The sequence below is a fragment of the Pseudomonas sp. Root569 genome (assembly GCF_001427465.1).
Lineage (GTDB): Bacteria > Pseudomonadota > Gammaproteobacteria > Pseudomonadales > Pseudomonadaceae > Aquipseudomonas > Aquipseudomonas synxantha.
On record NZ_LMGQ01000011.1, the window covers coordinates 1 to 57,671 of the forward strand.

Below are 57,671 nucleotides of genomic sequence, written 5' to 3' on the forward strand. Positions count from 1 at the left end.
CAACCAGCGAGCATATTCAACCAGCGAGCATATTGAAACAGCACATCTGAATCGGCGGAGGGCTCCGGAATCTGTTCGTGTACACAGGTAAAGGCCAGCTTGGCTTTGATCTCGGTCATCGGATTCAAGGGAACGCCCTGGTCAGAGTGAGCAGGGGCTGTGCCGCTATCAGAGGCGGCCAATACCAAGCTTGTCAGCAAGAAAGTCCGGCGCATCAGTCGATGATCCTTTAGGGTCTTTTCGTCGTAATAAACTCGACAAGCGAAGTGTCAGGCGTCAATTTTTCGGTTATTGATGCTTCTCGCGCCCTACCCCAACAGTCGCCACTCAATGCGCTCCTCGTTGACGGTGATAGTGTCTGGCAGCAAAAAGCGGCGTACGCGCCTTTGCACGCTAAGCGTGGGCATTATCTCGTCCTGCTCGAAGCGGCGGATAGCACCGTCTTTGTACCCCGAGCGTACGTTCAGGCTGAAGCCCACCGCTTCCCAGTAGCCTGTCTGCGGGCACGGCTGGCCACTGGTGCAGGTTGGCGCCGGGTAACTGACCTTGATGAACGCCGGTGATTCGGGCGTGGGTTTGCCGGTGGCGGGTTCGAGAAATTTGGTTTTAGCTAGTTGATCAATCAGCCCTTCGCTGGGTTTTGGCGGCGGGACATTGGCCAGACGGGCTTCCAGCCATTGCAACTTGCCGTCCCAGGCAGGGAGTTTGGCCGGCGGCAAGGGGAGGATTTCGTTGATCTCGGGGACCTTTGGGTCGGCGTAGGAGTAGTTTGCGAGAATTCGCCAGATTTTTTCATAGCGTTCGGCGCGTTCGAGATCCTCATTCAAGCCTAAATAGTCCGACCGGTCACCCGGTCGCGGACCGCTGAAACCTCCGATCAAAGTGGAAGCCGAGGTGCTGTCACCTGCGGCCACAGCCAATTGCAATGCTTCGAGCGCTTCTGGATAAAGCCCGTCTATCGATAGATCCATTCCCAGGGACCTCGCGGCCTCGCCATGGCCTTGCTCGGCCGCACAGCGCCGCATCTGCCGGGCAATATCCGGTGCAATGTCAATGGGTGCCAGCTTCTCTCCCACTGCGTACTGGGCTTGGGCACTGCCTTGATCGGCAGCCTTACGGAAGTAGCGCAACGACATGTCTTTGTCCTGCTTCAGTCCGGCTGAGCCGCTTTTCAGCAATATGCCGATAAAGTAATACCCCGATGCAATCCCCGCATCGATCAGTGTCCTGGACATGTCTTTGTCCTGCTTCAGTCCGGCTGAGCCGCTTTTCAGCAATATGCCGATAAAGTAATACCCCGATGCAATCCCCGCATCGATCAGTTCCTGGCTCAGACGCAGATATTCCTCGCCACGAAGATTGAAATGGCCGCGCATAGCGCCATTTTGCAGGTTGATATTGGCTTTGTAGTGACCGTTCTCGGCAGCTATCCGGTACAGCCGCTCAATCTCTAGATCGACCGTCTTGTCCTGCTTGAGCAGGTTGCTCTTCTGCAACCAGCGAGCATATTGAAACAGCACATCTGAATCGGCGGAGGGCTCCGGAATCTGTTCGTGTACACAGGTAAAGGCCAGCTTGGCTTTGATCTCGGTGAAACAGCGAGCATATTGAAACAGCACATCTGAATCGGCGGAGGGCTCCGGAATCTGTTCGTGTACACAGGTAAAGGCCAGCTTGGCTTTGATCTCGGCCATCGGATTCAAGGGAATCTCCTGATTAGGGTGAGTGAGGGCGGCGCCGTTATCACAGGCGACCAGCAGCATGCTTGTCAGCAAGAGAACCCGGCGCATCAGTCGAGATCTTTCACGGTTTTTTCATCGTAATAAAACTCGATCAGCGAAGTGTCAGGCGTCAATTTCTTTGATTGGCGTTCCTTGTTTCTACTAATGATTTCCTGCCAAACATCAAACGCCACTGCCGGATCATCCTGCCCCCCCTTCCCACTCGTATGCAGATCCCACAACCGCCGCCGCAACGCCTGCGTCACACTCATCCACTCATGGGCAATATTCAGTTCGCTATCCACCTGCATACTGCGGGTATTGATGTTGGCCGAGCCGTGGGTAGTGAACACATCGTCGACGATCATCAACTTGGAATGGATGTACACCGGCATCCACGGCTTGCCGGCCGGAGAGTCGGGCGCGACCAGCGAGCACACATGGACTTTCAGGCCCGGACGCGGCTGCGGGGAGAGCACGCTGTTCTCGATCGCCTTGATCTGGTCGCTGAGCACAGCCCGCCGATACTCATCGCCCCAGTGCGTTTCAATCCGCGCCTGCCGGGCTTTGTCGCTCAGGTTGCCGCCGCCCAGCGAGTCGGTCAGCCGGGTCAGCGTCAGCAAGGCCTGTTGCTCCAGCAGGTCAGCCAGCGCCGGTGCCTCTGCTTGCGCTTTGGCGTTGGCCTGTTCAATACGCTTTAGTTTGGTGATCTCAGGAATGGCGTCGCCACGCCCCAGGTTCTCAAGCATGCGCTGAGTGTTCACCGTGCCCGCACCCATGCCATCGTTGGTGGCATTGGTGACCACGAATAGGTGCAGGCTGCCGTGTAACCCCGGATCGCGCCCTGCGCGGCTTTGATCGGCAGCGGCCTTGATGATGGCTTCGGCCAACGGCGGCCAGCGAAAGTACTGGTTCTCGATGTAGATGAACTGGGTGGCGTTGTTGACTGCGTTCAGGTAGAGCTTTTCGATATCACGCTTGCCCTCTTGTGCCTGGGTACGCAGGAGTTGGGCCAACTGACGAGTGATGCCTGGGGCGCACTGCAACTGTGGCCCAACCTGCTTGGCCTGGCGTGAGGCAAGCAAGTCCTCACCGGTCTCCTTGCGCCAGGCAGTGGCGAAGTTATGGTGCAGGTGCTCCAGAATCGGCCCGCTGACCTGGCTGGAAATATCCTGGCGGGGCGTATCGCCACGGGCGCCGCCATTGGGTTCAGGCTTGTGGCCTTCAGAGCGGTTCAGCGCGGAGTGGGCATCGGTGTCCCAATATTCGTCGAGCATGTTGTGGCCCATGACGAAGCCGACGGCTTTGTTCGTATCTCCATAGTCAACCAGCACGGTTTTTTGATGATGGGTGGCGGTCGCGCTCAACGTAGCGACTGTGGCGTTGCTGAGCTGGCGGTCGAGGCTTTTGTACCTGGCCTGATAGGCGATTTCGGTCCGTTCGTAAACGCTGAAACCACGGCTGACGAACACTGGAATATTACGCGCGGCCCGCAGCCCTTCCGCCATGAAGTCGGCGACTGCACAGTTGGCAAACCAATAGCGGTCGAACGCATATTGATCCTGCGTGGCGCTTTGCAGTGCTCGGTCCTCGATACGCAAAGGACCTTTTCCAGGAAGGTTGGCCTCACCCGCTTTGCCGGCGCTGTTAAACGGCATCTCCCAACCCAGCACCCGAACCTCGACACCTTGTTTCGCTTTGTCCATCAACAGCTCGCCGATACTCGGGCTTGCACCGTCACGAATAAAATGCATCGACGGCTGGAAGCCCCAGCAGATAATGTCGACAGTCCGGCTGGCCTGGGCGATTGCCTGATGCACGGCCCTGAAGGTTTCTTCGCCGTTGATCAGCGGCAGATAGGTGGCCTTGGCGGGCGGGTATTCGGTGTCCTGTACGTACCATCGTGGGGTGCACGTGGCTTGCTGGGTTTGCTGCAGGGCTACGGGTACGACAATGTCGGTCTGAGTCATGCGATTTCGCCTTTCTGGTCACTGGCTGCGCTCACCACCTCGGCGTAAACCGCACGGTGATCGGTGTGCGATATGGGCTGGCTCACCTCGCTATCTGTCTGTGAGCGATGGTTGTGCAAACCGGCGTTGGCGAGGACTGCTTGCTCGGCATTGCGATATTCACTGGGCACCGGTATCTGGTAGCTTGCCCCGTTGGCCATGACCATGCGGTACTTTCGGGTGACGACCTGATGATCGATGGTTATATGTCCGGTTTTATCCAGCACGCCCTGCTTGATGACCGCATCGTCGGCATAGAGCGTGTAGGGCATGCCTGCCCAGCCTTGCTGGGTGGCATTGGCGGTTGGCGACACGCTAAACCGCAAGGGCTGTCTGGACAGGCTTTGGGGGTACTCCGGCTGTGAGGCGTTCATGCTTGCTGGCCCCAGGTAGGCGAAGTGCGCCGACTTCACGTTGTAATCCCCCAGGGTCCCGGACTCGATGCAGCTCTGATCCAGGGTGATGTAGCTGCCGCCCGCGTTCAGGGTGATTTTCTTTTTCGCGACGATGCGGATTTCATCCTCAGTACTGGTGATGCTCAGCCCGTTACGGGCCATCAGTTCCAACGTGTCGTTCTGTGCCTGCACGCTCACAGGCCCCTGATTGGCGATCAGCTTGATACCCAGCTTGCGCACGAATAGGCTCACCCCCTGCCCCACGCCGATAAACAGGCGCTTGATCACACTGATATCCGCCTCGCCACCGGCGTTGAGCATCAGGTTGTTCTGCGCTGCCAGTTGCAAGTGCTTGCCGCTGGTCAAGGCGATGCCTTGAGGGGCGCTGAGCAGCAGCACGGACGAGGCAAGTTGCTCAATGTCTTGTTTGAGCAGGTTTATCTGCGCTTGCACATCTGCCGGATCGGCTTTGGCGGCTTGGGCATCAACCGACACCCCCTCCAACTGGTCTGCAGCCTGTTGCAAGCGCCCCAATGCAGCGCTCATTTCCAACATCTGGCCGTTGGCCCGCGACTGCACGTCAGCACTGATAAAAAGACCGCTGCCCGCCCGAATGGCGCCATGCCCATCGGTACGCAACTCTGCGCCCTGGCCTCGTGGCTTGCGCTCGGCATCCACCAGATGCCCTAGATTCAACTGGCTCTTGCCACTGTGCTCGGTACTGAGCTTGACGTGCTCCTGCCCCCGCGTGTCGTCCATACGCAGTTTGTTGTTCGCCGGGGTGCGCAGTACGTTGCGTTTGTAGTTGCGCAACGTCACGTGGTCGACGTGTTGGCTGTCGTGCAGGGCGTGGGCGATGTAGGGGCGGTCGGGGTCGCCTTGCTCAAAAGCGATGGCGACTTCGGTGCCGGCCAGTAGCGGCAGGTGCAGACCGTGGGTGTCGCCAGCGTAGGGCCGGGCCAGGCGTAGCCAGAGGCTTTCTTCGCCGAGCTTCCAAGTGTCGCGGTCGAATAGGAAGTTAACCTTGTAACGGCCCTCGAGGTCGATGTGGCCGTAGGGGTCGTGGTCTTGGGGGCTGGTGACACGGGCCGGGACGGTGCCGGCGATTTGTGGTTTGTCCTTCAGTTCGGGGCGAAAGCACACGGTTTCTGAATAGGGCATGGCCTGGAGGGTGGCTTCAAAGCTTTGGTCGCGGGCAGCTTTGGTGGTCAGGCCGGTGATCACCGCGCCCGGCGTAAAGGCCTGCGGGGCACCGCCGGAGACCTTGAGTACCTGGCCCGGCGCCAGGGTGGCGCTGCTGCTCACGCCGCTAAGTTGGGTCTGCCCATTCAGATAACACTCGTGGCGCAGACGGGCGTAGAAATAGCCGCTTTCGCTTTGCAGATCCTCGTCTTGGTCCACCCGGTCGCCGAGGGCCGTGTAAGGTTCGGCGTAGTGATAGGCCTCACCGTAGGTGGTTGGCGCACCCCGGCTCTGGTCGATCTCACCGCTCAGGTGGGCGCTGGCATCGCGGTGGTGGTAGGCACGAAAATGCACCTGTTGCTCGACCACGGCGTGGCTCGATTGCAGTTGCCACACCGCATCCTGGCCGCTGCTGCCAAGCCCGGATTGCGGGCGAAGGGGCAGTTCGATGTCGAATTGGTAGAGGCGTTGATCGTCGCAAAACTCGACCACATCGATGCCCAGGCGCTCGTCACTGGTGAAGCGGTACCAGATGCCGACCTCGGCGAGCAGCCGGGCGATAAAGTCCAGGTCGCTCTCGCCGTATTGCATGACCTGTTCACGCTTGGGGTAGTCACGTTTCAAGCTGAACAGAAAATCCTGGCCTTCCAGGCCGTGGCGGCCGCGCAGGATGCTTTCGACGATTTCCGGCACTGATTGATGCTGGTAGATACGGAACTGCCGGCCGCGACCGAGCAGGGCCAGGCGCGGCTGCAAGGTGATCTCATAGGTGGCCTGGTCGTTGGAGCCGGACTGGCGCTTGAAGCCGGTGACCACGCCACGCAGGGTGCGCAGCGGTTTGACCTCCGGTGCGCTGAGTCCGGCGACCGGCAGTTGTTGCGGCGCGGCGTGCAGGCTGAAACTGGCGTCCTGGCCGAGCAAGCTTTCCGCTGCCAGATCACGCTCGGTGCTGGTGAATTCCACGCGATAGGTGAAAAGTTGGCTTAGGTGTTCTTGGCCCTCAAAGGCCAACACCTCGAGCAGGGCCTCGACATTGCGCACACTCAGCTTAAACCGGCTGTGGTCGAAAAAAACGCTCGGTAAAACGCTGGAAGCCATCCCTTTTATTCCTGAACGCGAAAGAGTCCAGAGAGTAAAGATTTGTTATCGGTAGTTAATGTCGGAAGATTCGACTTTACAAGAAAGATGCTTCTGTATTCGCATCCACAAGTCCGATAGGCCGACAAACCAAGGTAGTCGTCGGTCTTTGGCCGAATGTGCCGGGGGCGGGCTGATGAAGCTGTGGGGTATTTGAAGGCCTCATCGGGGGCAAGCCCCCTCCCACATTTTGAGCACACCGCATTCCCCTGTGGGAGGGGGCTTGCTCCCGATGGCGATGGTCCAGGCACTACACATCATCGATATGCCTATACTCCAACTGCAACCCCATCGCCAGCTCTTGAGCCCGCCCCAACCTGATCGGCCCGCGCTCAATATCGACCAGCACTCCCGGGCACTCCAATCGCGGTAACGCGTCAATCGCCTTGAGCCGCCCATCGGTCACCACCAGCAACTTCTGTTGCTCCACCGGATAGCGCTTGCGCCGCGCCGCGAGCCACTCCCCGGCCTCGGCCAGTGCCGCCAGCAATGGCGTGCCGCCGCCGGCACCGAGCTGATCCAGCCAGCCCGCCAGGCCTTTGGCAGCCTTCAGGCCTTGCACCTGCCACTTCGGCGATGCGCCGCTCGCCGTCAGCAATGCCATGCGCGCCCGTTGCCGGTAAGCATCGTCAAACAGCTGGGCCAACAACCCCTTGGCATCGGTCAACGCGCGATGGCGCCGAGTCGACGCCGAGGCATCGACGATCACCAACCACAATTCAGGCGCTGAACGACTACGCAGGTGAAACAGCAAATCGTCCCGGGATTGCGGCCGGCCGTCGAGCAAAGTGCCCGGCCAATTGATCGTGCCCTGCTGTGCGCTGCGCGCCTTGCCCTGCCTGCCATTGTCCAGTCTGCCCGCCTGGGGCCGGGCATCCGCCCCCGCGTCAGGTCGGGGGCGAATGCCTAGGGCTTTTTTGGCCAGGCCGGCACATCGCGGCGTGCGCCGGTGGGCAAGGCCGGTGCGGGCATATCGCCCCATTGACCCTGGCCAGGGGAGGTCTCAGACGGCTTCGACGACTGCCCCTCATTCGGCGGCGCGGCCGGTGGCGTTTGCGGCTGACGGCGATGGCGCAAGGCAAACTCGGCCACTGCTTCGATATCTTCCTCGGCGATGGCTGACGCGCCACGCCACGCCGCATGGGCACGGGCGCCGCGCAACCAGACCAGATCGGCGCGCAAGCCATCGACGCCTTCAGCAAAACAGCGTTCGGTGATCCGGGCCAATGCCAGGTCATCCAGCGGGATGCTGTCGAGCCGTGCCCGCGCCTGGGTGCAGCGCTCGCGCAAGGCGGCCTGGGGTTCAGCCCACTGCGCGCAGAACGCGGCTGGATCGGTGTCGAAATCCAGGCGACGACGGATGATCTGCCCGCGCTCGGCAGGCAAGGTCTGCCCGCTCAGCGCCACATTAAAGCCGAAGCGGTCGAGCAGTTGCGGGCGCAACTCACCCTCCTCCGGGTTCATGGTGCCGATCAGCACAAAGCGCGCCGAATGGCGATGGGAAATGCCGTCACGTTCGATCAGGTTGGTGCCGCTGGCGGCCACGTCCAGCAGCAGGTCCACCAAGTGGTCTGCCAACAGGTTGACCTCATCCACATACAGCACACCGCCATCAGCCTTGGCCAACACGCCGGGGGAAAACTGCGCTCGGCCTTCGCCCAGGGCTGCATCCAGGTCCAGGGTGCCGACCAGCCGCTCCTCGGTCGCGCCCAAAGGCAAGGTGACGAACTGCCCGCTGGCCAGCAGGTCGGCCAGGCCACGGGCCAGGGTCGACTTGGCCATGCCCCGCGGCCCTTCGATCAGCACGCCGCCTATCCTCGGGTCGATGGCAGTCAGGCACAGCGCCAGTTTCAGCTCGTCGGCGCCAACCACGGCGGACAGCGGGAAATGGGGAGTCTCAGTCATCGGCTGTCTTCTTCTATATCCAGCAATAGGTTTTCCAGCGCCTCGCGATACGCCCCCGGCTCCTGCCACATGCCACGCTGCTGGGCTTCGAGCATGCGCTCTGTCATGTCCCGCAAAGCGTCGGGGTTGTGTTGCTGCACAAAGGCGCGGGTGTCAGGGTCGAGCAGGTAGGCATCGGCCAGCAGCGCGTATTGATGATCGTCGATCAGCGCGGTGGTGGCGTCGAAAGCGAACAGGTTGTCCACGGTCGCGGCCATTTCGAACGCGCCCTTATAGCCATGGCGCTTGACGCCTTCGATCCACTTGGGGTTGGCGGCGCGGGCGCGGACAACCCGGTTCAGCTCTTCCTTCAAGGTACGGATTCTGGGCAGGTCCGGCTGGCTATGGTCACCATGATAGCTGGCGGCCTTGTCACCGCTCAGGGTTTCCACGGCGGCAAGCATGCCGCCCTGGAATTGGTAGTAGTCATTGGAGTCGAGCAGGTCATGCTCGCGATTGTCCTGGTTCTGCAATACCGCCTGCACCTGGCTCAAGCGCTGGGCAAATTGTCCGCGGGCGGCGGTGCCCTCGTCGGACCCACCGTAGGCATAACCGCCCCAGTTCAGGTAGATCTCAGCCAAGTCTTCACGGCTCTGCCACAGGCGCCCGTCAATGGCGCCCTGCACACCTGCGCCATAGGCACCGGGCTTGGCGCCGAAGATGCGCCAGCCGGCCTGCTTCGCCGCAGCCTCTAAGTCCAGGCCCGACGCCAGCAGCGCCTGGCGCTCGCTGCGCACCTTGGCGGCCAGCGGGTTCATGTCATCCGGTTCGTCGAGGGCCGCTACCGCCTGCACCGCCGCATCGAACAGACGGATCAGGTTGGCGAAGGCATCGCGGAAGAACCCGGACACACGCAGGGTCACGTCGACACGCGGGCGGTCCAGCAGGCTGATCGGCAGTATTTCAAAATCATCCACCCGCTGGCTGCCGGTGGCCCATACCGGGCGCACGCCCATCAGCGCCATGGCCTGGGCGATATCGTCGCCACCCGTGCGCATGGTGGCCGTGCCCCACACCGACAAGCCAAGCTGGCGCAGGTGGTCGCCGTGATCTTGTAGATGTCGCTCAAGAATCAGATTGGCCGACTGGAAACCGATGCGCCAGGCCGTGGTGGTCGGCAGGTTGCGTACATCCACAGTGAAGAAGTTACGCCCCGTCGGCAGTACATCCAGGCGACCGCGACTGGGCGCACCGCTGGGCCCTGCCGGTACAAACCGCCCGCCCAGGGCATCCAGCAAGCCGCGCATCTCCGCTGGGCCACAGGCGTCCAGGCGTGGCGCTACCACGATACGCAGGCTTTCTATCACCGACTTCACGTCCTGCCAGCCGGGCTCTTCCAACTGCTCGAGGGGACCTTCCAGCGCCTGCTCGATCAGGCGTGCTGCGTAAAACTCCAGGCGTTCGCGGGTATCGCCGGCGGTGCGCCATAACTGCCCGTCGATCTTCTGCAACACGGGCGGACGCCGTCCCGTCCAGGGCTCGGCCAAGGCGCAATCGAGCGGATCAAAGCCCAGGTCGAATGCCTTGGCCAGTACCCGCAGCAGGCTCGATTGCGGGCCACGGCCGTCGCCACGGGGAATTCGCAACAAGGCCAGCAAGGTGTCGATGCGCAAGCGGCCCTCGGGTGATTCGCCAAAAACATGCAGACCGTCGCGGATCTGCGATTCCTTCAAGTCACACAGGTAGGTGTCCAGGCGCGGCAGCCAGATGTCGGCGTCAGCCTCGCTGTCCAGCTCCAGCTCCTGGTCGATGCGGGTTTCGCGCACCAGCTTGAGAATGTCTTTTTGCAGCTCAAGGGCGCGGCGCGGGTCGAGCAATTGCGCCTCGTAGTACTCGTCGGCCAACAGCTCCAGGTTACGCAACGGGCCGTAGGTTTCGGCGCGGGTCAGCGGTGGCATCAGGTGGTCGATGATCACCGCCTGGGTACGCCGCTTGGCCTGGGCACCCTCGCCCGGGTCGTTGACGATAAACGGGTAGATGTTCGGTAGTGGCCCGAGCAATGCATCCGGCCAGCAGTTTTCCGAAAGGCCCACGCCTTTGCCCGGCAGCCATTCCAGGTTGCCGTGCTTGCCCACATGGATCACGCCATGGGCACCGTAGGTGTGGCGCAACCAGAAGTAAAACGCCAGGTAGCCATGGGGCGGCACCAGGTCCGGGTCGTGGTACACGGCGCTGGCGTCCACCTGGTAACCCCGGGCCGGCTGGATGCCGACGAAGGTCAGGCCCAGGCGCAAGCCGGCGATCATCATGCGGCCGTCGCGAAACATGGGGTCGTTTTGTGGCGCGCCCCAACGTTCCAGTACGGCCTGGCGATTAGAGTCCGGCAGGCGCTCGAACATCGCCTGGTAATCCTCCAGGCCCAGGCTTTGATGGCACGGGCGCAGGTCGAGGCTGTCGAGGTCATTGGTGACACCCCCGAGCAGCGCATGGATCAGTGCGGTGCCACTGTCGGGAAGCACTTCCGCCACCGGGTAGCCTTCAGCTTGCAAGGCGCGCAGGATATTCAGCGCGGCCGCCGGGGTGTCCAAGCCGACACCATTGCCAATACGACCGTCACGGGTGGGGTAGTTGGCGAGGATCAGGGCAATGCGCTTGTCGGCATTGGGCACCCGGGCCAGGTCAACCCAGCGCCGCGCCAGTTCAGCGACAAAATCCATGCGTTCGGGCGCTGCGCGGTAGCACACCACGTCGGACTGGCTGCGTTCGCTGCGCCAGGCAAGGTCCTTGAAGCTGATCGGCCGGCTGATGATGCGCCCATCCAGCTCCGGCAGGGCAATATGCATCGCCAGGTCACGAGGGCCGAGCCCTTGCTCACTGGCCTGCCAGCCGGGTTGGTTGTCCTGGGCGCAGATCGCCTGGATCACCGGGATATCGCGGCGAAATGGGCGCAGGTGCGGGGCTTCGGGGCTGGACTGGGCAAAGCCGGTGGTGTTGAGGATCACGGCGGCTTGCACGTCGTCCAGCAGGTCCTCGACCACCGCAAGGCAACCGGGTTCTTTCAAGCTCGCCACCGCGATAGGCAGCGGATTAAGGCCCGCCGCCTGCAAGCGCTGGCAAAACACATCGATGAAACCGGTATTGGCCGCCTGCAAGTGGGAGCGGTAGAACAGCACCGCAGCCACAGGGAAGTCGGGGCGCCAATCTACCTGCCAGTCATTGAGGCGGGCATTGGCTGTATTGGGGTGATAGATCGCCGTACGCGGCAAGGTTTGCGGCTCGGCCCAGAGATAGTCGCGGCCCAGATGGGCGCTGGCCAGGCAATGGTAAAAATCCAGCGCATTACCCAGGCCACCCTGGCGCAGGAAATGCCACAGGCGCTCGCGCTGTTCGGCATCAACAGTGCTCAGGGCGCTGAGCTCCGGGTCGGGTCGGTCATCCCCCGGCACCAAAATCAGCGTGACGCCGCGTTCGGCCAGCTCCACCAGGCGCTCGATGCCGTAGCGCCAATAACCAATGCCGCCGTGCAGGGAAATCAGGATGACCTTGGCGTGGCGCAACACCTCATCGACGTACAGGTCGACCGAGGCGTGGTTCTGCACCTGCATCGGGTTGGCCAGGCGCAGGCTCGGGTAATCCTCGGGCAACTGCCGGGCCGCTTCGGCGAGCAGCGCCAGGCTGGAGTCGCCGCTGCACAGGATCACCAGTTCAGCAGGGGTTTGGCCAAGGTCGGCAATATTGTCGTCCGCGACGAAACCACCGGGTTGGGTCCTGAGCAGGTGCATGGTTAAACGCTGAGGGCAGCGCGCAATTGCGCTTCAAGGCCGGCGGCATCCAGTTCCTGGCCGATCAGCACCAGGCGCGTGGTACGAGCTTCATCGGCCCCCCAGGCACGGTCGAAGTGTTTGTCGAAGCGCGTGCCCACACCCTGGATCAGCAGGCGCATCGGCTTGTTCGGGATCGCGGCGAAACCTTTGACGCGCAGGATGCCGTGCTGCACCACCAATTGAGCCAGGGCGTCGAGCAGCAGCGCTTCTTCGGCTTGGGGCAGGTCGATGGAGATGGAGTCGAAGGCATCGTGATCGTGATCGTCTTCACCTTCATGATGATGATCGTGATGGCTGTGGCGAGCGTCAATGTGCTCCTCGGAGCCTGCGCCCAGGCCAATCAGCACGTCCAACGGCAGGCGACCGCTGCTGGCTTCGATGACCTTCACTGCTGGCGGCAGCTCCTCGGCGACTTCCAGGCGCACGCGGGCCAGGTCTTCGGCGCTGATCAGGTCGGCTTTGTTGAGGATCACCAGGTCCGCGCTGGCCAGTTGATCAGCGAACAGTTCATGCAACGGCGACTCGTGGTCCAGGTTCGGGTCGAGTTTGCGCTGGGCGTCGACCTGATCCGGGAACGCGGCGAAGGTGCCGGCGGCCACGGCCGGGCTGTCGACCACGGTGATCACCGCGTCAACGGTGCAGGCGCTGCGGATCTCCGGCCACTGGAAGGCTTGCACCAGCGGCTTTGGCAGGGCCAGGCCCGAGGTTTCGATGAGGATATGGTCAAGGTCACCGCGACGGGCAACCAGTTCGCGCATCACCGGGAAGAACTCTTCCTGCACGGTGCAGCACAGGCAACCGTTGGCCAGTTCGTACACGCGGCCATTGGCTTCTTCTTCGGTACAACCGATAGAGCACTGCTTGAGGATTTCACCGTCAATGCCCAGCTCGCCGAATTCGTTGACGATCACCGCAATACGACGGCCCTGGGCGTTGTCGAGCATATGACGCAACAAGGTGGTCTTGCCCGAGCCAAGGAAGCCGGTAACGATGGTGACGGGGAGTTTGGCCAGTGTTTTCATCGGATGCCCTTTGGGGCGGGCATACGGGACGACAGGCCCTGCGGCGGCGCGCAGCAGCGGATTTCGTCACCGGATCACCCCGCCCGGTTGAATTGGAAAATCGGTGACGAGGCAGGTCTCCTGGCTTGGGGCGTACAGGTCTTGCGACCAACGCTGACTGCGCCTTCCCGCCGTCTCGGCAGTGGCATGGCAGTCAACTGAACCCTTCACAGTTGCGGGGGCAGCCGCGGCTTGGACCGCGTTCCCTTCTTAGCTTCGGCCTGGGCCGAAGAACCTCGAGCGAGCAAGGCTACGCAGTGCGGGAGAAGGGGTCAATGTTGATCGCGCATCCGACCTCGAGAAACGCCGAAACCACTCAGGCAGCGGCCGGCCTGTTGAAGCGGCTACTCCCTACCCGCTGGCATGCTGCTTCTTTTTTAGGAATAGGCCCACTTAACCGGAACATTACTGATGATGTCGGGTGTATTTATCGGACCGTGGCTTTTGAGGAAAAAGTCAAAACGGCCGTTGCCCGTCAGATCGATAGCCAACCTCGATAGGTTGGCGTGGCGGTTGTAACTTAGAACAGCTTGACCCGGTTCGCCCGATAACCGCCTTACAAACGTCAACGCGCCAATACCGGCGTTTTTCAACAAGGCCGAAATGTCGATTCTGTCGGTGCCACTCACAAAGTCCATGATCAGGTCAGGATTTTCCAACGTGGAATCGCTGGCGTGGTCATAAGCAAAGGTATCCGCCCCCCCTGCCCCCCTCAGCCAATCGGCGCCCGCTGCCCCCTTGAGCACATTGTCCGCATCGTTGCCGATGATCGCATCATGACCAGAGCCGCCGATTGCGTTTTCAACCGTAACGCCTTTGGCAATAGAAACATTCCCCCGCAAGCCTCCAACATCGGAATAGGATTCAGCGTTGAGGTTGATAGTTTGGTTTTGGCGATATTTGGAAAAATCCAACGTGTCGTTACCTCCACCGTCCCACACACAGAATATTGCCGTATCCCTGGGATGATCGAGTTGATAATAGTCTCGACCCGAATTGGAGTTAAAACCGTAGGTGGTGTCTGAATTACGTGTCCTATAATTGGCACCATATACCCGCTGGACACCCGCAATATCACCCATCAAGGGTGCAGCAGAGTACTTTCCTTGATGGTTCTGACCACTTAAGTCGGCATCGAAGTAGCTCATGACAGTATGGCCACGAGTATCCTGAGCATAAACGGCGTCGCGAAAGTAACTGGGATAGGCGGAATCGTTGCTATTGTCATAGTCCGCAGGATGCAAAAGACCCAGTCCATGCCCTATTTCATGGGTAAGCGTATATCGGCCATGATTGTTAATGGCAGGGGCAGCATTCGTGCCAAAACGGGGATTGATGAGGACTTTAACGTCTTCGCCTGGCAATTGGGCGGATGCAACCCGGGGCACCTCACTATTGGAAAAAGCCAGGTGCCCTTCCCCACGGTCGGTACGTTCCTGGAAAGACACGTTCGCCACATCGGCCCAGGACTGCATGGACAGTCTGGCCTGGTTTTTCTGGGTGGCATTGAACGCTCTCTCCCCTTCCCCCTGGGTATCGAATGTATAGGAAACCTGCGTGACACCATCACCATTGCTGTCATTCCATTTCTGGCCACTTCGGGTGAGGTGCTGAGCGATCTGGTCCGCGGTAAAAATCGGCTTGTCAAGACCCGGTATTGGCCTTAAATGCGGGTCGAATGTACGCAACGTGGGATCGGAAGAGCTGTTTTGTTGAGCCTCTGCGGACGGGTTATAGGAGCGTTGCACGCTGTTAGTTATCTGCACAATGGGCACCATCAATTTTGACTATTCAAGGGAGACAAAACCACAACCACGAGCATCAGTAGGGAGAAACGCAAAAAGCGTTCCCGGACAGCTTGCCCAACGATTCAACGCCTGCATCACTCTAAATAACCAACCTACGAATGGAGCATTAGTTCACTGAACATCCCGTCTCAACAACCTATTGAAAAGTAAGTAAAAGCCCGAATAACCCACTTACACCCATACAATATATTTTTATATTTCGGCAACAGAACGAATAACCTTTCTTCCTTTTGAAACATGTAAAAGCTCATGTTCCGCTGCATTCGCTAACGACAAGTAAATAAAGATTGTGGACGCGTACAGGGCCACCCCTCTCGTTGCCTTGGCAGCGTATTCCGCCATTTGACGTAAGCGCTCGCCGCATGCTCTCCTACACACCTTGTTTCGGGTGCCCTTCACAGGGTGAAACGGGAAACCGGTGCGCCATAGACCTATGGCAAGTCCGGTGCTGCCCCCGCAACGGTAAGCGAGCGAAGCGTCAAATCCACTGTGCTGTGCATGGGAAGGAGACGCTTATCAGGTGGAACTCTTCCAAGAGCCGCCCCTCGCAAGCCCGGAGACCGGCCCGAAAAATTCAGATAACAAACCCGCGGTGGGCGGGCGCTGTTCAGAACCCTGCGTGCCTGGCTCGCGTGGTTTGCATGCGCTCGTTTCACTCTGACACCTGATAGGGACGCGCCATGTCGATCACCACCAGCACCTCGCACTCCGCCAGCAGCACTGCCACCTTGAGCCAACGCCTGACCGCCGCAATCGGTGCGTCGATCCTCGGCGCGTGCCTTGTATATTTCGCCGGTTTCTCCCATATCGAGGCAGTGCACAACGCGGCCCACGATACCCGCCACAGCGCCGCGTTCCCGTGCCACTGAGACCTGCCGATATGATCAAGCGTATTGCCCAGACCGCAGGGTTCACCGGCTTGTTGGCCGCCCTACTGTTGACACTGCTGCAAAGCTTGTGGGTTGCACCGTTGATTTTGCAGGCGGAGACCTATGAAAAGCCGCCGGCAACCACCGAAGTCACCCATGAGCATGCCGGCGCCGCTGCGCACACCCACGACGCCGAGGCCTGGGAGCCGGAAGATGGCTGGCAGCGGGTGCTCTCCACCACCGGTGGCAACCTGGTGGTTGCCGTCGGTTTTGCACTGATGCTGGCCGGCCTGTACACCCTGCGCGCACCGACCCGCACCGCCCAGGGCTTGCTCTGGGGCCTGGCGGGTTACGCAACCTTCGTGCTGGCACCCACCCTGGGCCTGCCACCGGAATTGCCGGGCACGGCTGCGGCTGACCTGACGCTGCGCCAGAGCTGGTGGATAGGCACCGCCGCCTCCACCGCCGCCGGTATTGCGCTGATCGTGTTCGGCCGCAACTGGCTGTTGAAAGTGCTGGGCGTGGCGATCCTTGCCGTGCCCCACGTGATCGGCGCACCGCAGCCGCAGGTGCACTCGATGCTGGCCCCGGAGGCTCTCGAGGCACAATTCCAGATTGCCTCGCAATTGACCAACGTGGCGTTCTGGCTGGCCCTTGGCCTGATCAGCGCCTGGTTATTCCGCCGCCACCGCGACGATCGATACTCGGCATGATCCTGGTGGTCGGCCTGGGGTGCCAGCGCGGTTGTGATGTTCACGCCCTTCTGGACCTGTTTGACGCCGCCCTCGCCGAGGGCGGCATTGAACGCAAGCGTATCAGCGCCCTGGCGAGCCTTGATCGCAAACAGGATGAGCCCGGTTTGGTGGCCCTCGCCCATCTTCTGGGCCTACCGCTACAGTGTTTCAACGCCGAACAACTGGCAGGTTATGAACATCGCTTGAGCCATAAGTCAGCGGTCGCTTTTGCCCATGTAGGTTGTTATGGCGTCGCCGAAAGTGCCGCCCTGGCCCTGGCCGAACACCTCTCGGGCAGCCCATCCCGCCTGCTGATTACCCGCCGGAAAACCAACCAGGCCACCTTTGCATTAGCCTGCGCCAGTTAAAATCCCGATAATTGCCGTTATCGATCATGAATAATCTTCATGCTCACCCGTTTTTCAACAGGAATTTCCCATGACCGTCTACTTCATCGGCGCAGGCCCCGGTGACCCGGAACTGATCACCGTCAAGGGCCAGCGGCTGATCCGCAGTTGCCCGGTGATCATCTACGCGGGCTCGCTGGTGCCTGCGGCGGTGCTGGAAGGCCATCAGGCGCATCAGGTGGTCAACAGCGCCGAACTGCATCTGGAGCAGATCATCGACTTGATCACGACCGCCCATGGACAAGGCCAGGATGTGGCACGCGTGCACTCCGGCGACCCAAGCCTGTATGGGGCGATTGGCGAGCAGATCCGTCACTTGCGTGAGCTGGGCATTCCCTTCCAGATCATTCCCGGGGTCACGGCGGTAGCGGCTTGCGCGGCGCTACTGGAAACCGAGCTGACCCTGCCGGACATCGCCCAGAGCGTGATCCTGACTCGCTATGCGGATAAAACCAGCATGCCCGCTGGTGAGGGCTTCGACAGCCTGGCCCGGCACGGCACGACCATGGCGATTCACCTGGGGGTCAATCACCTGGAGAAGATCGTCGCCGACCTGCTGCCTCACTATGGCGCCGATTGTCCGATTGCCGTAGTTCACCGTGCAACCTGGCCGGATCAGGATTGGGCCGTGGGCACCTTGGCGGATATTGCCCAGAAGGTCGCGGCCAAGGGGTTCCGGCGTACGGCGTTGATTGTGGTGGGCCGGGTGTTGGCCAATGACACTTTCAGTGAGTCTTCACTGTATCGGGCGGGACATGCGCACCTGTACCGACCTTGATTTTTTACTTTATAAAATTAAATCAACGCACTGATTTAAATGAATAAATACCAATAAAATGTGGGAGGGGGCTTGCCCCCGATGGCCATAGGTATCTACACACTTCATAGCAGTCACCGGTAACCACGATGCGCAGCGAGCCGCTCTTGATCTTGATCTGCTGTTGATCCTAGGCGCCCCGTTAAACCACGCTGGCCGGAATTCGACAGGGATTTGGGGGGTAAACCGGCAGGGATGCCGGTTTAGCCGCCCCGCGCCATGGATGGGGGAGGTGCCGAGTGGTGGGGCAATAGCGTTTTGGTTACTTTTGCGCTTTTCAAAAGTGACCCGCTGTAAGAGCGGAACCAATAGTGGCCGTTACCTAAATAACGGATATGTACTCGATCAACCTACAACATCCCGATCGGTGGTCAGGCCGCCATCGGGGGCAAGCCCCTCCCACACTTAATCTTTATTATTAGATAGATATCATAAGCCCCTGAATTTTAAGCACAAAAAACGGCGCTCACGGGGCGCCGTTTTTTCTTCGCAGTGAACACCTTACTCAGTAGTAGGCATTTTCTTTCTGCGTGTGGTCAGTCACGTCACGTACGCCCTTGAGCTCCGGAATGCGCTCAAGCAAAGTGCGCTCGATGCCTTCGCGCAGGGTCACGTCTGCCTGGCCGCAGCCCTGGCAGCCGCCGCCGAATTTCAATACGGCGATACCGTCATCCACTACGTCGATCAGGCTCACCTGGCCGCCATGGCTGGCCAGCCCTGGGTTGATCTCGGTTTGCAGGTAGTAGTTGATGCGCTCGTTGACCGGGCTATCAGCATTGACGTTCGGCACCTTGGCGTTGGGCGCCTTGATGGTCAACTGGCCGCCCATGCGGTCGGTAGCGTAGTCGACCACGGCGTCATCGAGGAAGGCTTCGCTGAAGGCATCGATGTAAGCGGTGAAGCTTTTCAGCCCCAGGGCGATGTCTTCAGGTTTCTCTTCACCCGGCTTGCAGTAGGCGATGCACGTCTCGGCGTACTGGGTACCGGGCTGGGTGATAAAGACGCGGATACCAATACCCGGGGTGTTCTGCTTGGACAGCAGGTCAGCCAGGTAATCATGGGCGGCGTCGGTAATGGTTATGGCAGTCATGGAAACTCCTCACAGGCTTGCCGGCAGTTTACGCCAAATCATTACAGAGGTACAAAGTCCTAGTATTTTTGTCGGGAAATAATTGCCTGATCCTCGACACCCAGCCAACGCTTGAGCGGGCGATAGGTTGCCTTCTCCAGCCATTGGTAGCTGACGTATGCGCCCAGCGCCGTCACTACGATGCAAACCGGCAGGATTGTGTAGGGATCTATTGCGTTTCGCTCAGCAACCCATCGCCCGGCGGCCAGCACCAGCACGTGGATCAGGTACACCGAATAAGAGCAATCGCCGAGCATTTTCAAAATGCGCGAACCTTGGAAGTAAGGCTCCAGAGTTACACAGCTGATAACCAATATTGCGCTGGGCACACCCCACTCAAGCGCACGGGGTACATCTGCCCCGTGATAGATCGCCGCCAGGGCTACCGCGATCCCGGATAATGGCAGCCACGCCCGGGCCCGGCACCAGCCACGCTGGTACAACATGCCGATCACGATACCCATCAGAAACTCAAGCACGATGTCGTTATGGTAAAAACCGCTGGCCAGGTCCAGGGCGGGACTGAGGGCACAGCACACCAGGTATAACAAACCTGCCACCACCCACAACCGATATGAACGGCCAACCAGCAAGGCCAGGGCAAACAGAACGTAGAAGAGCATCTCGAAGTTCAGGGTCCAGCCAGCATCCAGCAGCGGATAGACCCCATACCCTCCTGGGTTCTCAGCAGGTATAAACAGCAGCGACAGCAGCACATGGCCCAGCGCCAGCTCAGCATCGGGAAACATCGACGGCACTGTCAGAACCAGCACAGCCATGAGCAGCGTATAGAACCAATACGCCGGAGCGATCCGCGCCAGACGCATCAGCATGAATTGCCACGGCGTGAGCGCCTTATCTGCGGTGGCGAGGAAAATCACCAGGCCGCTGATGACGAAGAATATGTCCACCCCGATGCCGCCTTTGTCGGCAAACAGATAAGCCAGTGGGTTACGCACCTCAAATTCGAAAAACACTTGCGTAAAGTGGTGCCCGAACACCACCCACGCCGCCAGCGCCCGTAGCGCTTGCACTGAAATCAACATCGTCGGAGTACCTTTTCCAGCCTATCGACAGATATCCGACTGCTTCAGCCCCCGCGTGGAGAAATGACCGGATTAATAGCTGTAGTTATAGGTTCTCATAGCGGTTCATGTCCAATACGCCCTCTTCCACCGGCGTGGTTTCATGAATGTACCGCGACAAGTCGTGGAAATACTGCCAGAACAACGGATGGCTGCGGCGCACACCCCAGCGCTCGACAATCTGCTCAAACCCCTTGGCATCCTGGGCCTGCTGCATGCGTGCGACAAATTCAGGCACTTCCCGGGCCGGAATATTGAACATGAAGTTCGGATAACTGCTCATCACCCCGGGATAGATGGTCAGCGTGTCCAACCCCGGCTGGTAGCGATACGCCTCACCGAGCAGGAACGCGACGTTACTGTGGGCGCGGTTGCGCAGCATGCTGTACACCACACGCTGGCCGCTGACGGTCTCGATGCGCAGCATCGTGGCCTCGGGCAACTGGTCGATCACCTTGAGCCCCGCCGCAGGCCGCGACGTCAGGCGGCTGAGCGCCTGTTCGGCATCCTGCAGGCCTGGGTCGATAGCGCTGCGCGAGCAATAGGCCCCCGTGCAGCGGTTGATCGGATCCGGGCTTGCATTCAAAGCGCCATAACGCGCCAACAGCTGGTTGGCAAAGTCGCGCTTGGGGTCCTTCTCGTCCAGATGCAAGCCCGTGGGCTTGTCGTCATCAATGGCTTCATAGTCCAGCCACAACTTGAGCTTGCCGCTGTTCTGGTACCAGTCATCAAGGAAGTCCTCGCGGCTGTCAGCCGGCATCAGGCGCAGGAAGTTCTGCTCGGCGCCGTTACGGATCAAGTCGAAGTACAGGCGCGTCTGGGCCTGGTGCGACACGTTGCCAAACACGTCGAAGTTCACCGCCAACTGGTAATAGGTACGCTCCAGCAGCGGGTAATCGAACAGCCACATTGTTTGCGGCACCTCGCCGATCAGGCCTTTGGTGACCGAGGCGCTGTCGAAATGACGGAAGATGCTCAGCAAGGCATTGTCACTGCCCGCCCACAGGCTCGACCAGCTCGGTGGCGGCACGTCTGCATAGCTGTCACGGCGCAAGGCTTCGTATTGGTTGCGCTTGTCGCGATAGGCCAGCCACAGGCTCAGCACGCTGCCCACGTCATCGTTCTGTCCCGGCATCGCCAGCAATGGCGTGGTCTGCCCACGATAGCGCGCATCGGTGATGTAGAGGTCGTGGTCCGGGTCCTGGAACAGAGCCCAGAAGTTATCGCGGATCACATCCGTGGCGATCTGCCCACGACACACCGGCCCGCGGATAAAAGTGCGCACGAAGTATTCGGCGTTATCCAGCATGAACTGGTAGCGAGCCTTGGCCGGGATGGCTGCGAAGGTTTCGAACGGGTTGGCGCGGCGCCCGGGGCCGTAGCCCGGCAAAGCACTCGCTTGCCAGTCACCGGAATAGAACAGCGCCTTGATCCGCGCCATTTTCGCCGGGCTGAACGGGTAAGTGATGTGGGTTTTATGCACGATCACGCCCTGCACCGGCCACAGGCGGTAATAGACTTTGGTACCAGGATCATCATTGGGACGACGCGTGGCGATCAGGTCGATGGGCTGGCCGCTTGGCGTACGTGAACGTACCCATTGGAAGAAATGCCCCGGCTCGCCGTTCTCAAAGTGGATATGGGCCAGGAACAGATGCTCGTACAACCAGCGCGCCACCAGGCTTTGCCGGGCACCGGGCTGGTTGAACAGGTTTTCCCATTGCTGCACCTGCAGGGCCTCTTTGGCGCTGGGTGCCAGGCCTTGTTCGTCAATCGGTGCACCGGAGGCCAGCCAGCGTTGCAGGGTCTGGTATTGCTGGTCGGACAAGCCAGTGACGGCCAGCGGCATGCCTTCCTTGGGATGGGCGCCGGCGTAGGTGTTGAACTCGCCAGGCGTCGCGCACATGTTTTCGCGGTTCAGGCCCAGGACGATGTCTTCCGGCAGCTTGGCATTAGGCTGCAACGGCGCGTTGTGCCCCAGCTCCAACATGCGTGCCATCAGCGCGGCCTGGCTGCCCTGGGCATCGAGTACCGAATAGAAGTCCTTCTGCTGCCAGGCCTGCTGGCCGAAAGCGTCGTAGAACAAGCGGGTGGTCGGTGCCGCCCGGCTCCGCTCGCCGTCGTATACCGGCACCTTGCTCGCACCACGGGCCGCGCCCTCGGCACTGCCCAGGTTAAGCTGGCAAGCGGAGTCGTAGCAGGCATGGCAGGCCACGCACTTCTCGGTGAAAATCGGCTGGATGTCGCGGGTATAGGAGATCGCCGCAGCGGGACCTTGTGCCTGGGCGGTACAGGCGACCAGTGCCAGGAAGGCGCTGGTGAAAAAGCGAAGTGACATGTATCCGGTCCCGATTCAATGCGTGCGCTAAAAGTGCCGGCAATTCTACCGGGCCACGGCCGCCCTCAACATGAACGATATTCATGCAAAACCGGCACATGCTCCAAATCGGCACAGGTTTGCTATGATCCATGCCCTCCGTAATGCCTGACCAGAGTAGTCCCATGCCCGATCGTAGCGCTCGTCTGCAAGCCCTTCACCAAGCCCTCAAGGAACGTATCCTGATCCTCGATGGCGGCATGGGCACGATGATCCAGAGCTATAAGCTCGAGGAGCAGGACTACCGTGGCAAACGCTTCGTCGACTGGCCAAGCGACGTCAAGGGTAACAACGACCTGCTGGTGCTCACCCGCCCCGACGTCATCGGCGGGATCGAGAAGGCTTATCTGGACGCCGGTGCTGACATCCTCGAGACCAACACCTTCAACGCCACGCGTATCTCCATGGCCGACTACGGCATGGAAGAACTCGCCTATGAGCTGAACGTAGAAGGCGCACGCCTGGCGCGCAGGATCGCCGACGCCAAGACGGCCGAGAACCCGGCCAAGCCGCGCTTCGTCGCCGGCGTGCTTGGCCCCACCAGCCGCACCTGCTCGCTGTCGCCGGACGTGAACAACCCTGGCTACCGCAACGTGACCTTCGATGAACTGGTGGAAAACTACACCGAGGCCACTAAAGGCCTGATCGAGGGTGGCGCTGACCTGATCCTGATCGAGACCATCTTCGACACCCTCAACGCCAAGGCCGCGATCTTTGCCGTGCAAGGCGTGTTCGAGGAACTGGGCGTGGAACTGCCGATCATGATTTCCGGCACCATCACCGATGCGTCCGGCCGTACCCTGTCGGGCCAGACCACCGAAGCGTTCTGGAACTCCGTGGCCCACGCCAAGCCGATCTCCGTAGGCTTGAACTGCGCCCTTGGCGCCAGCGAGTTGCGCCCCTACCTGGAAGAGCTGTCGAACAAAGCCAATACCCATGTATCTGCGCACCCTAACGCCGGGCTGCCCAACGAATTCGGCGAATACGACGAACTGCCGGCGCAAACCGCCAAAGTCATTGAAGAATTCGCCCAGAGCGGTTTCCTCAATATCGTCGGCGGTTGCTGCGGCACCACCCCGGGCCATATCGAAGCTATCGCCAAGGCCGTGGCCGGTTATGCGCCGCGCGCGATCCCGGACATTCCCAAGGCCTGCCGCCTGTCGGGCCTGGAGCCGTTCACCATCGATCGCAGCTCGTTGTTCGTCAACGTCGGCGAGCGCACCAACATCACAGGCTCGGCCAAGTTCGCCCGGCTGATCCGCGAAGACAACTACACCGAAGCCCTGGAAGTCGCCCTGCAACAGGTGGAAGCCGGTGCCCAGGTGATCGACATCAACATGGACGAGGGCATGCTCGATTCGAAGAAGGCCATGGTGACCTTCCTCAATCTCATTGCCGGCGAGCCCGACATCTCCCGGGTGCCGATCATGATCGACTCCTCCAAGTGGGAAGTGATCGAGGCCGGCCTCAAGTGCATCCAGGGCAAGGGCATCGTCAACTCCATCAGCATGAAGGAAGGCGTCGAGCAGTTCATCCATCACGCCAAGCTGTGCAAGCGCTACGGTGCCGCCGTGGTGGTGATGGCGTTCGACGAAGACGGCCAGGCCGACACCGAAGCGCGCAAGAAAGAAATCTGCAAGCGCTCCTATGACATCCTGGTCAATGAAGTCGGCTTTCCGCCGGAAGACATCATTTTCGACCCGAACATCTTCGCCGTCGCCACCGGTATCGAAGAGCACAACAACTACGCCGTCGATTTCATCAACGCCTGTGCGTATATCCGTGACGAACTGCCCTACGCGCTGACCTCCGGCGGCGTGTCCAACGTGTCGTTCTCGTTCCGCGGCAACAACCCGGTGCGCGAGGCGATCCACTCGGTGTTCCTGCTATATGCGATTCGCAGCGGGCTGACCATGGGGATCGTCAACGCCGGCCAACTGGAGATCTACGACCAGATCCCGGCCGAGCTGCGTGACGCGGTGGAAGACGTGGTGCTCAACCGCACCCCGGAGGGCACCGACGCCCTCCTCGCCATCGCCGACAAGTACAAGGGCGACGGCAGCGTCAAGGAAGCCGAAACCGAGGAGTGGCGTGGCTGGGAAGTCAACAAGCGCCTGGAACACGCGCTGGTCAAGGGCATCACCACCCATATCGTCGAAGACACCGAGGAGTCCCGGCAGTCGTTCGCACGCCCGATCGAAGTGATCGAAGGCCCGCTGATGTCCGGCATGAACATCGTCGGCGACCTGTTTGGCGCCGGCAAGATGTTCCTGCCCCAGGTGGTGAAATCCGCCCGGGTGATGAAGCAGGCCGTGGCCCACTTGATCCCGTTCATCGAGCTGGAAAAAGGCGACAAGCCCGAAGCCAAAGGCAAGATTCTCATGGCCACGGTCAAGGGCGACGTGCACGACATCGGCAAGAACATCGTCGGCGTGGTGCTCGGTTGCAACGGCTATGACATTGTCGACCTGGGCGTAATGGTACCGGCAGAGAAGATCCTGCAGGTGGCCAAGGAACAGAAGTGCGACATCATCGGCCTGTCCGGGCTCATCACTCCATCGTTGGACGAGATGGTGCACGTAGCCCGTGAGATGCAGCGCCAGGACTTCCACCTGCCGCTGATGATCGGTGGCGCCACCACCTCCAAGGCGCACACGGCGGTGAAGATCGAGCCCAAGTACAGTAACGACGCGGTGATCTACGTCACCGATGCCTCCCGTGCGGTGGGTGTGGCCACGCAATTGCTGTCCAAGGAGTTGAAGGCCGGCTTCGTCGAGAAGACCCGTCTGGAATACATCGACGTGCGTGAACGCACCTCTAACCGCAGTGCGCGCACCGAGCGCCTGAGCTACCCGGCGGCCATCGCCAAGAAGCCACAGTTCGACTGGAGCACCTACACCCCGGTCAAGCCGACCTTCACCGGTGCCAAGGTGCTGGACAATATCGACCTCAAGGTGCTGGCCGAGTACATCGACTGGACGCCGTTCTTTATCTCCTGGGACCTGGCCGGCAAGTTCCCGCGCATCCTCGAAGACGAGGTGGTCGGTGAAGCCGCCACGGCGCTGTACGCCGATGCCCAGGAAATGCTCAAGAAGCTAATCGACGAGAAACTCATCAGCGCCCGCGCCGTGTTCGGTTTCTGGCCTACCAACCAGGTGCAGGACGATGACCTGGAGGTCTACGGCGACGACGGCCAGCCGATCGCCAGGCTGCATCATTTGCGCCAGCAGATCATCAAGACCGACGGCAAGCCGAACTTCTCCCTGGCCGACTTCGTTGCGCCTAAAGACAGCGGCGTGACCGACTACATCGGCGGGTTTATCACCACCGCCGGCATCGGCGCCGAAGAAGTCGCCAAGGCGTATCAAGATGCCGGCGACGACTACAACTCGATCATGGTCAAGGCCCTGGCTGATCGCCTGGCCGAAGCGTGCGCCGAATGGCTGCACCAGCAAGTGCGTAAAGAACACTGGGGTTACGCCAAGGACGAGCAACTGGACAACGAGGCGCTTATCAAGGAGCAGTACAGCGGCATCCGCCCTGCCCCGGGTTACCCGGCGTGCCCGGACCACACCGAGAAAGCCCAGCTCTTTCAACTTCTGGACCCAGAGGCCCGGGAAATGCACGCCGGGCGCAGCGGTGTATTCCTCACCGAGCACTACGCAATGTTCCCGGCGGCGGCGGTCAGTGGCTGGTATTTCGCCCATCCGCAGGCGCAGTACTTTGCCGTGGGCAAGGTCGACAAGGACCAGGTGGCCAGCTACACCGCGCGCAAGGGCCAAGACCTTATCGTGACTGAGCGCTGGCTGGCACCGAACCTGGGATATGACAACTGAGGGCCGGGGTGTTCAGAAAGTCGCCGTGCAGGCTCTGCGGGGCGACGGCTTCAGGGCGCTCTGTTGTGTAATTGAAACCGAATGACAGAGGATCATGGCGCCCATCGTTGCAGTCGGTATCCCCGTAACGCACCGGTAGCCGCACTATGGGATTTCCTATCGCAGACCGATTACCGGTCAACTGAGCCGGCAGCCAAAAACCGGCTGCACACGCGAAAAGGAAATCGTCATGTCCGACCCGACTCCCCCCTTGCCAACCTCGGCCCTGAGCCAACGGCCTGCCCAGGCCGTACACGAACATTTCGCTACCCGCCCGCGCTTGTTTTCGGTGGTGTTCAACACACTGCGCGGGCGCATCCTGGAACGTTACCCATCGCTCAAACTGGACCTGCTCACGGTCAAACTAGCCAGCCCACACCCCTCTGGCCATTACACCTACAAGGCGTTGATGGAAGTCGCTATCGCCCATGTACTGAACCCACAGTTACTTGATCTGCACTCACCGCGCGAACTGCCTTACTACCTGACCCAACAAATACCCACCATCCTCAAACCCGATACCCCACCGCTGATCGACATGCAGGTGATCGCGCAGATCATCGATGAATTGCCGTCATCGCTTTACCTGCATTTCCAGCACGACTTAGCGGACTACTGGAGCCAGATCGACAGTCACGGCTACAGTCGCTGGCAATGGCTTGGCGAACTGCTCAACGGCCAAATGACCGCCGTGGCAGCTGGTTGGTCGAGCCTGGGCGACACCCAGCCCGACATGCTGGCGACCGTCGCTGCCTGGCCAGTGCTGGCAGAACGCCTGTCGCGCTCATCGTCCAGCACCCATGCCTATTTCATTGAAAACACACTCACCAGCGCCGACCAGGAAGTCCGCGTACTCACCCCTGACCTGCTGCTGGTGCGCGAAAAACAGGTGTTGCTGTACAGCGTGGCCGGCGTTGTCGAGACGTTCGATTCAATGGATGCTTTCGGCCAAGCCTGGGTTGAGAGGATGCAGCACCAGTTCCAGTTCGACAGCATTACCTGGCGGCTCAACGAACCGGACAATCATGTTTTCGAACAGCAGGCCGGCCTGATCCTCAACCAGCAGCTGGAGGACTTGGCGGCGTTGACGTTTCAAGGGCAAGACGAAGAAACCCTTGAGCGGCGCCTGGAACGCCTAACGGACCCGGCGCTGTTTTTTTTCCCACTGCCCACTGCCGCCGCCGCGCCCCTGCAAAAGGTTATCGATCAGTTGCCCGAATGGCTCAGGCAGGCCGATGCCGCCGATCGGTTTGCCTACCATCGCCATCTGCAGGACATGGCGCAGGTGTTGCGACAAAATCAGGGTCGTTCGTTCAATGAAGGCATTGATAACATCCAGCACTTCAGCCGCAGCGCATTGCGCACGCAGATGCAGGTCGATCATGGGGACATTGACCCAGACGAGGTGCTGTTGGACTTCGCCATCGCGGCCGGCTATCCGGGCGGCTACGGCATCATCGAACATGTGCAGATGACACTGACGGAACTGGCCCTGAAAAACCTGGCGGGCAAACCCAAAGGCACGCTCGAGCTATCGTCCAAAAGTGCCGCACCATTGCCGCACTGGTTGACCGAAGACTACCTGCTGGGCAGCAACGGATTGATCCAGCGCGTCGACATCGGTACTGCCTACCCCCAAAAAATCAAGGACCTGCTGTTGTCCGATAGCGTCGACGCACGGCGCAGGGAAGCGTTGTTTACCCGCGAACTCAAGGTGCATCTGCCCCTGCAAGCGCTGGAATACAAGATCCGCCAACAGTACGGCGTGACCCTCAAGGGTTATCGCTACGTGAAGGCGTTGATGGGTGACATGCCCTCGGACAGAATCGTCGACGAGCAGGAGATCGTCCTGCGCCCCCTGGCCCTGTGCCGCGAAACCGGGGCCACGCCCGATGAAGTCAACAACGCTTTCATTATCGAACCGCGCAACGCGACCATCGGCCCGCACTTGCTGTATCGGCCGCTGTACACCGACGCCCTGCGCGAATACCCAACGCGCCAGGCGCTGTTGGCGGCGATCGCCGAGCCTGGCGACCTGCAAGACAGCGTACTGACCTGGCTGCCCGACAAGGCCCGCCCCATCTACGATCACGGCGGCTTGCGCGAACCCCACATCATTCGTTTCCTGCCTGGGGACGAGTTCAGCGTTTCTGCAAAACCGGCGCCCGCCACGCTGGCCATCAATGAAGGTGCCGGGGAATGGTTGCAGTCGCAAATCAATGGCAACCTTCCCAATCACCTGTTCGGTAGCACCGCTCGGGCAATGGTCGACTTGGCCGACCGCGAATCGGTGTCCAACAGTGAAAGCCGCTGGGCCATCATGATGGAAGGCGCCTGGCTGCTGTTCAACACCCTGCTGTTGCCGCTGGCCCGTGGGCCGGCCATGCTGGCAGGCTGGTTCCTGGTGCTGGTCAGCAGCCTGCAGCAAGACTTGGCAGGCCTGGACAGCACCGACCCCAAGACCCGCGAGCTGGCACTGATCGACCTGTTGCTCAATACCGCGATGGTGTTGCTGCACGCTGCCTCCTCGCACACGCCTGGCCCGACCGAGCGTCGCGCAGAGCATCTGCAAGCCTGGCGCCGCCGGCCGGGCCTGCCCCATCCGCAAGGCAAGCCGGTGGTGCGCCATGGCGCAGTGATGCTGCCCGGTGAGCCCCCGGCGTCTGGCCACACCGCCTTGGATTTCAGCCACTCGCTGGCCAGCCCCCAAGCCAGTGCAGCGTTGCTCAAAGCATTGGTCAAGGTGCATGTACCGTGGCCCAACGTTTTACCGGTCGCAGAACCAGGCGGCGTCCTCAAGGGGCTTTACCGCATTGATGGGACCTGGCACGCCAGTGTGGGTGGACTGCTGTTCCAGGTCAGCGTGGTGCCGGGTTTTGGCGAAGTTTATGTGGTGCACCCACAGCACCCGCAGCACCCGGGCTTCCAACTGGCCAGCGACGGCCAGGGCAATTGGCGGCTGGATCGCCGCGCAAGGCTGGAGGGAGGCATGCCTAGAGAACGGTTCAGTGAATGGCAAGGAAAACGCAAGAAACGATTGGAGGAGCTGAGCTCAGGATTGGAAGCCCTCAGTATTGAAGCAAGTGCATTGGCGCCCCAGGCGCAACAGCTTACAGACGCAGTGAAAAGGGCTCGGGGTCAACTGACAGAACACAAGCAAGCCTTGAGAGCGGACTGGGAAAGGCTCGGCAGCGCCACATTACTTCCCGAACTGCGCCCCAAAATCACTGAGCGTCATGCGCAGAGGAAAGACTCGACAGCACGTGCCACAAGCGCTTGGAGCATTGCAGTCGACAATTACCAGGAAAACACCCAAGCGTATATTTCCACCCAGGAAAAGTCTCTGGCCATGGCCAGAGAACTGTTGGATCTGGACAGAACGCAGGCTCAATACACGCAGGTACGAGATATCGCGACCGACAACATTCACAGTCACTTATTGTTGTCTTACTCGAATCTGCATCAGAAAATCAAAAACACGCTGGAAACCGGACGCGGCGAAAGCCTCTCCGAGCTACTGCTACGGGTCGACCAAGAACTGCCCAAGCACATCACCGACGCCTACGAGGAGTTCATCAGCGGTGCGACGCAGCGACTGCAAGTGCTCAAGGAAATGCTCAGCGTTGCACAAAGAATTGAAGCCATCCTGCAACAGGCCAATCCGGCATTGAGGGCTCGGCTCACGAGCAAAATCACGTCCAACAACACTGTTTCCTCGGTCGTTATAGAGCAGCATATGCTGTTGGCGTTTGTTGAGTTGATAGTCGATCGTGCTCGAAACACAGATATCCCAAGGGAGCGTCCTTTCCTTAAGGTACTTACCGATCGCCGAGCGACGACTTCCATACTCACCTATACCGAAATACGAGCCACCAGCGGTTACTCACCGGCCGAACAAATTGATGTATTCAAGGATGCGCTCCAGCAGTACGCACGACTGGAAAACGCCGTTAACTCGTTATCTGAAATGGGTTCCGAGCTTGTGCGAGAACACTACAGAAGCTCTTTCCTGGAGCAGTTCAGCGTGGCCCGCACTACCCTGGAAGCGCAACTGGCCCAGTTGATCCTATCTGAAGAAGGCTTTGTCCCTAGGCAAGCCTCCAACCGAGACGCCCGACAGAAACCCGCGAGCCGCAGGGTCATCAGGACCCATGACCGGGAGACCCTGGTGGGTGACCTGCGTCCAAACGAGCCAGGTGTCGAGGACAGTTTCGTCGACATCAAGGACCCACTCACCGGGCAAACCGTCGCCACCTACCATGAACACGCCAATACAGGCGTCTGGAACATCGTCAAACCCGCGCAACCACCCCAGCCGAGCGCCGCTGCTGGCCGCACGTTAAAAGCGATCAAAGAGCAGGCAGAGCTCGTCAAAGGCGAGCGGGCCGGTATTGATGCAAGCATTCGCTTCCAACAGCGCAAGCTTCAGGATCCCAGCCGACGCGAGGGCCTCGACCCCCATGAATGGGATGTGATGCTGAGCCAGCATGCAGCGAAGTTCGAAGCCCTCGCCGAGGAACTCCTACGCAACCACGCCGCCAATCCAGAGGCCGTAGCACTGCGTAATGCTTATCTGGCTGACGCGAATGCCGCCACAGAACACGCTCGCGAGGCGTGCGCCGAAGGGTATAAGCGGCAGCGCCCGAAAGCCGCCAATGTCGCTTATTTGTGGCGCCATGGCTTTGTCGATATCAACCTGGTGCGCAGTCGTGTCAGTTTGAAGGCCGGTGACTTTCTGACCGAGTATGCAATCCGCGACAAAAACCAGATCAATGCCGGAAAACCCTTTGAGGACACCGTGTTGTGGTACGCCCACTTCCACTATCCGGCCGCCGATACACCTGCCTCGCAACCTGCCTTCGGCCATCTGAAAACCATTGCCGAGCGCCGGTTCACCCGCCGGGAACTGATCGAACAAGCACGCGCCGACAACCGTGCCGTGGTCAACCTCGAGAAAGCCGAGATCAGGCCACCACTCGACCAGGAGCTGTTCCTGGGGCTGGAGGTACTGTGACCGAGCGCTGGCTGGCGCCTGACCTGCGGTACGACAACTAGGCCATTGGCCAAGGGGTGCGGTATCCCGATGCCGCACCCGTGACCACAAAATCCGTTTTCCTGTGCAGGACCGATCCTCGGTCCGCTGACCCGGCAGCTAACCCAGCCGGATTCACACAGGAAAAAGGATTTCACCATGTCCGATTCACCTACGGCCCTGGGCCAATTGCCCAGCCAGGCCGTCCACGCCCATTTCGCCACGCGCCCGGCGTTGTTTTCAGTGGTGTTCAAGGCCCTGCGCACGGGTATCAGCGAACGCTACCCGAACCTGCAATTTGACCTGCTCACGCTCAAGCTGGCCAGCCCTACCCCCAGCGGCGGCTATGCCTTTCCCTTGCTGGCCCATGTGGCCCTCGACCACGTTCTCAACCCTCAGCTACTTGACCTGAGCCCTCGCGGTGAACTGCCGTATTACTTGTCGCCCGCACCGGGCAGCGGCCTGGCCGACGTCGACATGCAGGTGATTGCGCAGGTTATCGACGAACTGCGCGCCTCGCTGTATCTGTCGTTCCAGCAGGACCTGGCCGATTACTGGAGCCAGGCCGATAGCCATGGCCGCAGTCGCTGGCAATGGCTGGGAGAGTTTCTCCAGGGCCAGATGACCGCCGCCGCCGTCGCCGCCTCAAGCCTGAGCGACACCCAGCGCGACATGCTGGCGGTCGCCGCGGCCTGGCCGGGGCGTCTGGAACGCCTGCCACGCTCCACGCCAACCACCTATGCGTATTTCATCGAAACCACACTGGCCAGGGCCGCGCAAGAAGTGCGCCTGCTGACGCCGGACCTGCTGCTGATACGCGACAAGCAAGTGTTGCTGTGCGGCGTGGCCGGGGCGATTGAGGCATTCGACTCACTGGACGCATTTGGCCAGGCCTGGAGCCGCCGCCTGCAACGCCAGTTCCAGTTCGATAGCCTGACGTGGCGGCGCAATGAACCGAACGGCAACCTGTTCGAACAACAGGCCGGGTTAATCCTCAACCAGCAACTCGACAACCTGGCCGCCGTCGACCTGCGCGGCGTCAGCGAAGCGCAGGTAGACCGGCGCCTGGACCTGCTCACGGATCCGGCCATGCTGTTCCTGCCAGCGCCGGCAGGCAACCCGGCGCTGATGCAGCAGATCGGCGCCCAACTGCCTGGCTGGCTCCGGCAGGCAGATGCCGATGACCGTTTCGCCTACCACCTGCACTTGCAGCAGGGGGCCACGGTACTGCGGGTCAACCAGGGGCGTTCCTACAATGAGGGCATCGAAAACCTGCATGATTTCAGCCGCGCAGCCCTGCGCAAGCAGATGCAGGCCGACCATGGCGACTACGACCCCGACGACGTGCTGCTGGACTTTGCCGTGGCCGCCGGCTACCCAGGTGGCGCGGGCATTATCGACCACGTCAGGCTTTCACTGACCGAACTGGCAGTGAAAAACCTCGCCGGCAAACCCAAAGGCACGCTGACGCTGTCATCCAAAAATGGCGGCACGCTGCCGCCATGGCTGACTGACGATTACGTGCTGGGCTCCTCGGGCCTGATCCAGCGGGTCGACATCGGTACGGCCTACCCACAGACGATCAAGGACCTGCTGCTGTCCGACAGCGACGATGCGCGGCGTCGGGAACAACTCTTTACTCGCGAACTCAAGGTGCAACTGCCGCGCATGGCACTGGAATTCGCGATCAGGCAGCAATACGGTGTCACCACCCAGGGCTACCGCTATGTAAACGCCCTGATGGGCGAGACACCGAACGACCGGATTGTCGACGGCCAGGAGATCGTCCTGCGGCCCCTGGCCCTGTGCCGCAAGGCCGGTGCCACACCAGACACCGTCAACAACGTCTTCATCATCGAGCCCCGAGACGCCAGCATCGGCCCGCACTTGCTGTATCGCCCCTTGTACACCGACGCGTTGTATCAGTACCCCACGCGCCAGGCACTGCTTGAGGCGCTGGCCGCTCCCGGTGACCTGCAGGCCAGCGTGCTGACCTGGCTGAGCGACAAGGCGCGACCGATCTACGCCCATGGCGGTATCAAGGAGCCGCACATCATTCGCTTTCTGGCCGGGGATGAGTTCGCCATCCCTGACAAGCCCGAGCCCGCGACCCTGGCGGTGGATGAAGGCGCCGAAGAATGGCTGCAATCGCAAGTCAATGGCCAACTGCTCAGCCATTTGTTTGGCAGCACCGCGCGGGCCCTGGTGGAGCTGGCGGACCGCGAGTCGGTGTCCAACAGCGAAAGCCGCTGGGCCATCGTGATGGAGGGCGCCTGGCTGCTGTTCAACACCCTGCTGTTGCCACTGACCCGCGGCCCGGCGATGTTGGCCGGCTGGTTCCTGGTACTGGTCGGCAGCCTGCAGCAAGACCTAGCGGGCCTGGACAGCCGCGACCCGACCACTCGCGAGCTGGCCTTGATCGACCTATTGCTCAACACCGCCATGGTGCTGTTGCACGCTGCCAGCCCGTCGCCGCGCACCCCACCGCAGGCACACGAGGACGCCCCACCAGCGCTGGCCGCCTGGCGCCGCCCTGCGCATCAGGTCCAGCCCGCTGCGCCTCAGGTACGTCATGGTGAGGTGGCGCTGCCAGGTGAACCGCCCGCCACCGGGCTTACCCCGCTGGATTTCAGCCGCTCGATTGCCAGCCCCCAGGCCGGTGCGAAATTGTTGAAATTATTGCTCGACCTGCACGTACCTTGGCCCGACCCATTGCCCGTCGCCCAGGCCAGCGGCCCATTCAAGGGTTTGTACCGCATTGGCGAAACCTGGCATGCAAGCCTGGGCGGGCTGTTGTTCCAGGTCAGCGTGGTGCCCGGCTTCGGCGAGGTCTATCTGGTGGACCCACAACACCCCCTGCGCCCCGGTTTCAAGCTGACCGGCGAAGGCCAGGGGCATTGGCGCCTGGAACGCAAGGCGCGGCTGGAGGGTGGCATGCCCAGGGAGCGCCGTGGAAGATGGGAGCGCCAGCATCGTGATCGCTTGAAGGTGCTGGAGGCAGACCTTGCGCGACTGAACCTGGAGTTCCTGCCCCGGGCGATGGCTTCGCTACCGTTCAAGTCAGCGCTGGACAAGGCGCGTGTCGAACTGGTCAATCAAAAACAAAAGCTACGCGAGGACTGGTTGAGGCTGCGCACGGCGAGTGAGATCCCTGGCTTGCAGGACAAGCTCGCTGCGCGCCATGAGCAAAGGCGTGCGATGGCGACGAAGGCCAAGCTGGAGTGGGACATCGCCTTCGAGCGTTACCAGAAAGACGCCGAGCTGGGCAATGCGACCATGCAACAGATCCAGGACAAGGGCCGCGAACTGATGGAGGCCGATAACACCGACGCAAGACATAAGAAAACCCGCAATGTCGCGGCCAGATCGCTTTATGACTACTGGGGCTCGGTGTTCGAAGCCAAGCTGCAAAAGTTTACCGACATCCTTGAAACCGACCAGGGCGAAAATGCCGAAGAACTGTTTGACCGGGTCAACCGTGAACTGCCTGAGGGCATTCCTTACGCCTACCAGATGTTCCTCGAAACCCGAAAACTGCAGATCGAAGCCTTGCGAGAGATGCTCGAACCGGCCGAAAAAATCGAAACCACACTCAAGCAGGCGGATCCGGAACTGCGCGAGTTCCTGTTGAAAGAGCATCCCGAGGACCAATACCTGTCCGCCGTCACCGTCGAACAGAATATCCTGATGTTCCTTGCCGAACTGGTGCTGGATCGCACCCATGGTTCGCGAAGCCCGGCGGAGCTGCCTTTTATCAAGGAACTCACCGATCCCAAGAACACCACCAGCGTATTGGCGCATACGGAAATGCGCACCACCAGCGGCTACTCCACGAGCGAACAAATCGAGGTCCTCAAGAGCGCGCTCGAACGCTATGAGCGCATGGAGAACGCGGTCAACGCCCTCACGGACATGGGCTCAGGCTTTGTGCGCGAAGCCTATCGCACAGAGTTCCTGGACCAACTGGTGATCGCCCGCACCAGCCTGGAAGCGCAACTGGCCGATGTGATTCTCGCCGAGGAAGGCTTCGCCCACGTGCCTAACGTAGCTGCCCCCACCCGGCCGAAACCCGCCAGCCGCAGAGTGTTCAAGACGCGCAAGCACATGACTCTGGTGGGCGACTTGCGCCCCGCAGACCCAGCGATGCCCGGCAGCTTTGTCGACATCAAGGATCCGCTCACCGGCCAAACTGTCGAGACCTACCATGAACATGTCAATGAAGGTGTGTGGGCCAAAGTCGATACACCAAAACCGTCCACGCCCTCGACAGCCGCAAAAGTTCGCGCACTGAAGACCATCAGGCAAAGCGCCGAAACCGTGATGGCCCAACGGGCAGGTATCGAACGCACGATTCGCGCCCAACAGAGAAAACTTCAAGACCCGGCCCGACGTGAAACGCTCAGCCCATTGGACTGGGATGACATGCTGAGCCAGCATGCGCGCAAAATCGAAGCCCTGGCCGAAGAGATCGAGCGCGATCATGCCAGCCAAGCCAACGCCGCCGAATTGATCAAGCAGTACCGGGACGAGGCCGCGTCTGCGCAAAAGCTCGCCCGTGAGGTGTGTGCCGAGGGCTACAAGCGACAGCTGCCCAAGGCATCCAATGTTGCCTATCTATGGCGCCACGGCTTTGTCGATATCAACTTGGCCAAGAGTCGTGAGCCACTGGCTGCCGGGGATTTTCTCAGCGAATACGCGGTGTACGAGAAAGGCACCCCCCATGTCTTGTGGTACGCGCATTTCCACTACCCCACCGTCCAAACGCCCGCTGCGCAGCACAGCTTCGGCCACTTGAAGCTTCCGGCCGAGCGGTTGCTCACGCGCAAACAATTGATCGAAAGGGCTGTTGCTGAAAACCGCGCCGTGGTCAACCTGGATAAAGCCACGATCAGGCCGCCGCTGGACAAGCAACTGTTCCTTGACTTGGAACCTCCCCGGGGCTGAGTGAACGCCGCTATAAGCTCCCCATCCGCATCGCCAATACGCGGTGCGGATGCACGCCAATGACTCAATGAAGCGAAGATGGACAGGGCTACGGCATCGGATGCTTGAGCGGCAAGCACCTGGGCGCGGTCCATGGACGGTGGTGCATACATAAGAGTGCAACCGGCTAAAGAAGGCACGTAAAGCCGCCCTGCCCCAGGCATTGTCTATGCTCTAGAGAACGCTGCACCTGACGAGGTTCTCATGAGCAATCCAATCGACAACAAACCACCGACCTTCTGGCAAATGCTCCACAGTGTCATGGCCGCCGCCTTCGGCGTGCAAAGCGGCAAGAACCGCGCCCGCGACTTTACCCATGGCAAACCCAGCCATTTTGTGGTGCTGGGCATCCTGTTCACCGTGGTATTTGCCTTGACGCTGTTCGGCATCGTCAAGCTGGTGCTGCACCTGGCCGGCGTTTAGCGCAGCAGCAGTTGCAGGCTGAACGCTCGTTCACCAGCACCAGGCAGTCGGGCCGCTCTCTGCCTTACAACGCTTCGCGAGCCTGTGCCAACGTTTTAAAGGCCTCGCGCTCGGAATAACGCACGCGCAAATCCAGGCCGAGGTCCTTGGCAGCGGCCTGCATGAATTGCGCATAGCTGACCCAGAAGGTTTCGGTAGAAGTGCCTGGGTTGAGAAACACCACCGACGCGGCCTGGGCCATCGCCCCGTGCGCCGATATTGCCAGCCACACACACGCAATCAAAACCTTCAACATGGTTGCTCGAACCTGGAAAACGGATCGTCATGATAGTGGCAATCCGACAGCCAATCGAGGCCCAATCAACCCTCTTTATTACTGGTGGCTGACCCAGAACACGGCGGTCCCGACCACCAGAATGATCAGGAACAGAATGGCCCAGGCATCCACGGTACTGTCAGGTTTACGGGCTTTGGTGGAATTGCTCATTGCATCGCCTCTTGTCGGTTTTATAGGTGACGGCACTAAGACTCGACCACAGTAAAGATCATGATTGCCCGCATGACAAATGTGGGTATGGCGATAACAGTTCTCATTAGTCATTTTGGTTATTTACATATACCCAAACATCACTTTTGCGCATATACGCAAACTGGTATCGTGCGCCGGCTCCGTTGTGAGTGCGCGGCCGTGCGCGCAGATTTGCCGAGAACAGGACCTATATGTACGTATACGACGAATACGATCAGCGCATCATCGAGGACCGCGTCAAGCAGTTCCGTGATCAGACCCGACGCTACTTAGCAGGTGAACTGAGCGAAGAAGAGTTCCGCCCTCTGCGCCTGCAAAATGGCCTTTATGTGCAGCGCTTTGCGCCGATGCTGCGGGTCGCCGTGCCCTATGGCCAACTGACTTCGCGCCAGGCGCGGATGATGGCCAAGATCGCCCGCGACTTCGACAAAGGCTACGCCCACATCAGCACCCGCCAGAACGTGCAGTTCAACTGGCCGGCCCTGGAAGATGTGCCGGACATCCTGGCTGAACTGGCCACCGTGCAGATGCACGCCATTCAGACCAGCGGTAACTGCCTGCGCAACGTGACCACCGACCAGTTTGCCGGCGTCGCTGCCGACGAATTGATCGACCCACGGCCCTGGTGTGAAATCGTGCGCCAGTGGACCACCTTCCACCCGGAATTCGCCTACCTGCCGCGCAAGTTCAAGATCGCCATCAACGGCTCGACCTCCGACCGTGCGGCCATCGAAGTGCACGATATCGGCCTGGAGCCGGTGCACAACGCAGCCGGCGAGCTGGGTTTCCGCGTGCTGGTGGGTGGCGGCCTCGGACGTACCCCGGTGGTCGGCGCGTTTATCAACGAGTTCCTGCCGTGGCAGGACCTGTTGAGCTACCTCGATGCGATTTTGCGGGTCTACAACCGCTATGGTCGTCGCGACAACAAATACAAGGCCCGGATCAAGATCCTGGTCAAGGCACTGACCCCTGAGGTGTTCGCCCAGAAAGTCGACGCCGAGATGGAACACCTGCGCGGCGGCCAGACCACCCTGACCGAAGCCGAAGTACACCGCGTGGCCAAGCACTTCGTCGACCCTGAGTACAAGGCCCTGGCCAACCAGGACGCCGAGCTGGCCGCCCTCGACCAGCAGCACCCAGGCTTCGCCCGCTGGCGCACGCGCAATACCCTGGCGCACAAGAAGCCGGGCTATGTGGCCGTGACCCTGTCACTCAAGCCCACCGGCGTTGCCCCTGGCGATATCACCGACAAGCAGCTGGACGCCGTTGCCGACCTGGCCGAGCGCTACAGCTTCGGCCAGCTGCGCACTTCCCACGAGCAGAACATCATCCTGGCGGACGTTGAGCAGAGCCAACTATTTACCCTGTGGGGCGAGTTGCGCGAAGGCGGTTTCGCCACACCGAATATTGGTCTGTTGACCGATATCATCTGCTGCCCGGGCGGCGACTTCTGCTCCCTGGCCAACGCCAAGTCGATCCCGATTGCCGAATCGATCCAGCGCCGTTTCGACGACCTGGACTACCTGTTCGACATCGGCGAGCTGGACCTGAACATTTCCGGTTGCATGAACGCCTGTGGTCACCACCACGTCGGCCACATCGGCATCCTGGGCGTGGACAAGAAAGGCGAGGAATTCTACCAAGTGTCCCTGGGTGGCAGCGCCAGCCGTGATGCGAGCCTGGGCAAGATCCTCGGCCCATCCTTCGCCCAGGAAGCCATGCCCGAGGTGATCGGCAAGCTGATCGACGTGTACATCGAACAGCGCACCGAAGATGAACGTTTCATCGACACCTACCAGCGCATCGGCATCGACCTGTTCAAGGAGCGCGTCTATGCAGCGAATCATTAAGAACAACGAAGTCGTCGACGAAACCTGGCACCTGCTGCCCAAGGACGCGAGCTTCGACGGCATCTCCAACTGCGACGACCTGATCGTGCCGTTGGCCCTGTGGCGCGAACACGGCCACGCCCTCAAGGCCCGCGACGGCGGCCTGGGCGTGTGGCTGGACGCCGATGAAGAAGCCGAGGAAATCGGTGACGATGTGGAACACTTCCAGGTCATCGCCCTGAACTTCCCGGCCTTCACCGACGGGCGCAACTACTCCAACGCCCGCCTGCTGCGTGACCGTTATGGCTACAAGGGTGAATTGCGCGCGATTGGCGACGTGTTACGTGACCAGCTGTTCTACCTGCGCCGTTGCGGGTTCGATGCCTTCGCCTTGCGCGCCGACAAAGACCCGTATGAAGCACTGGAAAGTCTCAAGGACTTTTCGGTGACCTATCAGGCCGCCACCGACGAGCCGTTGCCACTGTTCCGTCGACGCTGAGTATCAAAATGTGGGAGGGGGCTCGCCCCCGATGACGGAGTGCCAGTCAACAGATTCGTTGGCTGATCCACCGCTATCGGGGGCAAGCCCCCTCCGACATTTGGTACTGCTCGGCTCTGCAAATTTGGGTGGGCAGACCAAGGCCAACGTCGCCCCGTGCATGGCGTTGGTACGCGACCAGTGGTTCATCCCCCGGCGCACTCGCCAATACCGCTTGGCCATGAAGCAATCTTCACACTATAAGGTGAGCATTCGCCGTAATCGAACTGTCCTCTACTGATCAGCAGCTTTTCAACTCACTGACGATTGGAGTTCTTCATGGCGAAAATCAACCTGGCCCAGCAGTTGGCGACCACCCTTGAACAGGCGGGCATCAAGCGCATCTGGGGCCTGACCGGCGACAGCCTCAATGGCTTGACCGACGCGCTGCGCAGCATGGACAGCATCGAGTGGATGCACGTGCGCCACGAAGAAGTCGCGGCCTTTGCCGCTGGCGCCGAAGCCGCTGCTACCGGTGAGTTGACCGTGTGTGCCGGCAGTTGCGGGCCGGGCAACCTGCATTTGATCAATGGCCTGTTCGACTGCCATCGCAACCATGTGCCGGTGCTGGCGATTGCGGCGCAAATTCCGTCGTCGGAGATCGGCCTGAATTATTTCCAGGAAACCCATCCCCAGGAATTGTTCAAGGAGTGCAGCCACTTTATCGAGCTGGTCAGCAACCCCGAACAGATGCCCCAGGTGCTGCACCGTGCCATGCGCTCGGCGATCCTCAATCGCGGCGTGGCGGTGGTGGTGATTCCGGGGGATGTGTCGCTGCTGGAAGTCGAAGACACGCTCAAGCCCTGGCCGGCCCTGCATGCGCCGCGCACCTTGCCGGCGCAGCAGGACCTGCAACGCCTCAGCGAGATCTTGCAGGACAGCGAGAAAGTCACCCTGCTGTGCGGCAGCGGCTGTGCCGGCGCCCACGATCAAGTGGTGGCCTTGGCCGATGCCCTCGGCGCGCCGGTGGTGCACGCGCTGCGCGGCAAGGAGCATGTGGAATGGGATAACCCGTTCGACGTCGGCATGACCGGCCTGATCGGTTTCAGCTCCGGTTACCATGCGATGCTCGACTGCGACACCTTGATCATGCTCGGCACTGACTTCCCCTATCGCCAGTTCTACCCGACCGACGCCAAGATCATCCAGGTCGACCGCGATCCGCAGGCCCTCGGTCGCCGCGCGACGTTGGACCTGGGCATCGCCGCCGATGTCAGTGAAACCATCGACGCCCTGCTGCCACGCCTGACCCGCAAGACTGATCGCAGCTTCCTCGAAACCTCGCTGAAGCACTACGAAAAAGCCCGCCAAGGCCTGGATGACCTGGCACAACCGTCCAAAGCCAACCGGCCGATTCATCCCCAATACGTAGCGCGCTTGCTCAGCGAACTGGCCGACGATGACGCGATCTTCACCGCCGACGTCGGCTCACCTACAGTATGGGCTGCGCGCTATGTGAAGATGAACGGCAAGCGCCGGCTGATCGGCTCGTTCAACCATGGCTCGATGGCCAATGCCATGCCCCAGGCCATCGGCGCCCAGGCGGCATTTCCCGCGCGCCAGGTGATCTCCATGTCCGGCGATGGGGGCTTCACCATGCTGATGGGGGATTTCATTTCACTGGCGCAATTGAAACTGCCGGTGAAACTCATCGTGTTCAACAACTCGTCCCTGGGGTTCGTTGCCATGGAGATGAAAGCCGCGGGCTACCTGGACACCGGCACCGAGCTGAAAAACCCCGACTTCGCCGCCATGTCCAATGCCATGGGCATCCTGGGTATTCGCGTTGAGCAGTCCGAAGACCTCGAACCGGCCTTGCGCCGCGCCCTGGCCCATGACGGCCCGGTACTTGTGGACGTAGTCACCGCCACTCAAGAGTTGGTGATGCCGCCGAGTATCAAGCTGGAGCAGGCCAAGGGGTTCAGCCTGTATATGCTCAAGGCGGTGATGAGCGGGCGTGGGGATGAGGTGATTGAACTGGCGCGGACTAACTGGCTGCGATAAGACAAAATGTGGGAGGGGGCTTGCCCCGATAGGAGTGCGTCAGCTAAACATTGGCTGACTGATACACCGCAATCGGGGGCAAGCCCCCTCCCACACTTGAACTCATTGCCAGATCAAGCCTTCTGTTTTTCCACCCACTTGCCGTAGGCATCGATAAAGGCCTGCAGGAACGGCTTGGACCTTTCCGACACTTTGCCCGCCTCATCGAACACGCTGCCCGCTCCGCCCAGGTAGGCTTCCGGCTGCTGCATGCACCACACATCCAGGAACACCAGCGACTGGCGCAAGTGGTGGTTGGCACCGAAACCGCCCATGGCACCCGGCGACACACTGATGATGGCTCCCGGCTTGCCGCCCCAGACACTTTGCCCATATGGACGCGAACCCACGTCAATGGCGTTCTTCAAAGGAGCGGGTACGGAGCGGTTGTATTCGGGGGTCACGAACAGCACTGCGTCGGATGAACTCACCTGTTTGCGGAAAGTACTGTAGGCTGCGGGCGGTGTTGCTCCCTCGAGGTCTTCGTTGTAGAGCGGCAAATCGCCGATTTCGACAATGTTCAACTTGAGATTGGCGGGGGCCAGCTCGGCCAGGGCCAGGGCGACCTTGCGGTTGATCGACTCTTTTCTCAAGCTGCCCACCAGGACGGCGATCGTGTAGACCTTGCTCATTGAGGTTTTCCCGACTTCTGAATAAAGGAGCTGGTAGTTATAGAGGCTTCGCGGCGTGTTCACCAGAGATTCCCGGTGATTTTCCCGGCGTTTTCTTTGCAATCAATTGCGTAGGAAGCGTCTGAAAACATCAGCGAATAGTATTTTTTTCTTATAGGTAAACTACCCCGCTCCCTGACGGTCTACAGAACCGCAAATCGAGTGTTTATCTCCAGAGGTTCTAAACAGATGGCAGCAGTACTAGTCGGACAGTTCCATGCCAGAGACGCGGAAGGTCGCGTGTATTCGGTGCATGAGTTCCAGGAATCCAACCCGGCGCAAGGCGACCTGGCTGGCTCGACGCCCTCCACTACCTACAAGCTGGCCATTGGCGACCGTGTAGAAAAACTGGAAGGCGATGAATTCAAGTTGATCCAGTCGGGGACCATTATCGTCCGCGAATCGCAAACCACCCTCGCCTCATAAGATCCCGCCTTATCCACCCGCCCAGTCCCAGCGCGTGCTGGCGGCAACTGGGCCGGAGGATCAGGGTTTGCGGATATCTGTCACTTCAATTCCCTGCTCGCCTTGCTTGAGCGTCACCACGAGTCGCCCTCGCTCCCCCTCGACGGCGTACATGGAGCGCTTGTAGCCCGACACGTTATAGGCGGGATATGCCTCCACCTGCCGAATCAAGGTAATGCCCAGCACCGCGCCCACCTGTTCACCCACCTGTTCCTGTGAACGGATAAAGGTTTCCAGTGCGAGGTTTTCCGGCGTGGGTTCAGCGTGATCATTGAAGAGGTAAGCCGCCACGCATCCCAGGGTCACCAGGACCAGGAGTTGCTTGGCCGTCACCCCGAAGAATGTCGAGGGTAGAGGCATTTTGAGACCAGACCTGTTTTTGTTTTAAGTACCGGAACGCCGGCATTGGTCGTTACTGATCAGATGCGCCATTCTAGTGAGGTCATGACCGAATGCCATAGGCCAGGGCGACCCGTGCAGTCTTTTTTGCGCACAAAGCCTTGCACCATTGAATCCCCATCGCGCTGCACATAGACTCCGGCCATGCGTTTACGTCATATCGAAGTGATTCAGGCCATCTTGCAGACCGGGCACCTCGGCACGGCCGCCGAGTGGCTGCAACTCCCCGTGGGCGAGGTAGACGCCACTCTCAAGGATGCCGAGTTGCAATTGGGGTTCATGTTGTTCGCCAGTGTACGCGGCCGCCTGCAAGCGACGCGCGAGACCCTGGAGTTGCAAGCGCATATTGGCCCGCTGTACGAAGCGCTCGAACCGCTACAACGCCTGGCCAGCCGTTTGAAACACCATCACGCCCCGACACTGCGCGCCCTGTGCACCCCGCCCCTGGCCAACCAACTGTTGCCGCAAAGCATTGCCATGCTGCGCCGACGCTTCCAGGACACCCCGTGCAATCTGTCGAGCCAGCCGACCCGGGAGATCGTCAGGAGCCTGCTGCTGCACGAAGCCGATGTGGGCCTGAGCCTGCATGATCCGGAACATGCACAAATCCAAAGCACCGTACTGGCCCAGGGCAAATTGCAACTACTCGCGCCCCATGGGTGGCTCAAACCAAAGCAAAAGTACATTGCATTGCAGGACCTGGCCGGGCAGTCGCTGATCGGGCTTGAGGGGCATGACCCCCTCAGTCGCCTGCTGGACGCCAAGCTGCAAGCCCTGCGCCCACTGCCGGTGGTGCAGACGCGGGTGCAAACCTACCAGATGATGCGCAGCATGGTGGAAGCCGGGGAAGGCTTGGCGATTGTCGACCCCTTCACCGCCTTCGGCGCGCGAGAGGTCGGGCTGGATGCGTGCCCGGTGTCGCCGCCGATCATGGTTAGCCTGTATGCATTGACGCTGAAAGACCATGCGACTTTACCGGCGTTGAATGCCTTGCTGGAGATTGTCACCCAGAAGGCCGAAAGTCTCCTGGGCGGCGACACAAAATCCACAGCCTAAGCGTCAGATCGATTCCACTTCCGTCTTGAACAACCGATACCAGAAGATCGCCACTTCACGGGTTTGCGGATCAATCCCGCGATAACGCAATTGATCAATCCCGCCCATCACGTACCCACAGCGCTCATACAGGCGGCAGGCCCCAAGATTATTGTTCTGGGTTTCCAGCATCATGCCCGGCAGGTTTTTCTTGCGAGCCCAGAACTGCGCCACATCCAGCAACGCCTTGGCCACACCATGGCGTCGCGCAGGCAACACCACGGCCAACTCATCGACGTGGGCAAAACCGTTCCAGTTGGTGCTGACCACTACATGCCCCACCGCACGGTCATCCAGGTAGGCCATGAAGATCGCGCTGTCGGTGGCGTCGCGAAAGCTGGCGAACTCTTCCGGGTCAATGCCGTAGCACTTGCGGTACGGCAGAACGCGCTCCACAGGCCACTGATCGACACGCAGGCCCATCTGCGGCACAGCATAGGCGCTGACCTCGAAGCTGAAGTCATTGCCCCATACATAGGGGTCGAACCCTTCATCGGCGACCCGCACACTGAGCCCTGGATACTTCGGGTTCATTACTGCTTGCATAAACATCCTTAGCCCTTGATGCAATCGACGGTGTAACAACGGCCACTGCCGTCATCTTCATGTTGCAGCCCATGAACATCCGCGACAAAACCAGGGAAGCTGCTATCGAACGTACGGGCAAACGCCAGGTAGTCGATGATTGAACGGGTTGACTCGGTAAAGCGTTCACCGGGCATGATCAACGGAATACCGGGCGGGTAAGGCACCAGCATCACGGCCGCGACACGCCCAGGCAAGGCATCGATAGGGACTGCCTCCACCTCGCCCCTCACCAACTGGTCGTAGGCATCGGCGGGCTTCATCGCGATTTCCGGCAACACCGTATACATGCGTTTGAGATGCTTGGCCGTAGCGTTGCTACGGTAACAGCTGTGCAACTGGTCGCAAAGGTCGCGCAGCCCCATCCCCTGATAACGCGCGGGGCCTTGGGCATACACCGACGGCAGACAACTGACCAAGCTGGCATTGGCGTCATAGCTGCGCTTGAACTCCAGCAACTCGGTGAGCAAGGTACTCCATTTGCCTTTGGTGATGCCCATTGAAAACAACACCAGGAACGAATACAACCCGGTTTTTTCCACCACCAGGCCACGCTCCCAGAGGAACTTGCTGACCACCGCGGCGGGAATTCCGCAGTCGCTCAGGGCGCCACCGGCGTTGAGGCCGGGCATCACCAGCGTCACTTTGATTGGGTCGAGCAATACGTAGTCTTCGGCAACGTCGCCAAAACCATGCCACTCATCCTGAGGGTGCAACAACCAATCCGCGGTGACGACCCGGTCGATACCGGCGACCGAGGTTGGCTGCCAGATGGAAAACCACCAGTCTTCGGCAGCGATATGCAGGCGCAGGTTGGCCAGCGCACGCCGAAAACTCAGGGCCTCGTCAAACATTTCCTGTAGCAGCGAGCGCCCGGCCGGGCCTTCCATCATTGCAGAGGCCACGTCCAGCGAGGCGATGATGCTGTATTGGGGCGAGGTCGAGATATGCATCATGAAAGCTTCGTTGAACCGATCACGGTCCAGTTGCCGTGCGCCGCCGTCCTGCACATGGATCATCGATGCCTGGCTGAACGCCGCCAGCAACTTGTGCGTGCTGTGGGTGGTGAAGACCAAGGGGCTATCCGGGGTGCGCGAGGTGCCCATGCCATAGCGCCCGGCGAAGAACTCGTGGAACGCGGCGTAGGCGTACCAGGCTTCGTCAAAGTGCAGCACCTCGACACTGTTGCCCAGTTGCTGCTTGATCAATTCGGCGTTGTAGCACAGGCCGTCGTAGGTGGAGTTGGTCACCACCGCCAGCTTCACTTTCGCAGGCCGGCCACGGGTCAGGGGGCTGGCGTCGATCTTGGCGCGAATCGACTCAGGGCTGAATTCGCTCAGGGGAATCGGGCCGATGATTCCCAGTTCGTTGCGCTCAGGGCACAGGTACAGTGGGATCGCGCCGGTCATGATGATCGAGTGCAACACCGATTTGTGGCAATTGCGATCCACCAGCACCAGGTCGTCGCGGCCGACCATGGAATGCCAGACGATCTTGTTGGCAGTGGACGTGCCGTTGATCACAAAGAACGTATGGTCAGCGCCAAAGTTGCGAGCGGCGCGGGCTTCGGCTTCGGCCAAGGGCCCGGTGTGATCAAGCAGCGAGCCCAGCTCGGGAACTGAAACAGACAAGTCCGAACGCAGGGTATTTTCCCCGAAGAACTGATGAAACGCCTGCCCCACCGGGCTTTTGCGATAGGCCACGCCACCGCCATGGCCGGGGGTATGCCAGGAGTAATTGGAGTCGGCGGTGTGTTGCACCAGGGCCTTGAAGAATGGCGGCAGCAGGCCATCGAGGTAGGAACGCGCAGCGCGGGCGACCTGGCGTGCGAGAAACGGCACGGTGTCTTCGAACAGATAGAGAATCCCGCGCAGTTGGTTGAGTTCACTCATGGCATCGGCGGGGGCGTTTTCCAGGGTGACCTGTTCGCCCAGGGCAAAGATCGGCAGGTTGGGCGCCCTCACCCGCGCCAGGCGGATCAGCTCGACCATGTTTTGCAGCAGATGGGTATTTTCTCCGGCGCCTTCCGCTGCGATCAGCATGCACGCCAAACCGTGATGAGTAGAGGCCACCAGCCGACCTTCGGCGTAGTCCACGGCAGAAAAGATACTGAAGCCCTCTTGTTCCAACTCCCTGGCAATGCCTCGAACCCGGTCGCCGGCGACGGTGTCGGCCTTGATGTCACGGTGCACGATCAGAACGGGGAACTTCAGGTCTTTGTACATGAGCGCTCTTACTCCGGAGGCTTTGCACTCAAGGGTAGAAGCTGGGAGCGAATGTGGCGAATGAAGATTTCAAAGACGATGGGGGTCAACTGTGGGAGGGGGCTTGCCCTCCACATTTTTACTGCATTGAGTCCGGGTTATTGTTGGGTCAACTGGGTCCATAACGCCGGCGCACCCGCCGACTTGGCAATCGCTTCCAACCGCGCCGCATGCTCGGCCAAATCCTGCTCGCTGGCCCGGATAACCGGCGTAGGCCTGCGATCAGCCGGCAGACGGCGGATTTCCGAAGGGCGGTTGCCGGAGCCTTCCGCCGATCCGGCGCCGTCTGAGGCATTACCGGCCAGGGACAGGCTGGTCTGCCCGCCGGTCATGGTCAGATAGACATCGGCCAGGATCTCGGAGTCGAGCAAGGCGCCGTGCAGTTCACGGCCAGAGTTATCGACGCCATAACGCTTGCACAGGGCATCGAGGCTGTTGCGTTGGCCCGGGTGACGCTCGCGGGCCATCATCAGGGTATCGAGGATCGTGCAGTGCTGGGAGATGTCCGCACGGTCCATCTGCCCCATCAGGGCAAATTCGTTGTTGATAAAGCCGATGTCGAACGCCGCGTTATGGATGATCAGCTGGGCGCCGTTGATAAACTCGAAGAACTCATCGGCCACTTCGGCAAAACGCGGCTTGCCCTTGAGGAATTCGTCGGTGATGCCGTGGACGCCAATCGCGCCTTCGTCACTGTCGCGGTCCGGTTGCAGGTAGACGTGGAAGTGGCGGCCGGTCAGGCGGCGGCCCATCAGTTCGACACAGCCGATTTCGATGATCCGGTGACCATCGGTCACCGGCATGCCGGTGGTTTCGGTATCGAGTACAACAGATCGGATGGCCATCAGGGTTCAGCTCTCAACGGTGTGGTGTGAATCAAAGGGCGCGATGTTAACACGTGGGCCGGCGTCAGCTCTGCTTGTAGCCGCGTACTTCGTCCACCCCACGGTTGGCCAACTGGTCGGCGCGCTCGTTGCCAGGGTGGCCGATGTGCCCACGCACCCATTTCCAGGTGATGTCGTGACGGTTGCATTGCTCGTCGAGCAATTGCCACAGGTCGGCGTTCTTGACCGGCTCCTTGGCCGCGGTCTTCCAGCCGCGTTTTTTCCAGTTGACCATCCACTCATTGATGCCCTTCATCACATATTGCGAGTCGGTCACCAGCAGAACGTTGCAGCGACGCTTGAGCTCTTCCAGGCCGCGAATGGCGCCCATCAGTTCCATGCGGTTATTGGTGGTGTTGGCTTCACCGCCCCACAGTTCCTTCTCCACGCCCTTGCACACCAGCAGGGCACCCCAGCCGCCCGGGCCGGGGTTGCCCTTGCAGGCGCCGTCGGTGAAGAGTTCTACGCTATCGGTCATCGGTTGCATCCATCAAGACGGGCTGGCGGTCATTGACCGACAGTATCCCGAGGCCGGGCAGCCCGGCCTGAAATCAATAAAGAGGTTAGGGTTCGCTTCGCTCGCGGTTGACCTTGGCCATCGGCATCGGCACCAGCTTGCCCATGGGTTGGCGCAGCACCTGGCGCACCGGCCGCAGCCCTACCACGATCTTGCGCGCCACCAATAAATAGAAGCCGCCACCCGAGAGTTGCCAGGCCCCCGCCCGGCGCTCCCAACCGGCCAGGCGACCCTGCCACTTGGCCGTCGCCAGCGGCGGACGATAGCACCCGAAGCGACGTTTCTCCAGCGCGAAGCCCAGCAGATTCAGCCAGTCGCCCACCCGCGACGGCGAGATGCAGCGCGCCTGGCGCAGGCCGTCATGGGCGAATACACGGCGCAAACCCCAACTGCTCCAGGGGTTGATACCGACAATCAGCAAGTGGCCACCAGGGCGCACGCTGCTCGCGGCTTCGCGCAGCAGGCCATGGGGCGACAGGCAGAAATCCAGCCCATGCTGCAACACCACCACGTCGGCGGCGTGTTCGCTCAAGGGCCAGGCCTGTTCCTCACAGACGATTTCCACCCCCGGCAGCGGCGCGCCCAAGCGCACATTGCGTTGCACCTGGGGTGCCGACGGCGGGGTTTCGGCCGACGGTCCGTAATGCACCAGGTAGCCACCGAAGAACCGGCCCAGCTCGTCATCGAGCATGCGTCGTTCTTCATCCAGCAGAAATTGCCCAATCGGCCCGGACAACCATTCACGGGCCGCACTGATCAGGGCCAGCCACTCAGGATCGGCCTGGGCGAACGCTTTATCGGTCATTGCATTCTCCAACTCGCCTAGACGTTCTAAGATGCACCAATGTGTTCAGCTTGGCGAATCGAAGAATGATACAGATCAGTGCCCTACCCGCCTTCACCGACAACTACATCTGGTTGTTGCAAGACCCCGCCACCCGGCGCTGCGTCGTGGTCGACCCCGGCGATGCCGCGCCAGTGCTGGCCTGGCTCCAGCAGAACGCCGAGTGGACCCTCAGCGACATCCTGGTCACCCACCATCACCATGATCACGTGGGCGGTGTCGAGCAACTGAAACAGGTGACCGGCGCCAAGGTCCAAGGCCCGGCCAACGAAAAGATCCCGGCGCGGGACGTGGCGCTGCAGGACAATGACCGTATCAACGTGCTGGGCTGGGACTTCGACGTCTACGCCGTGCCAGGGCATACCCTGGGCCATATCGCCTTTTATCACGAAGGGGTGCTGTTGTGTGGCGATACCTTGTTCGCCGCCGGTTGCGGGCGACTGTTCGAGGGCACGCCGGAGCAGATGCATGCCTCCCTGGAACGCCTGGCCGCCCTGCCCGCCGATACGCTGGTGTACTGCACCCATGAATACACACAAAGTAATCTCAAGTTTGCCCAGGCCGTGGAACCGCACAACGCCGACATCGCCGAACGGCTGGAAAACGTTGCCCAACTACGGGCTCGCGGCGAGATGACGCTGCCTTCCAATTTGGCCCTGGAAAAACGTACCAACCCGTTCCTGCGTACCGCTGAAACATCCGTTAAACAAAAAGCGGACGAACGGAATGGCCGCGACAACCGCTCTGGGGCCGAGGTGTTTGCTAGCTTGAGGGCTTGGAAAGATAAGTTCTAAGAGGACGTATTCTGATACGTAATTTCTGAATGGTTGACCGGAACCGAAGCGCTTTCTAGAATCGCCCGACATTTTTGCCCGGAACTTACTTCCAGCCAATGTCGTCATCTATTCGTAAATCCATTTCTTCAGACGCATTGACCCGCCTGGCTCAAGCCGTGGCGGTGGCTGTGTCCGCGACTCTGGCGGGCTGCCAATCGACCCATTACGCTGCACAATCCACCGTGCAACCCAAACCCAATCTTGCTGCCAAGATCAAGCAAAAACCTATTTGGCTATCAGAGAAGCCTAGCCCCGAAGTGCCCCAGGATGTCTGGGAACGCATGCGTCGGGGCTTTCAATTGCAGGACGGCGTCGGCGTCAACCCGCGCATCGAGCAACAGCGCCTGTGGTTCGCCAGCAACCCGTCCTTCCTCGAGAACGCCGGCGAACGCGGCAGCCTCTACATTCATTACATCGTCGAACGCCTTGAAGAACGCAACATGCCCCTGGAGCTGGCGCTGCTGCCAGTGATTGAAAGTGCCTACAACCCAATGGCCTATTCGCGCAGCGATGCAGTCGGCTTGTGGCAGTTCATTCCCTCCACCGGGCGCTACTTCAACCTGCGCCAGACCCGTGCCTACGACGGCCGTCGCGACATTACCGCCTCCACCACCGCCGCCCTGGACTACCTGACGCGTCTGCATGACATGTTCAACGGCGACTGGCTGCTGGCCCTGGCGGCCTATAACGCCGGTGAGGGCACGGTCAGCCGGGCCATCGAGCGCAACGAAAAGCTCGGCCTGCCCACCGACTACTGGAACCTGCCCCTGCCCCAGGAAACCAAGGACTACGTGCCCAAATTCCTGGCCCTGTCCCAAGTGGTACTGGCGCCCGAGGCCTACGGTGTCAACCTGAACCCGATTGCCAATACGCCATACTTCGAAGTAGTCGAAGTCAAGCAGAGCATGGACCTGTCAAGGGTTGCGGCGCTGGCCGAGATCGACGAAGACGAACTGTTCCAACTCAACCCGGCCTTGAAGCAGCGCACTACCCTGGACGGCCCCCAGCATTTGCTGGTGCCCACTTCCAAGGCCCAGTTGCTGACCAGCACCCTTTCGACGATGAAGCCCGAAGAATTGCTGAGCATGCGCCCGAAAAAGCCGGTGTTCGACGAAGTCGAGACCAAGTCGGTGGCCGGGCGCACCCGCAACTACAAGGTGCGCAGTGGCGACAACCTCACCTTGATCGCCAAGGCCAACAAGGTCGACGTGCATGACCTGCAACGCTGGAACAAGCTCAACGGCCAGGCCCTCAAGGTCGGCCAGACCCTGGTGATGCAGGACACTCGTAAAGCCGCGGCGAAGAAACCGGTGCAGTACAAGGTCAAGAAAGGCGACTCGCTGTACATGGTCGCCAAGCGCTTCAACGTCGAGATGCAACATCTCAAGCGTTGGAACCCGCGCACCGGCCAGGCGTTGAAGCCCGGGCAGATGCTGGTGGTGTCCGGGCCAAGATAAAGCCCTCAAGAACACCGGTAGGCTAATGTGGGAGGGAGCAAGCCCCCTCCCACATTAGGCTCTGGGTGCTCTCAGCAGTCTTTTTCCAACCGGAACAAGCTGTTACTGTACCGATCATAAAGCCCAAGCCGCCTGGATCGGATCTCTGACTTGAAGCGTCCTCTCCTTCTACTAATAAGTCTGGCCTTGAGCTTTGCTGCGAACGCGACGATTACCGAGAGCCACGGTTACGCGCAGTTCGGCTCACTCAAGTACCCAGCCAAATTCACCCATTACGATTGGGTAAACCCTGCAGCGCCCAAAGGCGGAACACTGCGGATCATGGGGTTTGGCACCTTCGACACCCTCAACCCTTATACTTTCAAGGGTACCAGCCCGGTGGCCACCGGCAATTTCCTGCAATACGGCGTCAATGAGCTGAACGAACCCTTGATGGTCGGCACCGGCCAATACGCGCCATCCGGCGACGAGCCCACCTCCAGCTACGGCCTGATTGCGCAGTCAGTGGAATACAGCGAAGACCGCAGCTGGGTGGTCTTCAACTTGCGCCCCGAGGCGCGCTTTCACGATGGCAAGCCGATCACTGCCGATGACGTGGCATTTTCCTATCGTACCCTGCTGACCGAAGGCCACCCGCAATACCGCACCAACCTGCAGGAAGTGGCGCGGGTGGATATCCTTAACCGTCACCGCATCCGCTTTGTATTCAAGCGTGCCGGCAACCCATTGCTGATCCTGCGCCTGGGCGAACTGCCGGTGCTGCCCATGCACTACTGGAAGAACCGCGATTTCAAGGCCACCACCTTCGAGCCGCCGCTGGGCAGCGGGCCTTATCGCATCACCAAGGTCGCCCCTGGCCGGCAACTAGTGTTCGAGCGGGTCAAGGATTACTGGGGCAAGGACCTGCCGGTCAACCGCGGCTTCTATAACTACGATAAAGTCGACGTGGAGTTCTATCGCGACAGCGATGTGGCCTTTGAAGCCTTCAAGGCCGGCGAATTCGACATCTATATCGAACACCAGGCCAAAAACTGGGCCACGGGCTACAACTTCCCGGCGGTCAATCGCGGTGACGTGATCAAGGCGCAGATTGCCCACCAGATCCCCACCCAGAGCCAGGGCCTGTTCATGAACAGCCGGCGACCCGCGTTCAGCCAGGCCAAGGTGCGCGAAGCCCTGGGGTTGATGTTCGATTTCGAATGGACCAACCGCACCCTGTTCAGCAACGCCTATAAACGTTCGGTGAGCTATTACCCCAACAGCGAATTCTCGGCCAGCGGCCTGCCGACCGGGCATGAGTGGTTGATGCTTTCCCCTTATCGCGACCAATTGCCAGCCGCCCTCTTCACCCAACCCTTCAACCTGCCGCAAACCGACGGTCGCGGCATCCCCCGCGACACCCTGCGCCGCGCCCTGGCCTTGCTCGGCGACGCCGGCTGGAAGCTATCGGGACAAGGGCAGCGCCTGCTCAATAAGGACGGGCAACCGCTGCGCCTGGAGATCCTGCTGGTCAACCCTAACCTTGAGCGCATCCTGCAACCTTATGTCGAAAATCTGACCCGCATCGGCATCGACGCCCGCTTGCGCACGGTCGACCGTGCACAGTACAAACAGCGCCTCGATCAATTCGATTTCGACATGATTCTGATGACCCTCAACCAGACCTTAAGCCCCGGTCTTGAGCAGTGGCAGTACTTCCACTCCAGCCAGGCCGCGATCAAGGGCAGCAAAAATTACGCGGGTATCGCCAACCCGGTGGTCGATCACCTGCTGGACCAACTGCTGGCGGCGCAGACCCGCGAAGAACAACTGGCCGCCGGCCGTGCCCTGGACCGTGTGCTGCTGTGGCAGCACTACAGCATTCCCAACTGGTACCTCAACTATCATCGCCTGGCGTACCGCAACCGGTTCGCCTTCGTCACCACGCCGCCCTATAGCCTGGGCCTGAGCGCATGGTGGCTGAAAGCTTCGGAGAAAGCCCAATGATGTCTTTGCGTACTACCCTGCTCGCCAGCCTGTTGCTGTGCACCGCAGCGCAAGCCGCCCCGCAACATGCGCTGACCCTCTACAACGAGCCCCCCAAATACCCCGCCGACTTCAAGCATTTTGACTACGTGAACCCCGACGCCCCCAAGGGCGGCACCTTCCGTGAATCGGCCATGGGCGGTTTCGACAGCCTCAACCTCTACATCAGCAAGGGCGTGCCGGCGGATAACCTGCAGTTGATCTACGACACTCTGGCCGTGCAAAGCCTGGACGAGCCCATTACCGAATACGGCCTGGTGGCCGGCAAGATCGAAAAGGCCCCGGACAACAGCTGGGTGCGTTTCTACCTGCGCCCCGAAGCACGCTTCCACGATGGCCACCCGATCCGCGCCGAAGACGTGGTGTTCACCTTCCAGACCCTGATCAAGGACGGTAACCCGCTGTACCGCAACTACTACGCCGACGTCGATGAAGTGGTGGCCGAAGACCCGCTGCGGGTGCTGTTCAAGTTCAAGCGCACCAACAACCGTGAATTGCCGCTGATCCTCGGGCAGTTGCCGGTACTGCCCAAGCACTGGTGGGCGACTCGCGATTTCTCCAAGGGCAACCTGGAAATTCCCCTGGGCAGTGGCCCGTACAAGGTGGCGGAGGTCAAGCCAGGGCGCATGATTCGCTACGAGCGGGTCAAGGACTACTGGGCCAAGGACCTGCCGGTGACCAAGGGCTTCTATAATTTCGATACCCGCATCACCGATTACTACCGCGACAGCACCGTGTCCCTGGAAGCCTTGAAGGCCGGGCAGTTCGACTACTGGCTGGAATTCAGCGCAAAGAACTGGGCCAATGCCTATAACATTCCGGCAGTCACCCAGGGCCGCTTGATCAAGGAAGAAATTCCCAACGGCAACCCCACCGGCATGCAGGGCTTCGTGTTCAATACGCGCAAGCCGATGTTCCAGGACGTGCGCGTTCGCAAGGCCATCAGCCTGTTGCTGGATTTCGAATGGAGCAACAAGCAGCTGTTCAATGGCGCCTACACCCGTACCCGCAGTTACTTCGAAAACTCGGAAATGGCCGCCACCGGTTTACCCGGCCCGGATGAGTTGGCGATCCTTGAACCGTTGCGCGACAAGATCCCTGCCGAAGTCTTCACCCAGGCTTTCGAGCCGTCCAGAACCGATGGCAGCGGCATGATCCGCACCCAGCAGCGCGAGGCTTACCAACTGCTGCAAGAGGCCGGTTGGAAGATCGTCGACGACAAGATGGTCGACACCAGCGGCAAGCCGGTGACCATCGAGTTCCTGCTGGCCCAGACCGAGTTCGAACGCATCCTGCTGCCATTCAAGCGCAACCTGGCGGACCTGGGCATCGACCTGGTGATTCGTCGGGTGGATGTCTCCCAATTCGTCAACCGCCTGCGCTCGCGGGACTTCGACATGCTGGTGGGCAGCTTTCCGCAATCCACTTCGCCGGGTAACGAGCAACGCGAATTCTGGAAGTCCTCCAGCGCCGACAAGCCCGGCAGCCGCAACTACATGGGCCTCAAGGACCCCGCTGTCGACCAACTGGTGGAAGAGTTGATCGATGCCGGCTCGCGCCAAAGCCTGATAGCCCACGCCAGGGCGTTGGATCGCGTACTCCAGTTTGGTTACTACGTAATTCCCAACTGGCACATCAAGACCTTCCGCGTGGCGTACTGGGACCATTTGGGCCATCCGAAGGTCTCACCACGCTATGACGTGGGCACGGCCACCTGGTGGGCCAAACCCGACGTCAAGCCTGCGGTCTCCCTGGACCCCACGCAAAACGCCGATACGGCGAGCGGAGGCGATTGAATGCTAGCCTATATTGTTCGCCGCCTGTTGCTGATCATCCCCACACTGTTCGGGATCCTGCTGATCAACTTCGTCATCATCCAGGCCGCCCCCGGGGGCCCGGTGGAGCAGATGATCGCCAAGCTCGAAGGTTTTGACGGCGCCACCAGCCGCATCGCCGGCGGCGGTGCCGAAGTGGCGGTGGCCGGTTCCAGCTACCGTGGTGCCCAGGGCCTGGACCCGGCGCTGATCCAGGAAATCGAAAAGATGTACGGCTTCGACAAATCGGCGCCGGAACGTTTGTGGATCATGGTCAAGAACTACGCCCAGCTGGATTTCGGCGACAGCTTCTTTCGTGACGCCAAGGTCATCGACCTGATCAAGGAAAAGATGCCAGTGTCCATCTCCCTCGGGCTATGGAGCACCCTGATCATGTACCTGGTATCGATCCCCCTGGGGATCGCCAAGGCCACGCGTCACGGCAGTCACTTCGACGTATGGACCAGCTCGGCGATCATCGTCGGTTATGCGATCCCGGCGTTCCTGTTTGCGATCCTGCTGATCGTGGTGTTTGCCGGAGGCAGCTACCTGGACTGGTTCCCATTGCGCGGGCTGACCTCCAACAACTTCGACGAGTTGAGCTGGAGCGGCAAGATCCTCGATTACTTCTGGCACCTGGCCCTGCCCGTCACCGCACTGGTGATCGGCAACTTCGCAACCATGACCCTGCTGACCAAGAACAGCTTCCTCGACGAGATCAACAAACAGTACGTGGTCACTGCCAAGGCCAAGGGCCTGACCAACCACCGCGTGCTCTATGGTCACGTGTTCCGCAACGCGATGCTGCTGGTAATCGCCGGCTTCCCTTCGGCCTTCATCGGCATCTTCTTTACCGGCTCGTTGCTGGTGGAAGTGATCTTCTCACTCGACGGCCTGGGCCTGATGAGCTTTGAAGCGGCGATCAACCGCGATTACCCGGTAGTGTTCGGCACGCTGTTTATCTTCACCCTGCTGGGGCTGGTCGTGAAACTGATCGGTGACCTCACCTACACCCTGGTCGATCCGCGTATCGACTTCGCCAGCCGGGAGCATTGAGATGAACCTGTCCCCCCTCAATCGCCGCCGGTTCGAGCGGTTCAAGGCCAACAAGCGTGGCTGGTGGTCGCTGTGGCTGTTCCTGATCCTGTTCGTGCTGAGCCTGGGCGCCGAGTTGATCGCCAACGATAAGCCCCTGGCCGTGCACTTCGACGGCGGCTGGTACTTCCCGGCACTCAAGCGCTACCCGGAGACCACCTTCGGCGGCGAGTTCCCCCTGGAAGCCAACTACAAGAGCCCGTACATCCAGGAGTTGCTCAAGGCCAAGGACGCCTGGACGCTCTGGGCGCCAATCCCGTTCAGCTACCAAAGCATCAACTACGACCTGAAGGTCCCCGCCCCCGCGCCCCCCTCGAGCACCAACCTGCTGGGCACCGATGATCAGGGCCGTGATGTGCTGGCGCGAGTGATCTATGGTTTTCGCGTATCGGTGCTGTTTGCCCTGACCCTGACCGTGCTCAGTTCGATCATCGGCGTGATTGCCGGTGCCTTGCAGGGCTTCTACGGCGGCTGGGTCGACCTGGCCGGCCAGCGCTTTCTGGAGATCTGGTCCGGGCTGCCGGTGCTCTACCTGCTGATCATCCTCGCCAGCTTCGTGCAGCCCAACTTCTGGTGGCTGCTGGGGATCATGCTGCTGTTTTCGTGGATGAGCCTGGTAGACGTGGTGCGTGCCGAGTTCCTGCGTGGGCGCAACCTTGAATACGTGCGTGCGGCACGGGCGTTGGGCATGCAGAACGGCGCGATCATGTTCCGCCATATCCTGCCCAATGCGATGGTCTCGACCATGACCTTCCTGCCCTTCATCCTCACCGGCGCCATTGGCACCCTGACCGCCCTGGATTTCCTCGGCTTCGGGCTGCCGGCGGGTTCGCCGTCGTTGGGTGAACTGGTAGCCCAGGGCAAATCCAACCTGCAGGCGCCGTGGCTGGGCATGAGTGCCTTCGCGGTGCTGGCGATCATGTTGAGTTTGCTGGTGTTTATCGGCGAGTCCGCTCGCGATGCGTTCGACCCGAGGAAATGAGATGACTCAGGACAATCTGATCGAAATCCGCGACCTGAGTGTCGAGT

Annotated in this window: 38 protein-coding genes, 2 pseudogenes and 2 riboswitches (1 of these 42 running past the window's edge); of the genes and pseudogenes, 20 read left to right on the forward strand and 20 right to left on the reverse strand. The window is 60.5% G+C overall.

The features are described 5' to 3' along the window. The 9 genes and pseudogenes from ASD70_RS29375 to ASD70_RS10990 form a co-directional block, all read right to left on the reverse strand. Nucleotides 1-215: pseudogene (locus ASD70_RS29375) on the reverse strand (SEL1-like repeat protein); the annotation flags it as partial. Nucleotides 216-308: 93 nt separating this feature from the next. Beyond that, complete coding sequence (locus ASD70_RS10955) at nucleotides 309-1,790, reverse strand: SEL1-like repeat protein (RefSeq protein ID WP_056846430.1); 1,482 nt, start codon at nucleotides 1,788-1,790, stop codon at nucleotides 309-311. Continuing rightward, nucleotides 1,790-3,691 (reverse strand): phospholipase D-like domain-containing protein, encoded by a 1,902-nt coding sequence (locus ASD70_RS10960; RefSeq protein ID WP_056846431.1) that lies wholly within the window; start codon nucleotides 3,689-3,691, stop codon nucleotides 1,790-1,792. Before ASD70_RS10960 ends, ASD70_RS10955 begins: the two co-directional genes overlap by 1 nt. Next, nucleotides 3,688-6,405 carry a type VI secretion system Vgr family protein gene (locus ASD70_RS10965; RefSeq protein WP_056846432.1) on the reverse strand — a complete coding sequence of 906 codons (2,718 nt, stop codon included), beginning with the start codon at nucleotides 6,403-6,405 and terminating at the stop codon, nucleotides 3,688-3,690. The genes ASD70_RS10960 and ASD70_RS10965 overlap by 4 nt, the downstream gene beginning before the upstream one ends. Before the next feature lie 289 nt (nucleotides 6,406-6,694). Then, nucleotides 6,695-7,297 carry a vWA domain-containing protein gene (locus ASD70_RS10970; RefSeq protein WP_056846490.1) on the reverse strand — a complete coding sequence of 201 codons (603 nt, stop codon included), beginning with the start codon at nucleotides 7,295-7,297 and terminating at the stop codon, nucleotides 6,695-6,697. A gap of 53 nt (nucleotides 7,298-7,350) precedes the next feature. Continuing rightward, nucleotides 7,351-8,349 (reverse strand): ATP-binding protein, encoded by a 999-nt coding sequence (locus ASD70_RS10975; protein WP_056846433.1) that lies wholly within the window; start codon nucleotides 8,347-8,349, stop codon nucleotides 7,351-7,353. After that, complete coding sequence (gene cobN, locus ASD70_RS10980) at nucleotides 8,346-12,110, reverse strand: cobaltochelatase subunit CobN (RefSeq protein ID WP_056846434.1); 3,765 nt, start codon at nucleotides 12,108-12,110, stop codon at nucleotides 8,346-8,348. The genes ASD70_RS10975 and cobN overlap by 4 nt, the downstream gene beginning before the upstream one ends. A gap of 2 nt (nucleotides 12,111-12,112) precedes the next feature. After that, a complete protein-coding gene (cobW, locus tag ASD70_RS10985) occupies nucleotides 12,113-13,174 on the reverse strand; it encodes a cobalamin biosynthesis protein CobW (protein WP_046072340.1) in 1,062 nt (353 codons plus the stop codon). Between the two features lie 93 nt (nucleotides 13,175-13,267). Beyond that, a riboswitch (cobalamin riboswitch) is annotated at nucleotides 13,268-13,467 on the reverse strand. A 123-nt stretch (nucleotides 13,468-13,590) separates the two neighbouring features. Beyond that, the gene (locus ASD70_RS10990) at nucleotides 13,591-14,979 is read right to left on the reverse strand and encodes a M10 family metallopeptidase C-terminal domain-containing protein (protein WP_056846491.1); all 1,389 of its coding nucleotides are present in this window, start codon (nucleotides 14,977-14,979) and stop codon (nucleotides 13,591-13,593) included. 411 nt (nucleotides 14,980-15,390) lie between these two features. Continuing rightward, nucleotides 15,391-15,604, forward strand: a riboswitch (cobalamin riboswitch). Between the two features lie 97 nt (nucleotides 15,605-15,701). Here ASD70_RS10990 and ASD70_RS10995 point away from each other — a divergent pair. The 4 genes from ASD70_RS10995 (at nucleotide 15,702) to cobM (ending at nucleotide 17,809) form a co-directional block, all read left to right on the forward strand. Further along, on the forward strand, nucleotides 15,702-15,890 hold the full coding sequence (locus tag ASD70_RS10995; protein ID WP_046072339.1) for a CbtB domain-containing protein: 189 nt from the start codon (nucleotides 15,702-15,704) through the stop codon (nucleotides 15,888-15,890). An 11-nt stretch (nucleotides 15,891-15,901) separates the two neighbouring features. Next, entirely contained in the window at nucleotides 15,902-16,603 is a 702-nt protein-coding gene (locus tag ASD70_RS11000; protein ID WP_046072338.1) for a CbtA family protein, read from the forward strand. After that, on the forward strand, nucleotides 16,600-16,992 hold the full coding sequence (locus ASD70_RS11005) for a cobalamin biosynthesis protein (RefSeq protein ID WP_056846435.1): 393 nt from the start codon (nucleotides 16,600-16,602) through the stop codon (nucleotides 16,990-16,992). The genes ASD70_RS11000 and ASD70_RS11005 overlap by 4 nt, the downstream gene beginning before the upstream one ends. Nucleotides 16,993-17,062: 70 nt before the next feature. Beyond that, the gene (gene cobM / locus ASD70_RS11010; RefSeq protein ID WP_056846436.1) at nucleotides 17,063-17,809 is read left to right on the forward strand and encodes a precorrin-4 C(11)-methyltransferase; all 747 of its coding nucleotides are present in this window, start codon (nucleotides 17,063-17,065) and stop codon (nucleotides 17,807-17,809) included. 544 nt (nucleotides 17,810-18,353) lie between these two features. On the opposite strand, the gene nfuA is transcribed toward cobM, so the two are convergent. From nfuA to ASD70_RS11025, 3 genes are all read right to left on the reverse strand, one after another. Further along, the gene (gene nfuA, locus ASD70_RS11015; protein WP_056846437.1) at nucleotides 18,354-18,938 is read right to left on the reverse strand and encodes a Fe-S biogenesis protein NfuA; all 585 of its coding nucleotides are present in this window, start codon (nucleotides 18,936-18,938) and stop codon (nucleotides 18,354-18,356) included. A 59-nt stretch (nucleotides 18,939-18,997) separates the two neighbouring features. Then, nucleotides 18,998-20,023: an acyltransferase family protein gene (locus ASD70_RS11020; protein WP_046072335.1), complete on the reverse strand. Its 1,026-nt coding sequence runs from the start codon at nucleotides 20,021-20,023 to the stop codon at nucleotides 18,998-19,000. Nucleotides 20,024-20,108: 85 nt separating this feature from the next. Continuing rightward, entirely contained in the window at nucleotides 20,109-22,400 is a 2,292-nt protein-coding gene (locus ASD70_RS11025) for a fatty acid cis/trans isomerase (RefSeq protein ID WP_056846438.1), read from the reverse strand. Between the two features lie 164 nt (nucleotides 22,401-22,564). Here ASD70_RS11025 and metH point away from each other — a divergent pair, with 164 nt between their 5' ends. From metH to ASD70_RS11045, 4 genes are all read left to right on the forward strand, one after another. After that, entirely contained in the window at nucleotides 22,565-26,275 is a 3,711-nt protein-coding gene (metH, locus tag ASD70_RS11030; RefSeq protein ID WP_056846439.1) for a methionine synthase, read from the forward strand. Between the two features lie 229 nt (nucleotides 26,276-26,504). Continuing rightward, on the forward strand, nucleotides 26,505-31,328 hold the full coding sequence (locus ASD70_RS11035; RefSeq protein WP_056846440.1) for a hypothetical protein: 4,824 nt from the start codon (nucleotides 26,505-26,507) through the stop codon (nucleotides 31,326-31,328). Between the two features lie 177 nt (nucleotides 31,329-31,505). Next, a complete protein-coding gene (locus ASD70_RS11040) occupies nucleotides 31,506-36,290 on the forward strand; it encodes a hypothetical protein (RefSeq protein ID WP_056846441.1) in 4,785 nt (1,594 codons plus the stop codon). Between the two features lie 243 nt (nucleotides 36,291-36,533). Then, entirely contained in the window at nucleotides 36,534-36,752 is a 219-nt protein-coding gene (locus ASD70_RS11045; RefSeq protein ID WP_056846442.1) for a DUF2970 domain-containing protein, read from the forward strand. A gap of 67 nt (nucleotides 36,753-36,819) precedes the next feature. Here ASD70_RS11045 and ASD70_RS11050 read toward each other — a convergent pair. Beyond that, nucleotides 36,820-37,047: pseudogene (locus ASD70_RS11050) on the reverse strand (LacI family transcriptional regulator); the annotation flags it as partial. A gap of 425 nt (nucleotides 37,048-37,472) precedes the next feature. On the opposite strand from ASD70_RS11050, the gene ASD70_RS11055 reads away from it, so the two are divergent. The 3 genes from ASD70_RS11055 to poxB all read left to right on the forward strand — a co-directional run bounded on the left by ASD70_RS11055 (nucleotide 37,473) and on the right by poxB (nucleotide 41,652). Next, nucleotides 37,473-39,131: a nitrite/sulfite reductase gene (locus tag ASD70_RS11055; RefSeq protein ID WP_046072328.1), complete on the forward strand. Its 1,659-nt coding sequence runs from the start codon at nucleotides 37,473-37,475 to the stop codon at nucleotides 39,129-39,131. Further along, a complete protein-coding gene (locus ASD70_RS11060) occupies nucleotides 39,115-39,609 on the forward strand; it encodes a DUF934 domain-containing protein (protein WP_043050275.1) in 495 nt (164 codons plus the stop codon). Before ASD70_RS11055 ends, ASD70_RS11060 begins: the two co-directional genes overlap by 17 nt. A 318-nt stretch (nucleotides 39,610-39,927) precedes the next feature. Further along, on the forward strand, nucleotides 39,928-41,652 hold the full coding sequence (gene poxB / locus ASD70_RS11065) for a ubiquinone-dependent pyruvate dehydrogenase (RefSeq protein ID WP_046072327.1): 1,725 nt from the start codon (nucleotides 39,928-39,930) through the stop codon (nucleotides 41,650-41,652). A gap of 113 nt (nucleotides 41,653-41,765) precedes the next feature. Here the strand turns inward: poxB and ASD70_RS11070 are convergent, their stop codons facing one another. Beyond that, on the reverse strand, nucleotides 41,766-42,323 hold the full coding sequence (locus ASD70_RS11070) for an NADPH-dependent FMN reductase (protein ID WP_046072326.1): 558 nt from the start codon (nucleotides 42,321-42,323) through the stop codon (nucleotides 41,766-41,768). 228 nt (nucleotides 42,324-42,551) lie between these two features. Between ASD70_RS11070 and ASD70_RS11075 the strand changes: the two genes are divergently transcribed. Beyond that, the gene (locus tag ASD70_RS11075; RefSeq protein ID WP_046072325.1) at nucleotides 42,552-42,788 is read left to right on the forward strand and encodes a hypothetical protein; all 237 of its coding nucleotides are present in this window, start codon (nucleotides 42,552-42,554) and stop codon (nucleotides 42,786-42,788) included. Between the two features lie 60 nt (nucleotides 42,789-42,848). On the opposite strand, the gene ASD70_RS11080 is transcribed toward ASD70_RS11075, so the two are convergent. Further along, nucleotides 42,849-43,187, reverse strand: a complete 339-nt coding sequence (locus ASD70_RS11080) for a hypothetical protein (protein ID WP_056846443.1) — start codon at nucleotides 43,185-43,187, stop codon at nucleotides 42,849-42,851. A gap of 183 nt (nucleotides 43,188-43,370) precedes the next feature. On the opposite strand from ASD70_RS11080, the gene ASD70_RS11085 reads away from it, so the two are divergent. Next, nucleotides 43,371-44,282: a LysR substrate-binding domain-containing protein gene (locus ASD70_RS11085; protein ID WP_046072323.1), complete on the forward strand. Its 912-nt coding sequence runs from the start codon at nucleotides 43,371-43,373 to the stop codon at nucleotides 44,280-44,282. 3 nt (nucleotides 44,283-44,285) lie between these two features. Here the strand turns inward: ASD70_RS11085 and ASD70_RS11090 are convergent, their stop codons facing one another. The 5 genes from ASD70_RS11090 to ASD70_RS11110 form a co-directional block, all read right to left on the reverse strand. Continuing rightward, nucleotides 44,286-44,855 (reverse strand): GNAT family N-acetyltransferase, encoded by a 570-nt coding sequence (locus ASD70_RS11090; protein WP_046072322.1) that lies wholly within the window; start codon nucleotides 44,853-44,855, stop codon nucleotides 44,286-44,288. 20 nt (nucleotides 44,856-44,875) lie between these two features. Next, a complete protein-coding gene (locus ASD70_RS11095) occupies nucleotides 44,876-47,131 on the reverse strand; it encodes an Orn/Lys/Arg decarboxylase N-terminal domain-containing protein (RefSeq protein WP_046072321.1) in 2,256 nt (751 codons plus the stop codon). A gap of 137 nt (nucleotides 47,132-47,268) precedes the next feature. Continuing rightward, nucleotides 47,269-48,009: a DNA polymerase III subunit epsilon gene (gene dnaQ / locus ASD70_RS11100; protein WP_173664510.1), complete on the reverse strand. Its 741-nt coding sequence runs from the start codon at nucleotides 48,007-48,009 to the stop codon at nucleotides 47,269-47,271. A 70-nt stretch (nucleotides 48,010-48,079) separates the two neighbouring features. Then, a complete protein-coding gene (gene rnhA, locus ASD70_RS11105; protein ID WP_003173571.1) occupies nucleotides 48,080-48,532 on the reverse strand; it encodes a ribonuclease HI in 453 nt (150 codons plus the stop codon). Between the two features lie 85 nt (nucleotides 48,533-48,617). Then, on the reverse strand, nucleotides 48,618-49,376 hold the full coding sequence (locus tag ASD70_RS11110; RefSeq protein ID WP_046072319.1) for a class I SAM-dependent methyltransferase: 759 nt from the start codon (nucleotides 49,374-49,376) through the stop codon (nucleotides 48,618-48,620). Nucleotides 49,377-49,441: 65 nt separating this feature from the next. Between ASD70_RS11110 and gloB the strand changes: the two genes are divergently transcribed. From gloB to ASD70_RS11145, 7 genes are all read left to right on the forward strand, one after another. Further along, on the forward strand, nucleotides 49,442-50,209 hold the full coding sequence (gloB, locus tag ASD70_RS11115; protein WP_046072318.1) for a hydroxyacylglutathione hydrolase: 768 nt from the start codon (nucleotides 49,442-49,444) through the stop codon (nucleotides 50,207-50,209). 98 nt (nucleotides 50,210-50,307) lie between these two features. Further along, nucleotides 50,308-51,708 (forward strand): transglycosylase SLT domain-containing protein, encoded by a 1,401-nt coding sequence (locus ASD70_RS11120; RefSeq protein ID WP_046072317.1) that lies wholly within the window; start codon nucleotides 50,308-50,310, stop codon nucleotides 51,706-51,708. Between the two features lie 150 nt (nucleotides 51,709-51,858). Then, nucleotides 51,859-53,694 (forward strand): extracellular solute-binding protein, encoded by a 1,836-nt coding sequence (locus tag ASD70_RS11125; protein WP_056846444.1) that lies wholly within the window; start codon nucleotides 51,859-51,861, stop codon nucleotides 53,692-53,694. Further along, nucleotides 53,691-55,529 carry an extracellular solute-binding protein gene (locus tag ASD70_RS11130; protein WP_046072315.1) on the forward strand — a complete coding sequence of 613 codons (1,839 nt, stop codon included), beginning with the start codon at nucleotides 53,691-53,693 and terminating at the stop codon, nucleotides 55,527-55,529. Before ASD70_RS11125 ends, ASD70_RS11130 begins: the two co-directional genes overlap by 4 nt. After that, the gene (locus ASD70_RS11135; protein ID WP_046072314.1) at nucleotides 55,530-56,603 is read left to right on the forward strand and encodes a microcin C ABC transporter permease YejB; all 1,074 of its coding nucleotides are present in this window, start codon (nucleotides 55,530-55,532) and stop codon (nucleotides 56,601-56,603) included. Between the two features lies 1 nt (nucleotide 56,604). Then, nucleotides 56,605-57,624, forward strand: a complete 1,020-nt coding sequence (locus ASD70_RS11140; RefSeq protein WP_046072313.1) for an ABC transporter permease — start codon at nucleotides 56,605-56,607, stop codon at nucleotides 57,622-57,624. A 1-nt stretch (nucleotide 57,625) separates the two neighbouring features. Further along, on the forward strand, nucleotides 57,626-57,671 hold the beginning of the coding sequence (locus ASD70_RS11145) for an ABC transporter ATP-binding protein (RefSeq protein ID WP_056846445.1). It continues 1,556 nt past the right edge of the window; 46 of the gene's 1,602 nt are visible here — the first part of the coding sequence; its start codon is at nucleotides 57,626-57,628; its stop codon lies off the right edge, out of view.

Excerpts from the sequence above, each read along its gene's own strand:
- ASD70_RS10960 (WP_056846431.1), bottom strand. The coding sequence starts at position 3,691 with ATGACTCAGACCGACATTGTCGTACCCGTAGCCCTGCAGCAAACCCAG.
- metH (WP_056846439.1), top strand. The coding sequence starts at position 22,565 with ATGCCCGATCGTAGCGCTCGTCTGCAAGCCCTTCACCAAGCCCTCAAG.
- ASD70_RS11005 (WP_056846435.1), top strand. The coding sequence starts at position 16,600 with ATGATCCTGGTGGTCGGCCTGGGGTGCCAGCGCGGTTGTGATGTTCAC.
- ASD70_RS11000 (WP_046072338.1), top strand. The coding sequence starts at position 15,902 with ATGATCAAGCGTATTGCCCAGACCGCAGGGTTCACCGGCTTGTTGGCC.
- gloB (WP_046072318.1), top strand. The coding sequence starts at position 49,442 with ATGATACAGATCAGTGCCCTACCCGCCTTCACCGACAACTACATCTGG.
- ASD70_RS10955 (WP_056846430.1), bottom strand. The coding sequence starts at position 1,790 with ATGCGCCGGGTTCTCTTGCTGACAAGCATGCTGCTGGTCGCCTGTGAT.
- ASD70_RS11135 (WP_046072314.1), top strand. The coding sequence starts at position 55,530 with ATGCTAGCCTATATTGTTCGCCGCCTGTTGCTGATCATCCCCACACTG.
- ASD70_RS11035 (WP_056846440.1), top strand. The coding sequence starts at position 26,505 with ATGTCCGACCCGACTCCCCCCTTGCCAACCTCGGCCCTGAGCCAACGG.
- ASD70_RS11120 (WP_046072317.1), top strand. The coding sequence starts at position 50,308 with ATGTCGTCATCTATTCGTAAATCCATTTCTTCAGACGCATTGACCCGC.
- ASD70_RS10995 (WP_046072339.1), top strand. The coding sequence starts at position 15,702 with ATGTCGATCACCACCAGCACCTCGCACTCCGCCAGCAGCACTGCCACC.
- ASD70_RS11110 (WP_046072319.1), bottom strand. The coding sequence starts at position 49,376 with ATGACCGATAAAGCGTTCGCCCAGGCCGATCCTGAGTGGCTGGCCCTG.
- ASD70_RS11070 (WP_046072326.1), bottom strand. The coding sequence starts at position 42,323 with ATGAGCAAGGTCTACACGATCGCCGTCCTGGTGGGCAGCTTGAGAAAA.
- cobN (WP_056846434.1), bottom strand. The coding sequence starts at position 12,110 with ATGCACCTGCTCAGGACCCAACCCGGTGGTTTCGTCGCGGACGACAAT.
- ASD70_RS11095 (WP_046072321.1), bottom strand. The coding sequence starts at position 47,131 with ATGTACAAAGACCTGAAGTTCCCCGTTCTGATCGTGCACCGTGACATC.
- ASD70_RS11085 (WP_046072323.1), top strand. The coding sequence starts at position 43,371 with ATGCGTTTACGTCATATCGAAGTGATTCAGGCCATCTTGCAGACCGGG.
- rnhA (WP_003173571.1), bottom strand. The coding sequence starts at position 48,532 with ATGACCGATAGCGTAGAACTCTTCACCGACGGCGCCTGCAAGGGCAAC.
- ASD70_RS11060 (WP_043050275.1), top strand. The coding sequence starts at position 39,115 with ATGCAGCGAATCATTAAGAACAACGAAGTCGTCGACGAAACCTGGCAC.
- ASD70_RS11055 (WP_046072328.1), top strand. The coding sequence starts at position 37,473 with ATGTACGTATACGACGAATACGATCAGCGCATCATCGAGGACCGCGTC.
- ASD70_RS11020 (WP_046072335.1), bottom strand. The coding sequence starts at position 20,023 with ATGTTGATTTCAGTGCAAGCGCTACGGGCGCTGGCGGCGTGGGTGGTG.
- ASD70_RS10965 (WP_056846432.1), bottom strand. The coding sequence starts at position 6,405 with ATGGCTTCCAGCGTTTTACCGAGCGTTTTTTTCGACCACAGCCGGTTT.
- cobW (WP_046072340.1), bottom strand. The coding sequence starts at position 13,174 with ATGAAAACACTGGCCAAACTCCCCGTCACCATCGTTACCGGCTTCCTT.
- poxB (WP_046072327.1), top strand. The coding sequence starts at position 39,928 with ATGGCGAAAATCAACCTGGCCCAGCAGTTGGCGACCACCCTTGAACAG.
- nfuA (WP_056846437.1), bottom strand. The coding sequence starts at position 18,938 with ATGACTGCCATAACCATTACCGACGCCGCCCATGATTACCTGGCTGAC.
- ASD70_RS11040 (WP_056846441.1), top strand. The coding sequence starts at position 31,506 with ATGTCCGATTCACCTACGGCCCTGGGCCAATTGCCCAGCCAGGCCGTC.
- ASD70_RS11140 (WP_046072313.1), top strand. The coding sequence starts at position 56,605 with ATGAACCTGTCCCCCCTCAATCGCCGCCGGTTCGAGCGGTTCAAGGCC.
- cobM (WP_056846436.1), top strand. The coding sequence starts at position 17,063 with ATGACCGTCTACTTCATCGGCGCAGGCCCCGGTGACCCGGAACTGATC.
- ASD70_RS11045 (WP_056846442.1), top strand. The coding sequence starts at position 36,534 with ATGAGCAATCCAATCGACAACAAACCACCGACCTTCTGGCAAATGCTC.
- ASD70_RS11080 (WP_056846443.1), bottom strand. The coding sequence starts at position 43,187 with ATGCCTCTACCCTCGACATTCTTCGGGGTGACGGCCAAGCAACTCCTG.
- ASD70_RS10975 (WP_056846433.1), bottom strand. The coding sequence starts at position 8,349 with ATGACTGAGACTCCCCATTTCCCGCTGTCCGCCGTGGTTGGCGCCGAC.
- ASD70_RS11090 (WP_046072322.1), bottom strand. The coding sequence starts at position 44,855 with ATGAACCCGAAGTATCCAGGGCTCAGTGTGCGGGTCGCCGATGAAGGG.
- ASD70_RS11075 (WP_046072325.1), top strand. The coding sequence starts at position 42,552 with ATGGCAGCAGTACTAGTCGGACAGTTCCATGCCAGAGACGCGGAAGGT.
- ASD70_RS11130 (WP_046072315.1), top strand. The coding sequence starts at position 53,691 with ATGATGTCTTTGCGTACTACCCTGCTCGCCAGCCTGTTGCTGTGCACC.
- ASD70_RS11025 (WP_056846438.1), bottom strand. The coding sequence starts at position 22,400 with ATGTCACTTCGCTTTTTCACCAGCGCCTTCCTGGCACTGGTCGCCTGT.